Source organism: Aminobacter sp. P4_D5 (genome assembly GCF_056401815.1).
In genome coordinates this window covers 1-49,408 of sequence record NZ_JBFUIP010000020.1, presented here as the reverse complement: position 1 = coordinate 49,408, position 49,408 = coordinate 1, and the positions used below count along the sequence as shown (strand labels likewise).

Sequence of the window (49,408 nt, the reverse complement as noted above, 5' to 3'; positions counted from 1 at the left end):
GGCCTCGATGCCGATCAGGCAGGGTGGCAACTTGGTGAAGAACGGCAAAACCTGCGATCGCCGTAGTGCCTTGCGCACGACAACGTCTCCAGACGCGTCAACGGCATGAACTTGAAAAACACGCTTGGCCAAATCGAGGCCCACGGTGGTAATCTGCATGGCGGATGGCTCCTTTGCTTGGGTTGCCAGACAGCAAACCCATTTTGGCACTCAGATGCCGGGAGCGGGAGCCATCCACCTCATCCGCTTATGACGCGTGGACGGCTCTCCTCCGCCTTGCGGCTATGACCGACCCGCTATTGTCGCCCCAATGCCTTCATGCTCACCGGCTGCCAAGTCGCTGATTGCACGGCGGGAGGCGAGCTTCTGAAACGTCTGCTAGACACCCGCATCCTGCATGCCGATAAGGGTTATGATTGGGATGCGATCCTCCGCCAGGTTGAGTCCGGCGGCACGATGCCAAACGTCCCACCAAAGGCCAACCGGCGCCGGAAAAACGGCTTTTCTCCGGTGCTCTACCGTGACCGAAATGCCATCGAACGCAAGTTCTGCCGCCTCAAGGACTTCCCCAGGGTCGCAACACGATACGACCGCCTTGCCGTCAACCTTTCTCGCGGCAGTCTGCATCGCGGCGACCGTCAGCTATTGGTTACGAGATGCCGAAACGGGGGCCGGCATCGCGCACTGTCCGTTATCGCTTGAGGCCTACGCTAACGGGGTGCCCCACCACAATGCTCGCTCCTGGCCCGATTGTTCTCTCCGCACTCGTTGGCGGTCTTTCCACCGGACGGCCCGACAAGCATTTCGATATGCTGAGCGTAGTTCTGCCTTGTGTTCTGATCGACGATTGCAGCCGGAGCGGAAACAACCAGACCCGCAGCGGTTCCAACCGTTTGCGCGGCTCCCGCGGTCGCTGTCACAATGTGATCGCCAAGTCCCAGGCGACTGTCGGTCAAGGTTTGGCCGCTCGACAGGCGGGTGCCGATCAGTTGGACGATCTCAGGCGACTCGGCAAACTTGGTGTGGTGCAGATTGTCGCCCGCTTTGATCTTGGTGAGATCGATTACCGAGATATCATTCGCTGCCAGTTCCTCCTTGTAGGGAGATTGCTCCGGATCGATAGAGCCCAACCGGGAGACATTGCCCCAGACACGTTGAGAAACTGCGAGGGCGCGATCATCGCGGGAAACAAAGAGTGTAAAGCGCGGGCGTTGCTTGCCCATATCGGCGATCTGCGAGCCGAAAACGTTGACATCGACATCAGGCGCCGCCAGCATTACATTCTTGAACTTGCTCGGAAGTCCATCGTTGCGGATGGCCATCTGTCGCAAGGATTCAAGCGCAAGCCAGTTGCCCATCGAGTGCGCGAGGATCGAGACCTCCTTCACATCCGGATCGCGCGCCAGATACTGGAACAAGTTTTCCACGGCATTGCGCGTATAGTTCGTGCTTTCGCGATCGTAGCMATAGGCCAAAAGGCTGCCGCGGGACGGCCACGTTGCAAGAACCGGCACACTCCGGGTGCCTGAATCGTGAACAATTTGCGCGAAGCGGAAGACTGCGTCCTCAAATTGATTATTGAACCCGTGGATGAAGACAAGGACGCTACCATCCGGGCTCTTACGTACGTTGGTGTTCAACCACTTTTCAGCCGCCGCGCGGTCCATTTCCTCCGCCTTCAGCGTTGCGAACTCCGTCTTGGGGTTGGGCGGGAGCTTGCGTGGCCAGACGACTTCGCCCGCCTTGCGGGCAACGTCAGGCGGGATCGATACTGTAATGTCCGCAAAGGTTGGACTAAGCGCGCGCTCGCCACTAAACATTTCGCCTCGTTTGGTGGCTCGGGCTCGCGTCGTCGCGATCAACATCTCAACCTGGCTCGCCGACGAGAAGGCTTTGACTGGCTCGAGGACGCCCGTCGGCCGGCTTGCACAAGCAGCGAGCAGAGTAACGACTAGGCAAACGGTCAAAGATATGTACGACCTTGCACTCGCGCCATTGTTGGCGTTCAGGGGTGGGTAGCGCGTCAACTATTCACTCCTGTTTCGACAGAACTGAACTTCAGCGAGCCGCTGGAACAGTACCGTTCGGGTCTTTGCTTGCGCAACGCTTATATTTTACTGCACTAATCAGTATTAGGAATTCCAAACCACTCATTTTGCGCCACAACTGCATCATTTCTGGAGCGTCGCATACATGGCTGAGATCCCTGTCATCTCTAACACCATACTGCATGGCATGCCGGCTTTCATACGCCGTGAAATGGGGCAAAAGGCGCTGTTGCAGGCCAATCGCGCCATCGGCTTCGATCTCGAACTGACCGGGGGAGAGAACTGCTTCATCCCGCACGCGGCGGTGATCGGCTTCGTCGAAGCGGCCGCACGTGCCGCCGGCGAGGCCAACTTCGGCATTCTGATCACTCCGATGATGAATGCTGCCAACTACGGCAGCTTCGGACGCTACGTGTTTGGCGCCGACACCTTGGGGCAAGCCATCGAGCGCGCCATCTTTGGTCTTTGTTACCATAGTACGGTTGATAGGATGTCAGTCGCAACCGTCGGCGACGAGGTACGATACAGCTATGTTTTCGCTTTGGCCGGCCGGCCCGGATACGCCAACACCGCTTGCGCGGCGGCGGGCGTTCTGCTTAGCCTCTTCAGGGCCTATTTGCCCCCAAACTGGCGACCGCTGCGCATCGAGCTTGATACCGATAGGCCAAGCCAGACGGGACTCTTCGATGACGTTTTCCAGTGCCCGGTCCTTTTCGACGCACCCGCGGTGACGGTTGTTACGGAACGCCACCATCTGTCCGCTATGCCGAGGCGCGCTTTGTGGCCGATCGTCACCATAGAGGATTTGGCGCGAGACCGACGAGGCGGTGCTCCACGGGATCTGCTAGACGTTATCATGGAGCACGTCCGCGCGCAGGTTCTCACTGGCCGCGTGTCGATCGACAGTGTCGCGCAATCGATCGACACCAGCGTCAGAACCCTCCAACGTGAACTCAATCGGGCGGGCACCGATTTTCGCAACCTGGCGAGCGCGGTAAGGATTCGGCGAGCTACTGAACTCCTCCGGCACACGAATGGCTCGATCACTCGCGTGTCGGCGGAATTAGGATATTCGTCCCCAGCCAATTTTGCCCGAGCTTTCCGAAAGGCAACAGGCAACGGGCCGCGGGAGTTTCGCTCGAATATATAGCGTTGACGGTACGCCCGCCTACCGTTCGGCAAAGCGAACATCAATTAGCAACGAACCGCGAGCACAACGCCAGTAACAGCACCTGTGCAGCCCCGAGATGAGGCGAAAATCTGCGAGCGCCACCGCACCATCAGGGATTGGTTCCCGCCGCCCACGTAATTTACACACTCACGCTCGCGTCAAGCGCGTTCTGAGCTTACCCGGCACGGTGATGGATCTTGAACCTAACCGGAGTAATTCGTGGACAACCCCCAGCGGTCCAACAAGACGAGACGGGGAAATAAGAACAGTCGCCGTTCATGTCCCCGTTTGTCCTTCGTCGGGACACCCTCGCCATAGCAGCTAGTTGGCGAGGCGGCGACCCCATCGTGCTTAGCCTCGCAGGAACCGACACTGCCCTGAAGGCCCTGCGAGCGTGCCAGCAAAAACAGTAGATGCCACGCTTCGCGGTAGCATGACCGAGTATGAGTGCACTTGGTAGCCAAGGAATCACCGTCCGGCTTTGGGCGGGTAATTCTGTAATGACTGGCATCCCGTTACGTAGCGTTGAGCCGTCGAAACTGGCGCCAACATTCACATCAATGACATGCAAAAATCCGGCTTGTCATCCGGTTCAGACGGTTCCCGTGCGGACGTCGGTTTTGAGGCTGGGAGGGGAGTGGGTTCAGCCAAGGGCGAGCGAACCTGCGCTTGGAACCGAAGCGGCATTCTCCCGAGGGTTCCAAACTATCCCGCAATGCGCTCGCAGCGCCGATGGCGCCCCCCCTTCGTAGCCGAGGCAAATTTGACGACGTGGAACGCTCATTCTCCACGTAACGTACTGTAAATTACATCCTCAGACCGCGGCCGGCACAGCAAAGTGTCAATGGTGTTTCTTTGCTGGAGCTCACCCAGGCTTCATTGAGGAGGCGGTCGAACGAGGATGATTATGGAGGCTCGACGCGATCCGCCGGCTGAAACAGACGTTAGTTCGCTTTTTGCAGGCGTCCAGAAGTGTAGCACGACCAGTTCACGAGTTCGCCTGTCGATCACCCTGTGAAGTTTCGCATCAGAAAAGCGGAAAGTGATGCTCAAATTGAAGGAGAGTATACCAGTGGCGTTCAGGTCCATCATGTTAGCTGTGACAGCGGTCGCCGGAATTTCGCTATGTGGTAGCGCGCTCGCGGAGGACGCGATCTCGGCGCCCGCAACGAAATCGATCGGCGCAGCGAAACCCAAGATCGAGCCCGCCCTGATCGTGCTCAACTCCAGGGGTGCGAGTCTTACCGGCGGTAAGCTTGTTCTCTCCGGCGTGTCGCCAAACTCCATCATGTTCGCTGATCGTCCGGTGCGCGCCGCCGGTCATGTGCTCACTTCACACGTGATCGAAGAATGGGCAGAGGGCAGCGACAGCTTTGCAAAGGACCCGCCCAACGCGACGGTTTCGGTTCTTGGAAAGGACGGTAGCTCCGTCCTCGATGCGGTGGTAACTCTGAAAGCTCCAAAGCTGGAAGGCGAAACGCTGACCTTCGACGTCGACATTTTGGAGGGGAGCATCGATGGCGCAGATGGACCTGCGTCGACGTTCATAGACATCATCGGTATGCCCTTCACGCCACTTTCTTTCGCCGGAGCGGCACGAAGGACCGCCTATCGCGGAGCGTGGTATGCCGGAGCAGCTGCGGCGGCAGCACCCTATTACTACCCACATCCTTATGTGCGGCCGGCGTGCGGTTTCTACCCATATCCGCCGTGCTACTGAGAAATTCCGCGGTTTGGGGGGATGGCGTTGTCTCAAAGGGGGCGGAAAAGGGTAGGTCCTTTTGGTGTGGATTTAGTGGTTCGCAATGCTGAATGACCTATTCAATGCTACATCTCCCGATCAGATTTCCCAGGTGATCTCACACTCGATCGCTCCGTCCTTCCTGCTTGGCGTGGTCGCGAGTTTCGTCTCGATGTTGTTTACCCGGTTAACCAACATTCTCGGTAGGATCCGCGATCTCAACGAGCTACCCGCCGAGGCTCATCCGAAGAGCCACCTCAAGGATGACCTACCTCGGCTTCGATGCCGCGCGCGGTTGGTCAACAGGGCGATGCTCTACGTTGTCGCGAGCGGTGTCGTCGCCACGGTTCTAGTGATCTTTTCCTTTGCCAGTGCCTTCTTCGGGCGACAGCACGTTTTCGGGGCGGGCCTGCTGTTCACGATCTCCCTTGTCCTGCTTGGGGTCGCGCTCCTCACACTTGCACGTGAAGTCAGAATTGCCCTCAACGATTATGACCATCATGCTGTCAACGGAGGGTCGGKGATGCAGTGACGACGTTACTGGATCGTATCAGCTGACGGATGAGCCGATTGTGATGTGCTTTTGGCTGTTTCGTGTGCGATCCTCTGCCACACTCGCATTTTTGTATCCAATGTTAGCGCTTTGCATGGAGCAGTCGGGGGCGGCGCGTTCCCAAAATGCGCTGTAGCCGCCCGCAGGCTGAAATCGCTACCGAACTGTGACCGTGGTGACCCATTCCTATTTTACATGGGTGGTGAATCGGCGCGCTATCTGTTTGATTTGCATTCTCTGGTGAATAAAGCGCGAGCTGCCGAAATTGCCTCGGTTTCGCACAGATCGCCATCGTGGGTGATCGTTGAATGCAAAGGGCGTAGCGTGGGAACAACAAAGGCCGATGCTAAGCTGCGTCGGGTCGTAGCCATCGTCGGGCTTCTCAACCTTGGATATTTCGGAGTCGAATTTGGCGTCGCTCTTACTATCGGCTCGGTATCCTTGTTTGCTGACAGCATCGATTTTCTAGAAGATGCCTCGGTCAATTTTCTGATATTCGCCGCTCTTGGCTGGAGCGCAATCGGAAGAGCACGTGTCGGCATGGCGCTTGCAATGATACTGCTCGTTCCGGGTCTCGCCACATTGTGGACTGCATGGGATAAGCTCAACACGCAGATACCCCCCGACCCTGCCTCCCTTACACTTGTGGGCGGTGGCGCGCTTGTCATTAACCTGACCTGCGCTTTCATGTTGGCTCGCTATCGCGGTCATGGCGGTAGCCTGACGCGCGCTGCATTCCTATCGGCACGAAACGATGCGTTCGCCAATGTCGCAATTATTGCGGCGGGGCTAACCACAGCGTTGGTATGGGTGTCCGCCTGGCCAGACCTAATCGTGGGGCTAGGCATTGCCGCGTTGAACGTCGATGCCGCTAGGGAAGTCTGGGAGGCAGCGCGGAACGAACACAAGGTTGCATCAGCATAACAATTGCGACCCGCCAGAAGGCTTAAGAGTGGCGATCCAAGCTGGCGCAACTGAGCGGTACGAAATCACGTTGTTGGGCTACTCAACGCTCACGCCATTCCTTGGAACGTCGCCCCCACCCAACGCTGGCGATTGTTGCCGCTTATGGTGGAATTGATTTGCATCTCGTGCTCTCCGCCCGAGCAACTGTAGCTCGAATGGCAGCTGCCTGTTGGGCACGGCAAGCACCTGATCATTGCTATGCATACCGTTTCACGGCGAAGGATCGCGTCATAGTCGTCGGCGGCGACTGCCGCTACAGCGATAGCCGGTTGAGGCCGTGCAAAGCGCGGACCTGTTCGTCGCCGATGTCGCCTCGAAAGCCAATCTCGTCCATGCCTCCTTGGGCGGCAGCGTGGAGGAGCGCGCCGAGGTCATCTCGCGCCATCACGCGCTGCCACAGGATCTGGTGCGGCTGCAGGAGCGGACGGGCGTCAAGACCATAGTGACTTACCACGAGCAGTCCTTCCTGCGTGGCGAGAGCTATTATCGCGAAGCCTTGCTGGACGAAATCCGGCAAGCCGGGTTGGTCGCCCAATGCCATTCGTCGGTGGACTACGACATCTTCAGACGGCTGCACGCCCCCTGACGAGACCACCTCCTAGTTTACGCAATTATGCCCTTGAACCCACGGTCCAACTACCGCCGGGTGCAGCAACTGTCGCTCATCGCAAATTCGTCTCGAAAACAGACCTTCCTTTTACGGCCCCAAATGAGCTGCGGAAAATCATTTCCCGCGTTGGAAGCAGAGGTGCCAAGGTCTACAGCGTCAATGGGTGGGAACCTGTCCGTCCGCTTTCCGCGGACGAGTGGTAAAAACTGACGTCAGGTCAGCCGAAGCAACCGACAGCTTTGCGCTCCACTAAGATGCCGGTCCCGGAAAAGCAATCCTGACAGCGGCCGTTCGGGTCGACGGCTCAAGCGAAAATGAAGGCCTCCAGACGGTGTCTTCCGCCGGTTCCAACCCGATTCCTTTGACTTTGACGGCCTGCCGGCACTGTGAGACCGTCGCCGGAATGGACCGGCGTCGGCGCGTAAATCTTCGTCGAAAGCTTCGAGTCTTTTTGGACCGTGAAGAGATATCCTCATGCGGATCGCCATCTTCGTGCCTGCAGACGTACATTCTCTGGAACTTGCCGGGCTAATGGACGTGTTCGCCGAAGCGAACGCCCGTGCAGGCAAGAACTTCTATGATGTTGCCGTCGTCGCGGAAGATGATCGCACGATCCGCTGTGCGTCAGGCCTGAGAGTGTTGTCCGACTGCGCCTTCGACACGTACCCGAGTGCCCCCGACACCTTGCTCGTGGCCGGGAGCGTCGGAGTTCCTCACGGCCCGGGCAGGCACGTTATTGACTGGTTGACGAGTATGGCCCCCCAGACGCGGCGCTACGGCTCCGTATGCACAGGGGCATTCGTACTTGGCGAAGCTGGCCTACTCAAAGGCAGGCATGTTACCACGCACTGGCAGTTTGCTTCTTTGCTTGCCGAGCGCTTCCCCGAGGCGCGGGTGGAAGGCGACCGGGTTTTTGTCCGTGATGGCGCGATGATAACGTCGGCTGGGTCCAGCGCGGCGATCGATCTCGGCCTTTCCCTCGTCGAGGAGGACCTCGGCCGAGAAGTGGCGCTCTTCGTGGCCCGCCGGCTGGTCGTGTTCCTGAAGCGACCAGGTGATCAGTCACAATTCAGCGTGCATCTGGCGGCACAGGCGATTGACCGCAGCCGGCTCTATAATGTCCAGCAGTATGTCCTGAACCATCCTGCCGAGAACCTCTCGGTCACCACCTTGGCAAGGATCGCCGCGATGAGCGCGCGCAACTTCACGCGCGTTTTTTCGCAGGAGGTCGGTTTATCGCCATCTCTCTATGTCGAGCTGACCCGCCTAGACGTTGCACGCTTCCTCTTGGAAGGGAGCCGGCTGTCGATCGCATCGATCGCAGAGAGAAGTGGTTTTGGATCGGCGCGAGCCATGCGCCGTGCGTTCCTTGCGCATGTCGGCGTGACGCCGTCCGACTACCGCGATCGCTTCCGGACGTCCGGGAATGGAGCAAGGGCCAGTTTGTCCGATAACGGCTGACGGTTGTCCTGAAACCGCCTCAGCCGTGGGTTGCCTCCCATCAGGTCGCCGTCCATGGCTCGTGTCATGGAAGACTTCAGCAAACTCATGCCGTCGGACTTTACGAAGCGCGGGTCGAGCACCTCCGACGATGGGCTCAGGTCCAACGCGGTCAGGGCAATCCTTCCGACGTTGGTCGAGGAACTGACCGACGGGATCGCTATCGCTCAGCGTTTGGGCGCCAATGCGCCTTTGCTCTACGTAAACAAGTCCTTCGAGTGCCTGACGGGATACGCTCGGAATGAGGTCATCGGAAAAGACTGCCGCTACCTGCAGGGCAATGAACGCGACCAACCGGAGATCGCCCGCATTCGCGCAGCGATCCAGGCGGGGGAGCCTGTGGACGCGACGCTGCGCAACTATCGAAAGGACGGGTCGGCGTTCTGGAACAGTCTCAGTCTCAGACCCGCCTGGGTCGGCGAGGAACTGCTCTACCTCGGCATCCTGCGCGACGTATCGGCGATACGGCAGGCGCATCACGCCCTTGATCGCGTCGCAAACCTGGACGGCACAACGGGTTGTCTGAACCGTCAATCCTTCATCCTGGCTGCCGAAGTACGCTTCGCAAAGCACGCCACGGCGACGCTTCTGATTGTGAAGCTCGATGTGATCGGTTTTCATGACCTCAACACCGGATACGGTTTCGAGATCGGCGATGCCCTCCTTTCTGAAACCGGGCGACGGCTGCGGGAGGTTGGCGCTGCGCTGGTGGCGCGGATGGGTGCGAATGAGTTCGCCCTGGCTTTCGAGCTCCCGGACGAAGCGGGTGCCGGGTCGATCGTGACACTGGTGTCCGCTGCACTTGCCACAGATTTCGTGGTAGCAGGGGCCAATGTCTCACTGCGTTTCGCCATCGGATATGCGATTGGCCAGGCTGGGGGCAGCGCCATTTCCGTGATCCGCAATGCCGGGACCGCCCTGTGGGCGGCCAAGTCTGACCCGCTGGGTGGTCCGCGCCGGTTTCGGAACGCGGACTACGAGGAAGCCCGCCGTCGTGTGCGAATGACACGCGAGTTGAAGGTCGCGGTCGCGAACGACGAGTTCGTGTATCACTTCCAACCCCAGGTCGACCTGCTCACCGGTGAGTGGCTAGGCGCGGAAGCGCTGATCCGCTGGAACCATCCCCTGTTCGGCAGCCAGCTTCCCGGCAGTTTTATCGAGACCGCGGAGCGATCAGGACTGCTGCTTGATCTCACCGAACGAAGCCTGACTACCGTCGCGACGTTCGCCCGGTGCGTCAACGCACACCGCGACAAGGCACTTCGCTTTTCGGTCAACGTGTCCGCGGCGGAATTCCTGCAGCGCGACATGGCCGAAATGCTCGACCGTGTCCTGCAACGGACCGGCGCCGAGCCTGCCTGGCTTACCTTGGAGATCACGGAGAGCATGTTCCTCAATGACACTCCCGGCGTGATGGACGCATTCGAGCGGCTGCGGCAGATCGGCGTCGGACTCTCGGTAGACGATTTCGGCACGGGCTATTCGAACCTGCGCTCGCTCGAAACGTTTCCGGTCACCGAGATCAAGATAGATCGCACCTTTGTCAATGAACTCGCGACGAGCCCCTCCAAGATGGTAATTGTCCGGGCTATCATCGACCTGGGACGCGCCTTTGGCCTGACGGTGGTCGCGGAGGGCGTGGAGACCGACGTCCAGCGAGCAATGCTTTGCGAACTGGGATGTCCCGTTGGCCAAGGCTATCTATTCGGAATCCCAACCGATGCTGAAGGCTTCGCCGCCAGCTTGGAACGGATGGGGAGCGGAGGAACGGACGTCGCCTAACGGCAGTTGAAGTTGATCCTTAGTTGAAGTGGACCGATGGCTTCCATCCCGGGTCCGGGCACAGTTTGCCTAGCCGATTTGGGGGCACGAACCGTTGTTGAACTCCCGCCGTTCAACGGCAGCTAACTGAACGTTGCCGCCCGAAAGCCGACGGTCTCTGCAAGCGCCCACTCACGCCGATATTCGATCGCTGCACCTATGGCAGGTTATGGACCGACGTTCGAGCCTTGCTCTGACGTCCTCACGGGATCGGTGGTCTGAGAAAGCTGCCTTGGGGCGGCTACGGCAAGGGCTTTTCGGGTGCCGGCTGTTCCGGGTCTGGCTCGGCCAGGTCGAGAATATCAGGCGTGTTGTTCCTTGGGCTGCCGACCTTGCGGCCGATCGGCCACATCTTCATCAGTTCAGAGGGAAACGGCTTCATCAGGTCGCGCGGGTCCGGATCGTCGAGGTCGAGCCAGCGCATGTAATCCCCGGGTGCCAGCACGACCGGCATGCGGTCGTGGATGGTCGCCATCATCTCGTTGGGCTCGCAGGTGACGACGGCGAAGGTGCAGAAATCCTCGCCATTGGCGTTGCGCCAGCTCTCCCAGATCGCCGCAAGCGCAAAGGGCGCGTCGTTCGCCATGGCGATGGCGTAGGGCTGCTTGTTCTTGCCGGTACCAAAAATGTCCTTCCACTCGAAATAGCCATCGACCGGCATCAGGGCGCGGCGCTGCTGGTAGGCGAATTTGAACAGGCCGTTGGTGGCGATCGTCTCCGACCGCGCGTTGATCGGCGGCCGCTGGCCGGTGGAGCTTGGCCCGCGCCTGCCGATAAAGCCCCAGATGGCCCGCACGAAAGCCGGGCCTTTCAGGTCACGGTCCATGACGATGATCGGATAGTCGAGGCTGGGCGCGCCATTCCAGCGCGGGAACGTGTTGCCAAGCTGCTCGGCCTCGCCCTTCTGGGCGAAGGCGAAGCTGCGCACGATGCCGTCGATTGAGGTCTTTACGAACACTCTTCCGCACATGGCGGACAAGATAGCGATGCGAGGGTGCGGAATCTAGCTTTCCGAGAACTCAGGGCCGAAACGGAATATGCGACTGGATTATCTTGGTGTCGCTGTATCCAGTGGAGGCGAGGAACGCACCAAGTGAACGTGAATTTCGGTCGAAGGGCACCCCTGGCCCTACGACTACTTGCCTCAACGGCAGCCTAAAGTCCGGATCAATCCGATCTTGAAATTCAAGTGCAACATCCAGGTACGGAAGCATGTCCGGCCCCCTCGAACGGTATGAAATCGGCGCTTCGTACGGCCTCGCAAATTTCTCACGTTCCCCAACCTGACCTCGCTCCACTCTACGATGTCCTCTGCACGGCGGCTTATCCGCGACTGGCAAAGAAACTCGCCATGGCGATCGGCGGACGTTCGATTCCAGACACGATACAGCTGAAGCAGTGGCTCGCGCTCGTCCCGGACACGCGCGGCGCGCAGCGCCTTTTGGTCAAGGACATGACCGAACTGGCAGGGCGCATTGGGGGGCAGGCCGACAAGCTACTGGCGGAATTCGAGGAGGCGGGCATTACACATGAAATCCTGAAAGTCATCCGCGGGGTCATAGAGACGCGCGCRGCGCATTTGTTGCGGATTTCGGAAAAGGCTTGAAGTTCTGCCGGGGCCACATGGCCGTTGTTAATACCGGCCCGGCGGCCGGACAGAATTCCGCTATGTATGCAGCGCCCGGCGCATTCTCCTCATTCCGATTACCCGCGCGCGGAGTGTGCAGGTTTTCGGTTCGCTGGATGCCTTCTTTGAGAATCCAGGGCACTCACCATTCCAACTGGAAGTGGATGCGCGTAGCCGACGYTGGCTTCGCAGTTTCGCTTGCCGCGCTATTGATGTCTTCATCAGTTCGAAGGAGGGGCTCGACCGGATTGTCGGCGATTGCATAAACATGGCCGATCTGCGCGCCAAGGCCGAAGCTGAGCTCGACGCCCGACAAGCACTCTTCGAGGTGGCCGCCAGTGAGATCGGGTACCCCTCAAGGCTGAGCAGGAGGCATTCGCCCAAGTTTGTAATTTGCTTGCGGCGCTATCGACTACGCAGGGGCCTCACTCGCGGGCGTGGCCGGAAAGCTCAATGCTGTCACGTGCGAGGCCGAACCCGGAATGAATTCCATGGCGCTAAATTCGCGTAGCGCATGGATCGGCCGCGAGATGCCACTTAATCAGGGGGCAGAAGTTCGATCTCGGTCGCGCAAACCACTAACGCACGGAAATCATTCTTTTTTCCGCTGATTGGCCAACGTGTCGCGTTGCCAACGGTTCCCAATCTTGACGTTTGGTTTCCAATTCGCGTTCTGTTCTTGTTCCAGCGCAGGCTGACGAACCTCGCTCCAGCGTGACTCCAAATGCTTCATTCCATCGCGCGCCAGAACCCTTGTGCGGACCTCTCGACCGTAGTGCCGGACCATCTCTTCGCTCATGTTGCAGATGGCACCGACCTGCGTTTCGGTGTCACCTCAGTCATACACACGATCGTTGGAGAGCAATTAGCTGCCACGGGCGCGTGTAGTTCAGCAAGGATAGTAGCCCGTTTTCGATTGGTCCCAACGGACTTATATGTTAGGAAAAACTAATTCCTCGTAGGGGTGGCTTTCGGCAGCAGCATCATAAGTTGCGCCGGCCATGGCTGGAAACCGGCCGACGAGGGGCATGGAAGGCGGAGGATAAGATGTTCGCATGTCATCTTGCCACAGGCGGCGGTTGAGCATGGGCTCGACGGGCGAGCCATGGCGCGTCGGCGTCCTCTTCTCGCAATCCGGTGACACCGGGGCGATCGAGGAGACGCAGCTCAAGGGCACCATGCTGGGCATCGCCGAAATCAACGCGGCGGGTGGCATCAATGGCCGCGAGATCGTGCCGATCATCTATGATCCGACATCCAGCACCGAACTCTATTCCCACTACGCGCGGAAGCTTTTGATCGAGGATCGCGTCACCACGATCTTCGGCTGCTACACCTCGACAAGCCGCAAGGCCGTGCTGCCACTGGTGGAACGCGTCAACGCACTGCTCTGGTATCCGACGCGCTATGAGGGCTTCGAATTCTCGCCCAACATCATCTACACCGGGTCGTCGCCCAACCAGAACACCATCGAGCTTATCAACTATCTGCTCGCTACCCATGGCAACCGGTTCTACCTGCTGGGCACCGACTATTGTTACCCCCGCCGAACCAACCGGATCGTGCGCGATCTGGTCCGTGGCCAGGGCGGCACAATTGTCGGTGAGGAGTATTTGAGTTTCGGGGCAAGTCYGAACGATTTCCGTCCGATCATCCGCGAACTTCGCGACAACAAGCCGGATGTCATCTTTTCGACCATCGTTGGCCAAGCGATCTCCCACTTTTACCGGGCCTATGCCGACGCAGGATTTAGCCCGGACAACATGCCCATCGGCAGCTTGAACACCTGCGAGGCGGAACTGCGCCTCATGGGACGAGACGTCGGTGCCGGGCACATCACCGCTGCGACCTATTTCGAGAGCGTGGAGAATGAGGAGAACGACCGCTTCGTTCGCCTCTTCAAGCAGCGTTTTGGCCAAGATGAGTCGACCAACATGTGTGCTGAGGCTGCATATTTTCAGGTTCACCTCTTTGCCCAGGCCGTCGCCGAGACGAACAGCATGGATACCGATACCTTGCGTCCGGCGGTGCTCGGCCGCGAGATGGCAGCCCCTCAGGGGCGGATAGGCATCGACTACAAGAATAGTCATGCCGAGCTTTGGACGCGGATCGGTAAGGCTGACGACCACGGCCGGTTCGACATACTGCGTGAATCGATGGTCGCTCTTAGGCCAGACCCATTTCTCGTGACCTGAGGGTGAGCAATTTGCCGGAGAACTGCGCCAACGAGGATCGGTCATGAGCGGCCCGAACGTTTCAAATGGTTCCCATGGTTCGGCCGCCGATGGCTCGCAGCGTGCCAGCGGTGCCCAGCCGAGGGCGACTCGCGGATCGGGAGGCGTGCAGGCCGAATTGCGCCAGTCGACAGTGCTTCTTGTCCATCCCCGTGACGGTGGAGGCGAGGGTGTCCTGCGCGAGGTCAGGCGGGTTGGTTGCCGTGTGGAGATGGCCTGGCCCGCGCCAGCGCTGCCGCCGATCGGGTTCGACTTCGCGCTCGTGGCAATCGACGCCGAAGTGCTAGCAGCTGCGCCGTGGCTTTCCGGGGCGCCACCGGTGCCCGTCGTGGCGGTCGTGGACGGCGACAGGGGTGTGCCAGTCGACGTGCTCAGGCTTTCCAACGCCCAGGCGGTGCTGGTCAAACCGTGCCAGCCGGCGGCGATACTGTCCAACCTTGCTCTGGCGCGCAACATATTTAGCTACGAGCGGCGGCTGCTCAACAAGGTGGCGAAGCTGGAGGAGACTCTGCACGCCTCACGCCAGATCGAGCAGGCCAAGCTCATCTTGATGACGCAGCGCAAGCTGCGCGCCAACGAGGCGTACGACTATCTGCGACGGCAAGCCATGACCAAGCAGATGTCGGTTGCGGCAATTTCCGCGGCCCTGGTTGACGCCTACGGATTGATGGAATAACGTCTAAGTGTTCGAGAGGCCTTTGGGTCTCCGATGGCTCCAAGCGGGCCGGCTTTCGCAGCAAAAGCGCTGCGCTCCATAGAGGATCAAGATTGACCTCGCGCAAACTCAGGTTTCTGAGTGCGCGGGGTTTTTGCGTTTTTCTACCAACTGCGGATCGCACTGGGGAAAACACGCCAAGAGTTCTGAGGTAGACAGAAACTGACCCTGATGGGTCGGGACGAATATTTATTGCCTGAGCAGAACTATCACCACGGCCAGCCTGAGAAGGGCGGCCGAACCCTGGACTATTGCCAAATGCAGGAGGTAGCTATGGCGCAGTGGAAGCTAGACAAGGAAGTTGACTATGAAGTCTTCGAGCTTGGAGACCTTAAACTCCAGAAAGGGATGACCCTTCCTGACGCCAAGCTGGCATACAAGACGTTTGGCAGGCTGAACGCCGACAAGAGCAATGTCATCGTCCTGCTGACCTACATGGCCTCCACTCACTACGACAACCAGTGGGTCATCCGGGAAGGCGGCGCGCTCGACCCGAGCAAGTATTTCATCGTCATTCCCAACGTCTTCGGCAACGGTCTGTCGTCCTCGCCGAGCAACACGCCGGCGCCCTACAACAAGGCGCGCTTCCCGCATGTCACCTACTACGACAACATCAAGGCGCAGCATCGCCTGCTGACCGAGAAGTTCGGCATTACCAAGATCAAGATGGTCACGGGCTGGTCGATGGCGGCTGCGCAGACGTTCCATTGGGCGGCGCTCTATCCTGACATGGTCGAGGCGATCTGCCCGACTGCCGGCTCGGCGAAGACGGCAAAGCATAACCACGTCATGCTTGAGGGTGTGAAAGCCGCACTGACGGCCGACGACGCGTTCAAGGACGGCTGGTATGACGATCAGCCCTTCAAGGGCCTGCGCGCCATGGGGCGGGTCTATGCGGGCTGGGGCTTCTCGCAGGAATTCTTCCGCAAGGAGGAGTATCTTGAGCTCGGCTACGCTTCCGTCGAGGACTTCATCGTAGGCTATTGGGAACAGTGGTTTAACCTGCGCGACGCCAACAACATGGTCGCGATGATCCGCACCTGGCAGTCCGGCGATATCAGCGACAACGAGCTCTACAACGGCGACTTCCGCAAGGCGCTCGCTGCGATCAAGGCCAAGGCGATCGTCATGCCGGGCGACTGCGACCTCTACTTTCCGCCGGAAGACAGCGCGTTTGAGGTCGAACACATGCCGAATGCCGAGCTTCGCCCATTCCGCTCGAGCCACGGACACTTCGCCGGCGGATCCGGCCTCAGGCAGGCGGATGTGAAGTTCCTTGACGAAGCCTGGCGGGAGTTGCTGGCGAGCTAAGCCGCAACGCCTTTCTTTTCCGAACATGAACTTGGACCGGGCCTATCCGCACGGATAGGCCTCAAGGCAAAGGGGAACGCAAATGATAATAAATTCAAGCGTCAATCGCCGGTCATTCCTGAAGACGACAGCAAATGCTGCTGCAAGCTTGGGCCTGATCGGCGCTGGTGGCCGGGCTTTCGCGCAAGAGGACACGATCAAGATCGCAAGCCTGCTCGATCTTTCAGGCGGTCTCGACGCGGCCGGAAAGCCGATGCAGGACGCTATCACCTTCGCCGTCGAAGAGATCAACCAGGCAGGCGGGCTCTTGGGCAAGCAGATCAGCCTGATCACCTACGACACCCAGACCGACATGCGGCTCTATCCGCAGTATTCCCAACAGGCCGCTTTGAAGGACAAGGTGTCTGCCGTGTTTGGAGGTATCACGTCCGCCTCCCGCGAGGTGATGCGGCCGGTACTTCGGCGGCTCAACACGCTTTACTTCTACAACACCCAATACGAAGGCGGCGTCTGCGACCGCAACATCTTCTGCACGGGCATCACGCCGGCCCAGAAGCAGTCAAAGCATGTGCCCTTTGTGATGAACAAATGGGGCAAGAAGATCTACACGCTGGCTGCAGACTACAATTACGGCCAGATCACCGCCGCATGGACGCGCAAATACTGTACTGAAAACGGTGGTCAGATTGTTGGTGAGGATTTCTTCCCACTCGACGTGACCAACTTCGGATCGACGATCCAGAAGATCCAGGAAGCCAAGCCGGACTTCCTCTACCTCGTCCTTGTCGGCGGCGCCCATCAGTCGTTCTACCGCCAGTGGGCAGCCGCCGGCATGAACAAGCAGATCCCGATGGCGTCGACGACCATGACCATCGGCGGCGAGCAGATGGTGCTCTCGCCAGAGGAAACAAACGGCATCCTGCTGTGCTTCAATTATTTCGAGGCGCTCGACACGCCCGCCAACAAGGCCTTCCTCGATCGCTTCCATAAGCGCTTCGGTGCTGAATATCCCTATGTGACCGAACTGGCGATGGCCACCTACCAATCCGTCTATCTGTGGGCGGAAGGGGTCAAGCGGGCGGGCACCGCCGAACGGATGCCGGTGATCGAAGCGCTTGAGTCCGGCATCAGCCTCGACCTGCCCAGCGGCAAGTTCTCGATCGATCCGCAGACGCATCATTGCGTCATGGACATCAATATCGGCCAGATCCAGGACCGCAAGATCAACATCCTGGAGAGCTTTTCGCAGCAGCAGCCGCTCGACACGTCGGGTGTCTGCGACCTCAAGAAGAACCCCGATGACAACTCGATGTACGTCATCAAGGTTTGAATGACTCAAAAGGTTGCGGGTCGTTCGATCGCGGCAATGCGCGAACGACCTCGCAGCAATCCAAGAGGCTGTGCGGTTATGGACCTGCTCGTTGTACTTTCATTTGAGGCTCTCAAAGCCGTTGCAAGCCTGGCGCTGATCAGCGTCGGACTTGCGATCATCTTCGGCATGATGCGGGTGATTAACCTTGCTCACGGCGAATTCATCATGCTCGGCGGCTATGCGGCGATTGTCGCGACCAAGGCCGGGATTAACATCTGGATCGCCACGCTGTTGGTCAGTCCCCTCGTGGTGGGGGCGATCGGTGTGGTCATCGAACGGACGATCATCCGCTTTCTCTATGGTCGGCCGCGCGACACCATGCTCGCGACCTGGGGGCTGAGTCTGCTCTTGGTCGGCCTGGCTACCACCGTTTTCGGCAACACCACCGAGGGCATATCGGCCCCGGCCGGCTCGCTGCAGATCGGTGATTACCGCATCGCCGCCTATTCGCTGATCATCATCGTCATCGCAATTGTTGTGTTCGCCGCGATCTGGGCTGTCTTCCGCTTTACGCGCTACGGGCTGATCGCACGCAGCACGATGCAGAATGCCGACATGGCCGCCGCACTGGGCGTCAATCCATCGCGCGTCTATGCCGTCACATTCGGCGTTGGCGCCGGGCTTGCCGGTCTGGCCGGCGGCGTCATGGCGCCAATCACCGGCATCGTGCCGACGATTGGTGCTGCCTATGTCGCCAAGGCGTTCATCACCGTCATCGGAGGGGGCCCGGCAATCCTTGCGGGCACGGTGTCGGCCTCGGTGCTGTTCGGGGCGATCGACCAGATCATCACATATCTCACTACCCCGGTTATCGGCGAGGTGGCCCTTTTGGCTGCTGCCGTCGTGATGCTGCGGTTCATGCCGCAAGGCATCACCGGGCGTTTCTTCAGGAGGGCGGCATGACCGCGATTTTGCAAGGAAACGGCGGACTGGTTGCCGCCACAGTGTTGGGGCTGGTATTGCTGGTGGCACTGCCACAGCTCGTCGACCCCATCATGATGATCGAGCTGACGTCCTATGTGATCATGGCGATCCTGGCGCTCAGCCTCGGGCTGATCTGGGGCTATGGCGGTATCCTGTGCTTTGGCCAGTCGGCGTTCTTTGGCATCGGCGCCTATGCCTATGCCATCGCCGTTATCAATTTCGGCGACAGCACCATCCCGCTGCTGCTCTCGATCGTCGTTCCCGGGCTGTTTGCGGCATTGCTCGGCTACTTCCTGTTCTACGCGCGCATCACCGACGTCTATTTCGGCGTCATCACGCTGACGGTGACATTGATCCTCTACAAGGTCATGGGCGCGACTTCAGGTTCCCAATATGTCATCGGTGCGGCCCCCTTGGGTGGCTACAATGGCATTCCGGCGGTTCCACCTTTGAATTTTCCAGGTCGGCCCGAACTGGCACTATCCTTTGACGGCCTGTTCTATTTGTCCGGTTTCACCTTGCTGGCGGTGTATGTCGGCCTTCGGCTGATGCTAAAGAGCCGCTTCGGCCAGGTCGTCGTTGCCATCCGCGAAAACGAACGTCGCGCCGAACTGCTCGGTTACGACGCACGTTTCTACAAGCTGGCGACCTTCGCCATCGGCGGCGCGATCGCTGGCCTGGCAGGTTGCCTGTTCGCCAATTGGGGCATGTTCATCAGTCCCGACGTCTTCGGACTGGCCCAGTCGGCGCAGGTCATCATCTGGGTGATTGTCGGTGGCACCGGTACGCTGCTCGGCCCCATCGTCGGCTGCTTCGCCATCCAGTGGATCGCCACGAAACTTGGCGCCCAGCAGCTTCTCAACGCCAACCTGGTGCTCGGCACGATCCTGATCGGCTTTGTCCTGCTGGTCCCGAAGGGTGTGGTGCCGACAATCAGTGACGCTGTTCGGCGGCTGAAATTCCGTCCCTACGTCGCTCCGCTCGTCGAGCAAAAGAGGGTGCCATGACTTCGCTCGATTGTATCCTTGAGACCCGAGGCCTCGAAAAACGCTTTGGCGGTGTCGTTGCCATCGCAAGCGTCGACTTCAGACTCAAGCAGCGCGAACTGCGCTGCCTGATTGGCCCCAACGGCGCTGGCAAGAGCACCTTCTTCAAGATGCTGACGGCACAGCTCAAGCCGACGACCGGCCAGATATTGTTTGATGGCGTCGACATCACCCGAGCCCAGCCGCATCAGGTCAGCCGGTTGGGCATCGGCATCAAAAACCAGGTGCCCGATGTCTTCAACAACCTGACGGTTGCCGAAAACATCTCCGTTGCGGCCCGTTCGCGCCATGGCAAGGCGCGCGCAGCGGCAAAAGGCAAGGACGTCATGGAGCGGCTGGGCCTGACCGCCCTGACAGGGAGGCTGGTCGGCGAACTGGCCCACGGCCAGCGCCAATGGGTCGAGCTTGCCATGGTGGTGGCGCTTGAGCCCAAGCTCATCTTGCTCGACGAGCCGGCGGCCGGAATGACGGCGGATGAGACCAACAAGACAGCTGAACTCATCCGCGAGGTCAACAAGTCGGCGGCAATCGTCGTGGTCGAGCACGACATGCAGTTCATCAAGCAGATCGCCCAAACCGTGACCGTCTTTCACCAGGGGCGCGTGCTGATCGAAGACACGATGGAAAAGGTTCAGGGTAACGAGCTGGTTCGCGAAGTCTATCTGGGGAAGTCAGAAGATGATTGAGGTCAAGAATCTGCACTCCGGCTACGGCCGGATCCCGATCCTGCACGGCATCAACTTCACGATGAAGCCGGGGGAGGTCGTCGGCATCCTCGGCCACAACGGCATGGGCAAGACCACCCTGTTGCGCACGCTTGTCGGCCAGATCAAGACGACGCAAGGGTGCGTCGAGTTCGATGGCCGCGACATCACCTTTGCCAGCTCGTCCGAGCGCGCCCGTGCCGGTATCGGCTACGTGCCGCAGGGGCGTGACATCTTCCCTCTGCTTTCCGTCATGGAAAACCTGAAGATGGGGGAGATCATGCGTGATGGTGAAAGCGCCATACCTGAGATGCTCGGCCATTTCCCCGTGTTGAAGGATTTGCTCGAGCGGCCAGGCCGAGGGCTGTCAGGCGGACAGCAGCAGATCCTGGCATTGGCTCGCTGCCTCGCCGGGCGACCGAAGCTGGTGCTGCTTGACGAGCCGACGGAAGGCATCCAGCCCTCGATCGTCGATCTTATCGCCGAAAAGCTGGGCGAACTGAAGGTCAGTCTGGGCCTGGGCATCATCCTCGTCGAGCAAGACATCCGCTTCATCCGCCAGTTGGCCGACCGCGTGCTGATCATCCAGAAAGGCGCGTTCGTTGCCGAGATTTCGCCGGATCAGCTCTACGACCGGGAAATCGTCGACGCGCATCTGGGGATCTGACTAGGGCCGCGCGCTGTTCCACGAGATCCAGAAGTTGCCGCCAAATGCTCCAGGGGACTTTGAATGTTGAAGTTGAATTCCATTGTCGGATTGGCGGCTGACCAGCAGTTGAGCGCCCAGCTCCATTTGCTGGATCACGAAGGCCGTGTCGAGTTCATCTTGCTAGACACCGCCGAAATCGCCCGCCGGCGGCTGTCGGCGAGAACCGACCGCGGCACGCTCTGCGCGATCTCCCTGCCGCGCACGCAGCGGCTCGTCGATGGCGCGGTGCTGTTGCTTGAAGACAAGCGCGCCATCGTTGTCCGTGCGGAGCCGGAACGATGGTTGGTCTTCAAGGCCGCCGATGCCGCGGCCGGGATCGAACTCGGATACTGCGCCGGCAATATGCACTGGCCCGTGCGTTTCGAAGGCGATCATCTCTACGTCGTTGGCGAACTTGGATCGGGCCACGTTCTCGACCGGCTCCACCATGTGCTCGACCGGGGCGCCGTGACTTTTCTCGGCGAAGACAAATGACTGCCCCGTCCTGTGAGGAATGCAGGAAGGCAAAGGGAGGTAAAGATGCTGCGAGTTGAAGGCGTAGTGGGCAGCCGGAGCGATCCGGCTTTGCACGAGGCGATCCACCATCTCGAACATCGCCATGCGGTCGAGTTTGTCACCGTTGCGGTTGGCGATCTCGATCGTCGGCGGCTGATGGCGCGGACCGACAAGGGCGAGGAGGTGGCGATCACCTTGCCGCGCGAGCAGAAACTGCACGACGGTGCCGTGCTTGTTCTCGACGATCATCGCGCGGTGATTGTGCGCGCCGGCGAGCAGCGCTGGCTTAGGTTTTCGCCGCGTTCGGCCAGCGATGCGCTGGAACTCGGCTACCACGCGGGCAACCTTCACTGGCGGGTCCGCTTCGCTGGCGACGACCTTCTCGTCGCCCAGGATGGACCTGCTTCGGTTTATGCCGCGCGCATCGCGCCTCTGCTGTCGGGTGGACGGGTCGAGATGACCGAGGAGGCCGAATGACCCTGTCGGCGACAAATCTGCTCGTTGCCTTGCAGCATGCCGATGGCCAGTTTCCGTCGGGCGGCTTTGCCTTTTCGCAAGGGCTCGAGGCGTCGTCGTCGCTCGCTGAGCGGCTGGGTGCGTTCGACTTCGCGGGTTTTGTCGATACCCAGATCCGCCATCGCTGGGCAAGTGCTGACCGTGTCGCGCTGGTGCGGGCACACAGGCTTGCCGGCGATCTCGACGCGCTTGCCGATCTGGACCGTGAGGTCGAGGCCTCCACCTTCGTGGAAGGGCTGCGGTCTGGCTCGCGGCGCAATGGTGCAGCACTTCTGACCACGCATGGGCGCTTGGGAACCAAGGGGGCGACGGCCTATCGCTCAATGGTCCGCAATAGCAGCGCCTGCGGCCATCTCGCCGTCGTGCAGGGCCTTTTATGGCAGGCGCTTGGCCTCGACGAGGTAACGGCTGTTGCGATCGGCGGCTACCAGATGGTCGCGTCCCTGGCGACCGCTGCGGTGCGGCTTGGCGTGATCGGCGCCATCGACGCCCAGGCGGTGATCGCCCAGGCCCTGCTTGGGGTCAAAACCGCCGCGCTCAGGCCGGTCATCGACGATGAGCCACTGTGTTCCTTCACGCCGCTTTGCGAGATCGCGGTCGCCCTGCATGGCGCTTCCGGCCAGCGCCTGTTTTCCAATTGATGAGGAGCGAACGCCATGTTGCTGACCCCGACCGAACTTGAACGTCTGACGATCTATACGGCGGCAGAACTTGCGCGCAAACGACGGGCCAAGGGCTTGTTGCTCAACTATCCTGAAGCGGTTGCGATCATCTCCGACGAGATCCTCGAAGGCGCCAGGGAAGGGCGCTCGGTCGCCGAGATGATGTCGTTCGGCTCGGCCATCCTGACCCAGGCCGACGTCATGTCGGGTGTGGCGGCGATGCTGCCGATGCTGCAGATCGAGGCGACATTCCGCGACGGCACCAAGCTGGTGACCGTACATGAGCCGCTGCGGCCGGCCGCAGGTGCCGTTGCCGACGATCTCGAACCCGGAGCGGTCATCACTGAAGAGGGCGAGATCGAGCTCAACGCGGGCCGCCGCAAGCTGACGCTCAAGGTGGTCAACACTGGCGACCGTCCGGTGCAGATCGGCAGCCACTATCATTTCTTCGAGGTCAACAAGGCACTCGACTTTGACCGCGCGGCGGCCTTCGGCATGCGCCTCGACATCGCCGCGGGCACGGCGGTGCGTTTCGAGCCGGGGCAGGAGAAAGACGTTCCGCTCACCACCTTCGGCGGCCAGCAGCATCTTTCCGGCCTCAATGGGCTGTCGAACGGCTCGGCCAAAGATGCGGCGGTGAAGGCCGCTGCCCTTGATAATGCCCGCGCCCGCGGCTTCCGCGGCGCCTGAGGGGAGGAACGATCATGGCAACACTGTCACGCCGCGACTATGCGGCAATGTATGGCCCGACCACTGGGGACGGCTTCCGTCTCGGCGACACCTCGCTCGTCGCCGTCGTCGAGAAGGATTTTGCCGTTTATGGCGACGAGTGCCTGCATGGCGGCGGCAAGACCTTGCGCGACGGAGCCGGGCTTGCCGCGGGCGTCACCAGTGCCGAAGGCGCGCTCGACTTCCTGTTGTGCAACGTCACTGTGATCGATGCGGTCGTTGGCATCATCAAGGGCGATCTCGGCATCAGGGACGGCAAGATCGTAGGCATCGGCAAGGCCGGCAATCCAGCCATCATGGACGGCGTCGATCCGCGCCTGATCGTGTCGGCGGCAACCACCGTGCGCGACTGCGAGGGCCTGATCGCCACCGCCGGCGCGCTCGACGTGCATGTGCATTTCGACAGCGCGCAATTGTGCGATCATGCCATTGCCTCGGGCATCACCACAATGCTCGGCGGCTCGCTTGGGCCGATCACCGTCGGCATCGACTGCGGCGGGCCGTTCAATGTCGGCAAGATGCTGCAGGCGGCGGAAGAGTGGCCCATCAATTTCGGCTTTCTCGGTCGCGGTAATTCGCACAAGCCGGCCTCGCTGGTCGAGCAGATCGAGACCGGTTGTCTTGGCCTCAAGCTGCACGAGGACTGGGGCACCATGCCGGCTTCGATCGACACCTGCCTGACGGTGGCCGACCAGCTCGATTTCCCGGTCCAGATCCATACCGACACGCTGAACGAGTCGGGTTTCCTCGAAGATACGCTTGCCGCCATCAACGGCCGCACCATCCACATGTATCACACCGAAGGTGCCGGCGGCGGCCATGCCCCCGACATCATTAGCGTCGCCGGCGTGCCATGGTGCCTGCCGTCTTCCACCAACCCGACCAATCCCTACACGATCAACACCTTCGACGAACACCTCGACATGACGATGGTGTGCCACCACCTCAACCCGGCCATCCCCGAGGATGTCGCCTTTGCCGAAAGCCGCATCCGCGCCCAGACGATCGCCGCCGAGGACATCCTGCACGACATCGGTGCGATCTCGATGCTCGGCTCCGACAGCCAGGGCATGGGGCGCATCAACGAGGTGATCTGCCGCACCTGGCAGCTGGCTGACAAGATGAAGAAGCAGCGTGGCCGCCTGCCCGAAGAGGCGACACGCTTTGGCGACAACGAACGCATCAAGCGCTATGTCGCCAAATACACCATCAACGCCGCGCGCACCTTCGGCATCGCCGAACATGTCGGCTCGCTCGAGGACGGCAAGATGGCGGACATTGTCATCTGGCGCCCTGCCTTCTTCGGCATCAAGCCGGAATTGGTGATCAAGGGCGGCTTCATCGCCTGGGGCGCGATGGGCGATAGTGCCGCCTCATTGATGACCTGCGAGCCGCTGTTGCTGCGCCCGCAATGGGGTGCGTTCGGGCGTGCCAAACAGGCGCTTTCGGCCTGCTTCGTCAATCCGCTTGCCATCGATCGTGGCCTAGCCGCGACGCTCGACCTGAAGAAGGCGCTGCTGCCCTCCCGCGGCAATCGTGGGCTCACAAAGAAGGATATGCTGCGCAACGATGCCTGTCCCAACATCCGTGTCGATCCGCAGACCTTCGACGTCTTTGTCGACGGCGAACTGGCCACCTGCGAGCCGGCGCACGAACTGCCGCTGACCCAACGCTATATGCTGAGGTGATATCATGGACGTTAGGACTTCTTCCTTTGCGCCGTCGGCCTCGCGTGTGGGCGCTGCCCGCATCGGCATCGGGGGCCCGGTCGGTTCCGGTAAGACGGCACTGATCGAGCGGCTGATCCCGGCCTTTGCCGAGCGCGGCGTGTCGCTGGCGATCGTCACCAACGATCTGGTGACCGCCGAGGATGCCGAGCGCATCCGCCGCTCCGGGTTGATCGACCCGGCCCGYGTCGCAGCGGTCGAGGCCGGCGCCTGTCCGCACACTGTGATCCGCGAGGATCCGACGCTCAACATTGCTGCCGCCGACGATCTGGAAGCGCTGTTTCCCAACGTCGAGCTGATCCTGATCGAAAGTGGCGGCGACAACCTCGCCTCGACCTTCTCGCTCGATCTCGTCGATTGGTGGATGTTCGKCATCGACGTCGCCGGCGGCGACGACATTCCGCGTAAGAAGGGCCCCGGTGTCCTCAAATGTGACCTGCTGGTGGTCAACAAGATGGACCTGGCGCCGTATGTCGGCGTCAATCTGGAGCAGATGACCGCCGAGGCGACCGGCGTGCGCGCGGGCAAGCCGATGGCCGTCACCAACTGCCGCACCGGCGAGGGCGTCGCTGCGATTGCCGATCGCATTCTTGCCGACGTGCTGTTCAGATGACCTCACACTGGCCCCAGCCACGCCACCACGAGGTCCTGGCGCAACCGCGCCAGCCTGATGCGCGATGCGGCCGCTTCGAGCTTGCCTTCTCCCGTCACGGCGCGCGCACCCATTTGGGCCGCCAGTTCGTTTCTTACCCGTTTCACATGACGCGGCCGTTCATGCTCGACGCGGCCATACCGTCGCTACTGACGGTCTACCAGCAGTCCTCCTCGGGCGGCCTTTATCGTGCCGAGCAACTATCCAGCCGCTACGAACTGGGTCCGGCCGCGGCAGCCCATGTCACCACCCAGGCGGCGACCGTCGTGCATGATTGCCACGGCCAGCCGGCGCACCAAGCAACCGAGATTGACCTCGAAGAGGGCGCGTTCCTGGCCTTGACGCCTGATCCGCTGGTGCTGTTTCCCGGGGCATCTTGTTCGATCACCACCCAGGCAAGGTTGGCGCCCGGCGCTGTGTTGTTTTTGTCGGACGCCTTTGCTTGTCATGACCCGGAAGGGCGCTTCCGCCTCTTCGACCGGCTGGGCGCGGACGTTGTTATTCGCGACGCCGCAGGCCGGCTGCTTGTGCGTGATAATCTAGAAGTCACAGGCGCGCAGCTCGTAGGCCGAGCCTCGCCCATCGGCGCCTGGCGGGTCGTTTCCAACTTCATGCTTCTCGGCGACCCCACCCGGCTTCCGACAGCGGAAGTGCTTGTCGCGCTGAACAACACGGCGTCTGCAGTCCTCGGCGTAACGGCGCTGGCCAACGGCGCGGGCTGGGGCATCCGTTGCCTTGCCGCCGATGCGGTGACCGCGCGCGGCATATTCGAAAGCCTGTTTGGGCTTGCCGTCGAGGCGGCTTTTGGCAAACCGCCCGTGCCACGGCGCAAGTGACAACCGCATTCGCATCACAAACATTGAAAGGAAGCAGGCAATGAACAGCAAATCGATCGTTAGGTCCGCGGCATTGGCCGCCTTCGCATTGGCGCCAGGTCTCGCCAACGCACATACCGGCCTTGGCCATGTGGACGGTTTTGCCCATGGCTTCGCCCATCCGCTTGGCGGGCTCGACCATGTCCTCGCCATGGTCATGGTCGGTCTGTTTGCGTCCCAGCTGGGTGGCCGCGCCAGATGGCTCGTGCCGGCAAGCTTCGTTTCGGTGATGGTGCTCGGCGGGGCCCTTGGTCTTGCCGGCATCGCCGTGCCCTTCGTCGAGCTTGGCATTGGCCTCTCGATCGTCGTTCTTGGCGGCGTTGTCGCCTTCAACCTGCATGCGAGCGTGGCTGTCGCCATGGCACTGGTCGGGTTCTTTGCTGTTTTTCATGGTTACGCCCACGGTGCCGAGATGCCGGAGAGCGCCAGCGGCCTGGCATACGGTGCTGGTTTTGTGCTGGCGACCGCGACACTGCATGCCTTGGGCCTCGGCTTCGGCTTGCTTCTCGACAGCAAGGGCGGGGCGAGGGGTTCGTTCCTTATCCGCTTACTCGGCGGGCTTGCCGCGATGGCGGGCGTTGGCGTGGTGAGCGGTTTCGTTTGAGTTTCGGCTAAGCCGTCTGAAGCCTGCGCCAGGCGCAGTTATTTACGCCTAGCGAATGTGGGAGGTGCCCAAATGACAGCAGCAGTTTCCCTACCTAGGCTTGAGCCCGCAAGGCCAGGCCCGAGGGCCCGGATGGCTTCGGCTCCGGCCGCGGTCGCACTGCCGCTGTGCCAGGATCCGCACGCGATCCGCGTGCCTGAGGAAAATGAGCTTCAGGCGTCCATCGGTCGCGAGGTGCGGGCCTGCCGCAAACGCCATGGCATGACTGCGAAGGAGCTTGCGGGTGCAGCCGGTATTTCGGTTGGCATGATGTCGAAAATCGAAAACGGGATGATATCGGCATCGCTGACCACATTGCAGGCGCTGTCGCAGGCGCTCGGGGTTCCGCTCACTGGGCTGCTGCGACGCTTCGAGGAAGAGCGCAGCGCGGTGTTCGTCAAGTGCGGGGCAGGGGTCGCAGTAAAACGGCGCAGCACGCGTGCCAGCCACCACTACAACCTCCTCGGCTATATCGGATCCAGTTCCGGCGCGCTCTCGGTCGAGCCCTATCTCATCACCCTGACCAGCCACGCCGACACCTTCCCGCTTTTCCAGCACCTGGGAATGGAGTTCCTCTATCTGCTCGAAGGTGAGATCACCTACCGGCACGGTACGAAGCTCTATCGCATGGCCCCCGGCGACAGCTTGTTCTTCGACGCCGACACACCACATGGCCCCGATCAATTGACCAGGCTTCCGATCCGCTTCTTGTCCATCATCTCGTACCCGAAGGGCGGCGATGACTGATATCGCGGTGGGGGGTAGCCGGCTATTTTAGGATCTGACGCGGGTCTGGCACTAGCAGGCTGTTGAAAAAGGGCTTGCGACAGTTCTGGGTTCGCGATTCACTCTGGCCACGAGGTGGCGGGAGTGAATTGTGCCGGGCGAGGACGAACGGACGGGCGAACTGTTCAGCTATGTTGATCTTGAGGGGCGGGTTCGGCGGGATCATCCGCTGCGCCGCATCCGGGCGATCGTGAACGAGGCGCTGTCGGCGCTTGAGTGGGATTTCGCGGCGCTGTATTCGCCGATCGGGCGGCCGTCAATCCCGCCCGAGAAGTTGCTCCGGGCGATGCTATGCCAAGCGTTCTACTCGATCCGCTCGGAACGGCTTCTGATGGAGCGGCTGGAATACGACCTGCTGTTCCGCGCATAGGAACCTGTACCCACCGGCGGGAGGCTTCTATCCGAATGGCGGCGTGCTCAACCAGATCACTGACAAGCTCACCTACCAGACCCCCGAAACGCTCGAGATCTAACCGTGGATCGCTGAATCCTGGACGGTCAACGACACGGCCACCGAGTAGACGCGGCAAACCAGATTGCCGCGTCTTGAGTTCTGTACGAGCTGAAGGTCAAACCGGCTTGGCAGCTTCGATGTACGGGGTCAGCAGGTCGAGATCGATGGGGCCGAGGCGGTCTTTGACGCTGAGGGCCTGATGCCAATAGGGGTAGGGGAGCACTGGAAGGCTGACGCCGTCGAGTCTGGATCGTTCTTCTGCGGAGAGCTTCAAATTGGCCGCCGCTAGGTTGTCGCTGAACTGGGCTTCGCTGCGGCCGCCGATGACAATGGAAGTCACGCCCGGGCGTTCAAGCAACCAGGCCAGAACCACCTGTGCGCCCGATACACCGCGCGCCTCGGCAATCGCGACCACGACCTCGACGATGTCGTAAAGTTTTTCCCAGTCGTTTACGACCGGTTCGCGGAAGCCGCCGACATGGCGGCCTGCATCGGGGCCGCCGGAGCGCCGGTACTTGCCGGACAGGAGGCCACCCGCCAACGGCGACCAGATCAAGATGCCTAGACCCTGATCCTGGCTGATTGGCACCAACTCGCATTCGGCTTCGCGCGCGTTGAGGGTGTAGTGGATCTGCTGGGAGACGAAGCGCTGCTGATGGCGGCTATCGGCTGCCACCAGCGCTTTGGAGATATGCCAGCCCGAATAGTTCGAGCAGCCGATGTAACGCACCTTGCCGGTCTTGATCAGGGTGTCGAGCGCTTCCATCGTTTCTTCGATGGGGGTMATGCCGTCCCATTCGTGCACCTGGTACAGATCGATGACATYGGTCTTGAGGCGCTTGAGGCTGGCTTCGGCCTGCGCAACGATATGGTGACGCGACAGACCCTGCTCGTTGGGGCCGCTGCCGACCTTGAACCGCACCTTGGTGCCGAGCAGCGCCCGTTGCCTGCGTCCGTTCTCCGCAAGGGCCACGCCGATCATCTCCTCGGAGACACCGTCATTATAGATATTGGCGGTATCGAGCAGGTTGATGCCGTGATCGAGGCAGAGGTCGATCTGCCGGGTGGCGTCGGCCTGTTCGGTATGGCCGACTTTGACTGGGCCACCAAAGGTCATGGTCCCCATCGTCAGGGTTGAAACCTTAAGGCCGGAGCGGCCGAGAGTGCGGTATTCCATGATTTTCTCCTGGCGGTGAGGGCGTTAGCTGCGCGTAAAAAGCAATTCAGATGGGGACGGACCCGATGCTGGCGCCGCCGCAGACAAAGAGCGTCTGACCGGTGACGAACCCGGCCCGGGCATCGGCAAAGTACATGAAGGCGTGGGCCACATCCTCGGATGTTCCGAGGTGCCCGACGGGAATGCGCTTGGCCACACCCTCTTCGTGTTCGCTGCCCTTGGGGACGATGCCCCAGAAATTGTCGGTCTGAATGGGGCCGGGAGCGACCACATTGACGGTGATACCATGCGGGGCGAGTTCGAGCGCCCAGGTTCGCGCCATGCCGATCATGCCAGCCTTGGAGGCGCTATAGGCAGTGCGGGTGGGGCTGCCCAGAGCGGCGCGCGACGAATTGAACAGCACCCGGCCAAACCGGCGCGCCTTCATGGCGGGCAAGAAGGCCTGCAACAGCAACAGCGGCGCGCCCAGATGCAACTGGCCCAGCCCGGCGATATCTTCGGGCGTCGCATTCTCGAGCAGGTTGGGCCAGATCATGCCGGCATTGTTGACAAGGTGGGTGACCTGGTGCTGCGCCGCGATATCGGCCGCCGCCAGGCGTACCGCCGCGGGGTCCAGCAGGTCAGCCTGCACACTTTCGAGATTGGCGTGGCTGAAATCGGGGTCGTGGCGCGATATGGAAATCACCCGATAGCCCTTGTCCAGCATGCGCTGTGCCACGCAGGCGCCGATGCCCTTGCTCCCGCCGGTAATGACGGCTGTGTAGTCTGTCATGGTTTGGGACATCCTTTCCGGGACTTAGCGGGGAACCAGGGCAAGCACGCGCAGCGGGCTGCCAGTGCCGTTCTTGATCTTGAGGGGAGCCGCGAGAAGAAACGCGCCGGTTGGGGGTAGCTGGTCGAGGTTCGTCAGGCATTGCAGGCCGTACTTCCCGGCGCCATGCAGGTAGAAATGGGCGGGGTAGGGCGGCGTGTAGTGCGCGCCCTGACCGGCGTCGGTTCCCACGGTCTCGGTCCCGAAGCCGCGAATGGAGCGGCGCTCCACCAGAAAGCGCATGGCGTCGGGATTGGGTCCGGGTGAATGGGCGCCGTCCTCGCGCAGGTTCAGGTAGTCCGCGGCGCTTTTCTTGGACCAGTCGGTGCGCATCAGCACCCAGCTATCGGGTGGGATTTCGCCGTGTTCGGCCTCCCAGGCGGCAATGATTGCGGGCGTCAGCTCGAAATCCGCATTGCGGGCGGCCCCTTTGGAGCAATCTATCACCACCACCGGTCCGACGAAATTGCCGGCCGGAATGGCGTCGACGCTGTTGTTGGGGAGATGGCGCCCCGATATCCAGTGCGCGGGCGCGTCGAAATGAGTTCCGGTATGCTCGGAACAGGTAAAATTATGCCATTTCCAGGCCGGGCCGCGATGGTCGAAGGCCGAAACTTCTTCCATTCGGAACGGAGCGCATTGGCCGAACTCGGGTGGCAGAACCATGACCGGGAAGTCCGGGTCCAGCGTGTGGGTCAGATCGACGGTTTCGATGCGGCCCGTGGCCATGGCCAGCGCCAGCTCGGCGAGTAGGGTCGCTCCGCCCGGTGGTGGATTGGTCATGCCCCGCCTCCGGCAGTCATTTCAAGCTCGAGCACTTTGGGGTCTGCGCGCCAGCGCTCATAAAGGTCCTGGGCAATTTCGCCGACAAAGACATCCTCTAGGCCGTCCTTTAGCGCTGCCACGATAGCGCGTGCCAAGGCGCTTGCGGTGACTTTGGGTGCGGGCAGGGGCTGGTGCCAGTCRTCATCGGTCGGGCCGGTAAAGGCGTTCATCACCCGTATGCCGCCCGCCAGCACTTCGGCGCGCAGGCATTGGGTCAGCGACAGGGCTGCGGCGTTCGAGGCGGCAAAGCAGCCGAAATCGGGTTGGTTGGCATAGGCGTAGACCGACAGGATGTTGACCCAGGCAATGGCATTATTCTGCCCGTCCGTGCCGCGCGCCCGCATAGCCGGGCCGAACGATTGCGCCAAACGCATCAGGCCGAGATAGTTCACCTCGAGCTCTTGCTGGGCGAACACTGTGTCGCCGCGCGCGATAACGCCGCCGGGGCGCACGAAACGGGCATTGTTGATGAGGATATCGACCTTGCCGCCGATCTGCGCGGCAAGCGCCGTCACCGACGCGGTGTTGGTCACATCAAGCGGCACCAATTGCACTTGCGGAAGGGCGAGAAGCTGCGCGCGAACCGGGTTATCGCGCCAGGCTTCCGCCTCGCCGACGAACACAGTCTCGGCCCCGGCCTTGGCAAGGGCGCGGGCCAGGGCAAGCGCCGTGTCGCTGCGCCCATCAGTGATCAGCACGCGCCGGAATTTGGGATCGCAGGTCAGCTCGCGCATCTGAGGATCGTCCTCCATGTTGGGGGTGGCAGTGAGCGGAAGCGCCATCAGCACGCCCTGTCCGCCGCGATCGAGCCGGTTGATTAGACGAACCAGCTCGCCCTTTATGCAATCGCCGTGCACATGACAGATGATCGAGGGGCCGGCATCCAGCTTCACCGTTCCCGTGCGCCACGGGGTGCTGTCGCGGAAGTAGGCGTTGGGGCTTACCCGCACGATGGTATCGGCAATCAACTGACCAAGGGGTGACACGGGCGACCACTGTAGGGCGGTCGACAGGCATTGCGCACACGCGTCGCGCGGTGGGTATTGGATAGCAGCGCACTCTTGACAAACTTGGAGCTTAAATTGCCCCTGCGCTGCGGCGGCGCTCAATCCCAAAGCCGCCCGGCTGCGCGCTTGCGGCGGGCTGGCGGGGACGGGCGTGCGTTTTTGTGGGTTCTTTTTGGATGGTGGGGAGATCGGGGCGGTCATGCGTCCGCCCCCGAAATAATCACTGCACCCGAGCAAACACCGCGATCGTAGTTGATCATGCCGAAGCCGGAGACCATCGCAGTGCGAGCACTCGCTACCTGGGTCGGGCCGGCTGTGCCGGTGACCTGGCGAATGGCTTCGACAAGCCCCAAAAAGCCGCCCGCTGCCCCGGCCTGCCCGGCCGACAATTGCCCGCCGGAGGTATTGTGCGGAAAGTCACCGCCAATGGTCAGATCGTGCTGGCGCACGAAACCCGGGCCTTCGCCCTTGCGGCAAAAGCCGAGGTCCTCGAACTGCATCATGGAGATCACCGGGTAGTCGTCATAGGTCTGCAAGAGGTCGATCTCGTCGGGTGTGGCCTTGGCCATCTCGTAAAGCTCATCGGCATCCATGGCCCAACCGCCCCGCATCTGAATTGGGTCTTCGGGATAGGCGTTGTGGCGCTCGATGGTTGAACGGATGCGGGCGAAGGGCAGGTTCCGGCGCAAAGCTTCATCTTCGCGCATCACCAGAAAGGCTTCGGCCCCGGCGACCGGCATAACGCAATCGAACAAGGCAAGCGGATCGGCAATCGGGCGCGCTTCCAGATACTGCTGCAGCGTCAGCGGGCTTTTCATGATCGCGTGCGAGTTCTTCAGGGCGTTGTCGCGCTGGGCCACGGCGATCTTGCCGAAGTCGGCACGTTCGGCCCCATATTCGCGCATGTAATAGTCGGTCAGCAAGGCAAAGCAGGCATTGGGGCCGCCTGCGCCATAGGGGTAGGACGCATCCTGAGCGAAGCGGCTGAAATTGGGCAGCATGCGCCGAAAACTGTCGATCTGGTTAGTGTCGCCTGATACGCACGCCACGATGTGGGCGTCGCCCGCCTGCACGGCGCGGGCGGCCTTGCGCAGCGCCACGACGCCGCTCGCCCCACCCATAGGAATGTGGTCGAGCCAGCGCGGGATCAGACCCAAATGTTGGGTCAGCCCCACCGCTGTATCGGGGGCCAGCGAAAAACTCGATACGGAAAAACCATCAATATCGCGCGGGCGCAGGCCAGCGGCGGTGAGCGAGGCCCGCAATGCGCGGGCGATCCACCAATGCGCCGTCTCTCTGGAGTACCGCACATAGGGCACCGTCGCAGGAGCGACGAGAACGACGCCATCATAGAGCGCACGGCGGGCTTTCAAGATGTTGCCCTGCGCTTCATATCGCAGGTGTTGACCGTGTGCGGCTGGGCCAAAAGCGCTGCTGCCATGGTCTTGAGCTCGCCGCGTTGAATCTTCTGCGTCGGCGTCAAAGGCAGGGTTTCGACAAAGGCGATGTAGCCGGGGGCCTTATAATAGGCGAGCTGTTCCAAGCACCATGTCACAATCTCACGGGCCAGCTCCGGCGTGCCGGGCGTGGCGGGCACGACGCATGCGAACACCTCATCGCCGCGCATACTATCGGGCACCGCGGCAATGCCGACATTGGCGACAGCGGGGTGGCGCATCAGTACCGATTCAACCTCGACGGCGGCGATGTTTTCACCGCTGCGGCGGATAACGTTCTTCTTGCGATCCACAAAGAACAGATCGCCGTCTGCGTCGCGGCACGCGATATCGCCGGTATGAAACCATCCCCCGGCCCACGCCTCGGCAGTGGCTTCCTCGTTCTTGTAATAGTTTGAAAAAAACCCGTAGCGCGGATTGGCCCCGGCCCGGCGCACCACCAGCTCGCCATGCGCGCCGGTTTCGACCTCGTTGCCGGCGTCGTCTAGAAGGCGAATTTCCATGGTGGGATCGGGGCGCCCGATGCATCGCTGCCCCAGCTTGCGCGGCTCGGTTTTGACCACGGTAACGGTGCCCGCGCCCGTTTCGGTCATCGCCCAGCTTTCGACCAGCGGAAACCCAAAACGTTCCTCAAACGGGCCGTGCAGTTTGGGATCGACGCCTGCACCGAATCCGAAGCGCACCGCGTGCGTCCGGTCACTGTCGCTTTCGGCGGCACCCATCAGCATGGCCGGCATCACGCCCAGATAGTGTAGACACGTGGCCTGGCTCTCGCGCACGCTGGACCACCAGCTGCGTGGGTGGAAACGGTCCAGCACGGTGAGGCACCCACCGACCGTCACCATCGCCATCAGCGAATAGGCCATGGCGTTCATATGAAAGACCGGCAGCGGAGTAATCATCCGTTCGCCCGCGTCGGTCAGCATGCAGAGGCCTCCGGCGGACGCATACCATTGCCCGGCGAGCAGGAAATAGGTGTTGGACAGAACACAGCCCTTGGGCTGTCCCGTTGTGCCCGAGGTATAGAGCAGGGCGGCTTCGCGTTCGTAGCCGGGCAGGGTGGCGTCGAATACCGGTTGTGTATCTGGTGCTGGGGGTGGAGCGTCGCCGATGGCGATGACCTGCATTGCGTGGCCGGCGGCCCGCGCTGCGGCGGCAAGATCGGCAACTCGGGAGGCGAGGGCGACGGCCAGCACCGGTTCGGAATGGCCGATCAGGTATTCCAGTTCAGCGGCACGCAGGTCTGGATTGACCGGTACAACGGAAATCTGCAGTCCGTTGAGCGCTAGCCAGTGCAGAAAAAACGACGGCCGGTTTTCGAGCAGCAGCACGACGCGGGATCCGGCCTGGTATCCGGCGGCGGAATAGGCCTGACGCAGACGGGTGACTTCAGCTTCCGCTACTCCATAGGTCAGCTCACCCGCCTGAATTTGATAGCGGGCAGCCGTCTCGGGCAGGACGTTGAGAAACGGCCGCTCGGGCCAGGTGCTAACGGCGTGGGCGAAAGCGGCAGCAACGTCGTCGACATCCGGCAGGGGCGAGGTGTTGATCATCGGGGACTGACTCACGGTAGAAGCTGAATACTGCGGAAGGCTGCATCGCTGTTCAGCAGCACGACCTTCTTGCGCTTGATGCGGATGGCGCCATCGCGCAGGACCAGTTCGTGCTGGGCGTTGATCGCAAGCAGCACCTGCTCGTCGAGGCGCGTTTCGACATAGTGCATCGCCGTATGCGTGACGAAATGGCCGTTCTCTGGCTCGAACACATCGACATAGGGGCGCTGGATGACGTGGTGGCTGCGGCTTTTGGGCTTCTGGCTGAAGGTGCGTTCGTTGTTCAGGCGCTCGACGCGCAGACGAAGCATGAACTGATCTTCATAGAGCAGCGAGGTCACGAGCTTGGTGTCCTGCTGATTGTACTCGAGCGGCATCCAATAGATGCCATCGGGCTCCCACAGAGTCAGCCAATCGGAAAAGCGGGCATCGTCCAGCATGCGCACTTCATCATAGATGAAGTCGATCAGGTCGTTCTTGGCGGGATAAGTCATCACGCCTCCTCCATCGTCGCGGTCATGAATTTGACCCAGGCGTGCATCTGGTTGCGCATCTGCCGCTCGGTGGTGCCGTTCTCGACCGCTGCCTCCTCGAAGTTCTCTTCGCCCGGATAGAGGCGCTGGATATTGACCCAGTCGAGACCTTGGGAGTGCAGACCCTCCTGGGCCCGTTCGTACATTTCGAGGTCGTCATGGCCGACCATCGAGGTCGGCGCGTTGATCAGCCGGTTATAGGTGGCTGTGCGTTCCAGCAGCATGTCGGGCGCATCCACCAGCCGGAATATCCAGCTTTCGACCATGGTCTTATTAGCCCCCATGGGAATGAAGTTGCGCAATTGCTGGACCGGCCCCTTGATCATGATGTTGGGGAAATAGACCGTGTTGTGCCGGTTCTCGTCCAGGATCGCCCGGGCGCGTTCGTCGCCATAGGCTGCGGCCATCTGCTCGAAGTAACCGGGAATTGCCGAGTAATCGGAATGGATGGAGTGGTGCACGCCGGTATGGCCATGCCCGTTCGCCCAGGTGCGAATGCCCATGGATTCGAAGAACTCGTAGGGCGACATGAACGGGGCGATGACTTCCATCGCCATGGGCCGGGGCGTGCCGTCGGGCTTGTCCATCTCTTCCCAAAGCCGCACGGCGGTTCCGGCCGAGCTTTCATGGGCGACCATCGGGTGGCAGGTGTCGGTCTGGTTTTCGACCAGCATCTTCCAGTTGCAATGGTGCAGGTAGCGCAGCGGTGGCCCTGCCACTTCCAGCCGCCCGACCGGGGAGCGGTCGACCATATTGTCGAGCGAGGAAAGGCTGCCGCCGAAATAATCATCGAAGCCGATGCCCTCCGGGTTGAGCCGCACGAAGACGAAGCCGCGATAGTTTCTGACCGCCCCGACCGGGGTGAGGCCCTTGACCGAGGTGTTTTCGGCAAAGCCGGTGTTCTCGTAGCCCTTCTTCAAGGGGATGGCCAAAAGGCATCCGTCGGTCTTGAACGACCAGGCATGGTAGGGGCAGCGAAAGAACTTTCCGGTATTGCCGGAGCGATCCATGGCGATCTTGGTGCCCTTATGCGGGCAGCGATTGTAGTTCACATAGATCTCGCCATCGATGTGGCGCGACATGATCATCGGCTGCACGCCCACTTCGGTGGTGAAATAGTCGCCCTTATTGGCGACCTGGCTTTCGTGGCCGACATAGACCCAGGTATTCGCGAAAAGGTGCTCGGTCTCGAGCCGGAAAACCTCGTCGCTGATATAGACATCCTTGTGGATTTCCACCGGGCGCACCAAGGCGCGAATATCACTGGCAGTGGTGTATTTACCCATGAGGTTCTCCTGGGGCTCAGATGTCCAGAACAAGCCGGTCCGACTTGGCGCGGCTGACGCAGATCTGCATGACGGAATTGGTGGCGCGTTCCGCGTCGGTCAGGATGACGTCGCGATGATCGGGGACGCCGCTCAGCACGGTGGTCTGGCAGATGCCGCAGTCGCCGCGCTTGCAGTCGTAAGTCAGGTCCACGCCCGCTGCCTCAAGCACCTCGACGATCGAGCGATCCGCAGGCACAGCGAAAACTTGGCCGGTCGAGCGCAGCTCCACTTCGAAGGTGCCATTGCCGTCAGCGCTCACTTTCGGCGCGAACAACTCGAAATGGACCTGGCTTTTGGCGAAGCCACGCGCTGCTGCCGTTTCGCGCACCGCCTCGATCAGGCCCGCCGGGCCGCAGACGTAAATCTGGCTCGTGCTATCCAACCCGGCGATGAGCGCCTTCAGGTCAAGGGCGCTGTCGTCGGTGTCGTAATGTTCGGTGAGCGCAGGGCCGTGCATGTCCTTGAGGGCGGCCAAGAAAGCCAGTAACCCCTGCGAACGGCCGCAATAGTGCAGCTGGTAGGGGACGCCGAGGTGTTTCAAGCTGGTGGCCATGCTGGTGAGAGGAGTGATGCCAATGCCGCCGGCGATCAGCACTACCGGCGCGGCGGACTTGATCAGGGTGAAATCGTTCTTCGGTGCGGTGGTGACCAGCGTGTCGCCGACCTCCAGCCCGTGCATGTAGCGAGACCCGCCCGCTCCGGTCTCTTCCAACCGCACGCCCAGCCGATAGGAAATTGGCCTGGCCAAAGCGGCGGCATCGCCTACCGCGATCAACGAGTAGGGGCGATCATCCCCGCCGGGCAGCGACACGCGGATGTGGGCGCCAGCGGTGAAGGGCGGCAGGGGGGTGCCATCGGCGGCGGCAAGCTGGAATGATTTAACCAGCTCCGTCTCTTGGGTGACTTCAATGATCGTAAGGTTCAGCTGATTCATAAGAGCCTCCCGCTCCTGTGCCTCATGTCTACTAAATATGAAATTTCATGTTAATTCTTGTCAACCCCCCAAATTTAAGATGCGCGGCCAGGACGTGCTTTGAGGCTGGTGCCAAGCGGCGCGGGATCCAGCAAATTCTTGTATTGATGGGCTGGCATAGCCACTATGGGGCGGACAGAAAAAGGTCGTTTGGTCATGAGTGCTCAAAAGAGGCAGCTAGAAATCGACGCGGCGCATCTCCCCGCTCCTGGCAGTTTCATTCCGAATTATCTGCTCTATCTGCTGGCGGCGACCAGCGATGCCGCCAGTTCTGAGTTTCATGGTTTTGTGCGCCGGAATGGCCTGAAAGGCCCGGAGTGGCGCGTGCTCGCCTGCCTCTATGACGAGGACGGTTTGATGGTCACACGCCTGGCGGAGCTTGCTTTGATGGAGCAATCGCGACTGACGAAGCTGATCGACCAGATGGACAACCGCGACCTGGTGCGGCGTGGATCCGATGAAATAGATCGGCGGCGCGTGCGGGTGTATCTGACCGCGCAGGGACGTGAGCTAGCGACTTACCTGGTCGGCGCGGCCCGCCAGCATGAGGTCAAGGTGATGGAAAATCTGCTACCGGGCGAGGCCGAGCTGCTCAAGACATTGCTGCGCCGTCTTTACGGCAGTTTGAGTGCTCCCACGCAGTCGGAGGGATGACTTTTGGATATCCAGGCTCTCGCCTAGGTGCCGGTGACGGCGCGGTGACGCGTTGTTTTCAGATTTGGACGCTTTCCAATTGCATGAAAAAGACTATAAATTTGAAAGGGCTTCTCATGACGCCTAATGATGAACCTAGTAGAATTGCCTAGCGGCCGATCCCGTCAACTCGGAGCGGAGGTCTCTGGCGACGAGGAAAGAAAGGTCTAAAGGTGCAGCAAACTTGGCGCTGGTTTGGAGCCAGTGACCCGATCTCGCTTGCGGAAGTCCGGCAGGCGGGAGCAACGGGAATCGTTTCCGCGCTTCACAGCATTCCGGTGGGAGAGCCCTGGAGTTCGGAGGCCGTCCGGGCGCATCGCGACGTCATCGCCACCGCTGGCCTGACCTGGTCGGTGGTGGAGAGCATCCCGGTCCACGAGGATATCAAGCGCGGTGCGCCCGGCGCTGATCGCTATGTCGAGGCTTTCGTTCAGTCCATGCGGGCCGTCGCCGGTAACGGCATCGGCACGATCTGCTACAATTTCATGCCGGTGGTCGACTGGACGCGGACCAATTTGCTGTACCCGACCACCAAAGGAGCGACGGCGCTGCGCTTTGACATGGCGGAGTTCGCGGCCTTCGACATCTTTATCCTGAAACGGCCCTGGGCCGCAGGCTCCTATTCCGCGGACGTGCAGGAGCGGGCGGCGGTGATGATGGCCGGGCTATCGGCCGACGACGCGACGCGGATCGAAAAGACTGTTATTGCCGGGCTGCCTGGCACTAATTTGCATCATGATCTGAAGTCCTTCAAGGCACTGCTCGATGCCTATGGCAGCGTGAGTGCGGACGATATGCGGCAAAACCTACGCAAGTTCTTGCAGGTCGTTGCGCCGGTTGCTCATGAGCTCGGCGTGCGGATCTGCATTCATCCCGATGATCCGCCGTTTCCACTGTTTGGTTTGCCGCGCGTGGTGTCGAACAGCGACGATCTGGGCTGGGTGCTGGACTCCAGCGATCATGTGGAAAACGGCATCACCTTTTGCGCTGGGTCATTGGGTTCATCGCGCGACAACGACATTCTGGCGCTGTTCAAGCAGGTGGCGGAGCGCGTGCATTTTCTGCATCTGCGCAATGTCAGCGTTGATGCGGACGGTTCGTTCGAGGAGGCCGAGCATCTGGACGGCAGGGCCAGCATGCCGGAGCTGATCCGGCTCATCCGCATTGAAGAAAACCGCCGCCAGGCCGTGGGGCGGAGCGATTGCACGATTCCGATGCGCCCGGACCACGGGCACCTGCTGACTGCGGACCGCTCCAAGGCGTCAAATCCTGGATATTCCTATATCGGGCGCCTCAAGGGGCTGGCCGAGTTGCGCGGTGTCGAGCGCGCCTGCGATGCCTACTTTTCAGCGCAGTAGCGCTGGCCGGCGTTAGGCTGAACGCCGATTCCTGAACTCTCGAGTAAGTGACCGCCGCGCCAGAAATGGAGTGGCGGTCATTTTGTTTCTGCTCGGTGAGATCCTGTGGGCGCATTTCGTCTAAATTGGTATTACCAGTTCTGCCAAATTGGTGGATTGGTTTACGTTCTCTGGCCTCTCTTTCGGTCGGGAGAGGGGAGCTAGTTCCTACATCGCAGATGCCAGATCGCAGATTATCTCATTGACATTATTGCGCATTTACAACGGACGCGCATTGCGCGCGCCTGCGATGGGTGGGCGGCGTTCGCCTGGTCAGGCGACCCGTCAAGCGACGTCGCGTGAAATTGCAATTGTTGGCTTGACCAAAATAACAAAGGTGTTAGTTTGGACAAACCAAAAAAGAGAGGTAGCGCTGGTGAGTGCTGAAGACTTTGATGTTGTGATCGCTGGTGGAGGGCATAACAGCCTGGCATGCGCCGCTTTGCTGGCAAAGAACGGGCTGAAGGTTTGCGTCGTGGAGCGTAATTCCTGGATCGGTGGCGGCTGCGTCACGCGGGAAGTCACCCAGCCCGGTTTCAAGCACGACCTGTTCGGCTCGTCCCACGTCTGGATTCACGCCAACCCGGACTTTCAGGAGCTGATGCCCGAGCTGAAGGAGCATGGCCTGGAGTATATCTGGGAGCAGAACCACATTACCGGCCATCCCGACACCAACGGCCCTGGCATCGTGGTCTACAAGGATATTGAAAAGACCTGCCAGAGCATCGCGCAGCATTCGGTCAAGGATGCACAGCGCTACCGCGAAATTTTCGACCAGTGGCATGGCATCAAGGATGGCTTCATCAAGGGCATGTTCTCGCCCCCAGGCAAGCCGGCCACAATGACAGCGGCCATGCAGAACAGCTATCAAGGTCTGCTTAAGCTCAAGGAATTCAACCTGTCGTCGCGTCAGTTCGTGATGCAGAATTTCGAGAACGACACGGTCCGCGCATTCATTCTGGGCTGGGCGCTGGCTCCGCAGATTTTCCCGGATACCGAAGCCACCGGGCAGTCGTTCTATATCCTGATCCCCGGCATCCACACCTATGGCGCGGCGATCCCGAAGGGTGGCTCGATGATGCTGCCGACAGCGCTGGCCAACTACGTCAAGGCCCATGGCGGTTCGGTGCTGACCGACGCGCCGATCGACAAGTTCGTGCTCAATGCCGAGGGGGCCTGTGTCGGCGTGCGGCTCGAAAGCGGCGAGCAGATTACCGCCAAGAAGGCGGTTGTGACGGGGCTCGGGCTGAAAGTGTCGTTCATCGACTGCATGGAAGAGGGGGCTTTGGCGCCTGAGTTCGTGCAGGCGTGCCGCAATTTCTCGTACGGCACGGTGTCGATCGCCCGCGTGCATTTGGCGCTTAATGAGCTACCGAACTACAAGAACGGCGCCGACATGAATGCCTGTGCATTCCACCGCATATTCGGCACGCTGCACGATATCGACGTGCAGTACGCCGAGATCATGATGGGCAAGGCGCCAACCAATCCATTCCTGTGGTCGGCTGGCTGGACCAAGCTCGATCCCTCGCGCGCCCCGGATGGCAAGCACACCCTGATCCTCGACACCTTTGTTCCCAGCCGGCTTTCCAATGGCGTGAACTGGAACGACTACATCGAGGAATATGTCGAAGAGGTCATGATGAAGGTCATGCGCCGCTACACGACGAACATGACCAAGGACAATATCCTCGGCGCTTATTACGAAACCGGCGTGAGCCTCGAAGAGGCCAATCCGGCCTTCGTGAGCGGCAACACCACCGGCGGTGAGCGGCTGCTGTCGCAGATGGGCTACTTCCGTCCGCTGCCCGGCTACTCGCAGTACAAATCCCCCGTCCCTAAGCTCTACATGACCGGTCCAAGTTGCCATCCAGGCGGCGGGATCACGGCCATGGGTACAATTACGGCGAACGTCATGCTGCGCGATTTCGGCATGCCCCATCGTCCTCTGAACTAAGCAGGAGAGTTTCCGAATGCGTAAGCGGATTGAAAAATACACGGCGCTTGTCGTTCAGCCCCATGTCGAAGTGGCGGTTGACCGGGCGGGCATCAAGCGGAACCTGCAGCGCGCCCTTGATCTGATCGATTTTGGTGTCGGCTATCATTGGGAAGTGCCCGTTCGCCTGGCGGTTTTCCCCGAATACTTCCTGCAAGGCGTCACGACACCGGGCAAGGGTGAGCACGGTCTGCAGGATTTCATGAAGAAGGCCATCACCTTCGAAGATGAAGAGATCCAGATCCTGATCGAAAAGTGCCGTGAATACGACATGTATATCGCTGGCGGCGGCTTGATCGAAAAGGTCCCCGAGTTCCCCGATCGCTGGTTCAACACAGCTTTCATCCTTGGCCCGAATGGGGTCGAGCTGAAGTATCGTAAGTATCACATCCCGGCCTCGATCGGCCTGGGCACCTCGCCCCATGATATGTGGGACGAATATACCGCCGTCTTTGGCGACAGGATCGAAGACCTGTTCCCGGTGCTGGATTCTCCCATCGGCAAGCTGGGCTGCATGACCTGTCATGACGGCTGCACGCCCGAAGCGTCCCGCGCCCTCGGCTATAACGGCGTGGAGGTGATTTGCCATCCGGTGGCACTGCAGGAGATGGAAGGCGTCTCGGAGCCTTGGGATTTCTGGATGTTCACCCGCCGCACCCGGGCCCACGATAACATGGCCTATCTGCTTGGGTCGAACTGGGGCACGGTCGACTACAAGTACTATCCCAAGGCCTTCTGCGCCGGAAACTCGTTCGGTATCGACTATACCGGCATGGTCATGAGGCACGCGCCTTACCCTGAAGAGCAGGTCCTATCGGTCACCATCGACATCGAAGCGCTGCGTGAGCACCGCACCCAGATCAATCACAACACATGGGTTGATTTGCGCACCGAAGCCTTCGGCAAGATTTACGAAAAGCCGATCTATCCACCCAACCTGTTCCCTTCGGGCAACCCGCCGCGCAACCTCGCGCACAAAATGCAGGGCGCCTACACCTCGATGGATCAGATGTACGAGCGTGGCCAGTTCGTCATGCCGTTCGACAAACAGGGCATGAAGCATTCCGATTTGCTGAAATCCCGTATTTCCGGCGCGCAAGCGCGCGGAACCCTTCGGAAAGACTGAACCCATGCGTGTGGTCACACCCATCGCAGACATGGATATCACCATCGACACCTTGCGGGTCGAGGGTGGTGCGCTGGTCATGGAAAACKCGGCGAAAGATGCCGTGCGTACCCGCGCCGTCCTGGCTCCAAGGGACGTCAGGGTCCTGTTCGGGGCCATCCTGCGCCCGAGTGTCATCTGGTTCGCAATCACCTGTTTGTTTCGCTCCGATGAAGCGGTGTCGGTGAAGGCCGATACCGATTTCGAAGATCATCCAACTTCCAATCCCTGGTAAGGCAACGCCTATGAATCAATCCCTGAATACGGCCGACACTAAGGTCCAGACGGGTGCTGATATTCTCGTTTCGGCACTCAAGGCCAATGGCGTCGGCACCATGTTCGGCTTGCCGGGTGGACAGCTGGATAATTTCTTTGACGCGATCCAGCGCACCAATGGTGGCATGAACATCATTCGCAGCCGTCACGAGCAGGGCGCCGCCTATATGGCGTTCGGCGCGGCCCGTTCGACGGRCAAGCCAGCAGTGTTTTCGGTGGTTCCCGGTCCCGGTATCATGAATGCCATGGGCGCTTTGTCCACGGCTTGGGCCGCCAACGCGCCCGTCCTGAGCCTGTGCGGTCAGATTCCGAGCGATGCGATCGGGTCGGGGCGCGGCTATCTGCACGAGATTCCCGATCAGCTGGCCACGATGCGGTCCATGCTGAAGTATGGCGAGCGGATCAACACCCCGCACGCGGCCCCGCTCTTTATCAACGACGCCTTTGTGGCGATGCAGACGGGCCGTCCCGGTCCGGTGCATCTGGAGATGGCTCCGGATGTGATGGCTAAGAACGCGCGCACCGTGTCGTGCCACGCCGCTGTCTTGCCTGAGACACCAAGCGCCAACGGCAACGATATTGCCGAGGCCATCGCGCTGCTCAAGAGCGCCAAGCGCCCGCTGATCTATGTCGGCGGCGGTGCGGTTAACGCGGCCAAGGAAGTCAACGCACTGGCGCAGATGATCGAAGCGCCGGTCACATGCTTCCGTTCGGGTCGCGGCATTGTCGATGATCGTGACTATCATGCCCAGGTCTTCCCGGCTGGTCGCCGGCTTTGGGCCGATGCTGATGTGGTGTTCGCCATCGGCACGCGCCTGAAATACCCACAGATGTATTGGGGCCTGGACGAAAGCATCAAAATCATCCGGCTCGATATCGATGCGCATGAATTCGACCGCTACGCCCAGCCAGCCATCGCGCTACATGGCGATGCCGGGGCGACCCTGCGGGCCATGCTGCCCGAACTCGATAAGGCACTGACAACACGGCCTGCCTCGCGTGAAGAAGAACTGCGCGCCCTCAAGGAGAGCCTGCATACCAAGATGGCTGCAAATGTTGCTCCACAGATGGCCTACCTCAAGGCTATCCGTGACGTACTGCCAGAGGATGGGATTTTCTGCGACGAGATCACCCAGGTTGGCTACACCTCGTGGTTCGGCCTGCCGATCTACAATTTGCGCGGGCATGTCAGCTGCGGTTTCCAGGGCACGCTTGGCTATGGCTATGCGACCGCGCTCGGCGTCAAGGCGGCTAACCCGGACAAGACGGTTATCAGCATTTCGGGCGATGGCGGGTTCCTCTTCACTGCTACCGAACTGGCGACTGCTGTTGAGTATGGCATCAAGCTGATCACCGTCGTGTTCAACGACAACCGCTACGCCAACGTCTACCGCCAGCAAAAGGAATGGTATGACGGGCGCTTCATCGCGGCCGATCTGCACAATCCAGACTTCGTCAAGTTTGCCGAAAGTTTCGGAGCCAACGCTATGCGCGTCGGCAATCCCGATGAGCTGCGCAAGGCCTTGGAAACAGCGCTTACGCTCGACGGTCCCACGATCATCGAAGCCCATCAGGAGCGCAATCTCCCCGCGCCTTGGCAATACATTCTTGAAGCGCCAGTCCGCGGCCCAAAAGCCCAAGAGCGAGCCTAAGGTCATGGCCATTCACCAGATATCAAAGCGCACTCTGGATCGACTGGAACGACCGGTTCCGTTTTGGGTGAATGGCCGGCCAATCGCTGCCGAGCAGGTGAGCAGTTTGGTCAATCCTGCGACCGGGGAGATCTTCGCCAAGGTCTGCGCCGGGTCGGCGCAAGACGTCGACAATGCTGTGGGTGCCGCTCGCGCGGCGCTCAACCACCCGGAATGGTCGGGGATGAACGCAGCGGTCCGCGCCCGCATCCTATGGCGGCTTGCTGAGTTGATCGAGGCGAATGCCGATGAACTCGGCGAGTTGGAAACCCTGAGCATGGGCAAGCCAATCGTCGCGTCGGCGCACATGGAAGTGCCGTTCTTTGCGGAAACCTTCCGGTATTTTGCCGGCTGGTGCACCAAGATTGCCGGAACGTCTGGCGCGCTCTCGTTCCCGGCCGGTGATTTGCATGGGCTGACGCTGCAGGAGCCCATCGGCGTCGTCGGCATGATCCTGCCCTGGAACGGTCCGCTGGTCATTGCCGGGTGGAAAATCGCGCCAGCTTTAGCGACGGGTTGCACCTGTGTCATCAAACCAGCCGATGCCACGCCTCTGAGCCTTCTTCGCTTTGCCGAATTGGCCAAGGAGGCGGGCGTGCCCGATGGGGTGATCAACATTGTAGCGGGCTCCGGTTCCGTTGTTGGCGCTGCCATTGCTGCCCACAATGATATCGACAAACTCGCTTTCACCGGCTCCACCGGCACCGGTCGGCGTCTCGTGCACGCCTCGGCCGATAGCAATCTCAAAAAGCTGACCCTGGAGCTTGGCGGCAAGTCTGCGGTTCTGGTGTTTCCTGATGYTGATCTGGATGCTGCGGTCGATGGCGCGGTCGATGCAATCTTTGGCAATTCGGGTCAGGTCTGCGTAGCGGGTTCCCGCCTTTATTTGCACAAATCTATCCGCGATGAGTTCGTCCGGCGTCTGCTGGCCAAAAGCCAAGCCCTGCTGGTGGGCGATCCGCTTGACCCGGCCAACCAACTCGGCCCGATCGCGTCACAGGCGCATCTGGAGACTATCCACGCCTATGTCGAGCAGGGTCTTGCATCCGGCGCAAAACTGCTTTGTGGCGGAAGGCAATTGCCTCGCGCCGGAAGTTTTTACGAGCCAACGATCCTTGCTGTCGAAAACCAAGGCAATGTTCTGGTTCAGGATGAAGTCTTCGGCCCGGTGCTTTGCGTGGCTTCATTCGAGACAGAGGAAGAGGCGATCGAGCTGGCGAACGGCACTCGCTACGGGTTGGCTGGCAGCGTCTGGTCCACCGACATCAACCGGGCAATCCGGGTGTCGCGAGCGCTCCATTGCGGCATCGTTTGGGTAAACACGCACAATATTCCCGATCTTGGTACGCCAATCGGGGGCTATGGCCAGTCTGGTTGGGGCCGTGAACTCGGCCAGCTCGGGCTGAGCGAATATCTGCAATCCAAGTCGGTGATGATCAAGGTGTCACCTAGCGGAATAGGAAGTAAGTAATGTCTGTTCAGGCGAAATCGACACTGTCGGAAATCAAGCCGTACGCCCAAGGCAAGAGCGCTATCGATGGGTTTGCCGAGCCAATCAAGCTGTCGTCGAACGAGTTGCCGTATCCACCGAGCCCCCATGCCGTGGCTGCCTTCCACAACACTGAAGTCAAGCTCGGTCGTTACCCCGATGGCTCGCAGACGGCGCTGCGCCGTGCGATTGCCGAAGTCTATGGGCTGGACGAGAAGAACATTTTCGCGGGGAATGGTTCCGAGGAAGCAATCGGGTTGGTCATTCGAACGATCCTTTCGGCCGGCGAAAAAATGGTCATCAGTGAAAACAGCTTCATGATGGCAGAAATCTACGCCCGATCCTGCGGGGCCGAAATTCACAAAGCCGCCGAGAAGGATCATTGCGTCGATGTCGATGCCATGATCGCGGCGGTCGATAGCAAAACCCGCATCGTCTATATCTGCTCGCCCAATAATCCGACCGGCACATTTACGCCGGCAACCGAACTTGCGCGCCTCGAAACAGCGCTGCCCGCCGGTGTGCTCCTCATCATCGATTCCGCCTATGCGGAGTTTGTCACCGACCCGGCCTATGATTGCGGGATCAAGACCCTGTTTAAGGCGGACGGTCGTGTCGTTGTGACCCACACCTTTTCAAAAGCTTATGGTCTGGCGGCCCAGCGGATCGGGTGGGCGGCCGCTCCTGATAGCGTGATCGACGCGGTTTCGCGCCTCAGAACACCATTCAACACCAACATGGCGGCGCTAAATGCGGCTGAAGCCGCGATGCGCGATCAGTCTTATCTGGCCGAGGTCACCTCCAGGATCAATGCAACGCGGGGCTGGTTCACCGAAACACTGCGGGCGCTTGGCCTGACTGTCGTGCCAAGCCATACAAACTTTGTGCTTATCGCTTTTCCACATGGTGGTACCGAGGCCCAAGAACTCGATGCGGTTCTGCAAAAGGCTGGCATCTTGGGGCGGCCAGTGTCCGGGAAAGCTAATGAATTCCGCATTTCCATCGGCACAGACGAGGAGATGCGGGCGACGTTGGGCGTTGTCGGGAGATGGATCGGCCGAGAGCCCACGACTATCTAGGCTCGCGTCAAAAAGGCGGTCCATGCCACAGCCGGACAGGCAGTGCCGCTCTAACATTTGGCCGGCATTAAGGGAGAGAAGATGAAAAACCAACTTTGTGCGTTGCTTGCATGCACGGCGCTTCTGAGCATCCCAACCACTGGCGTACTCGCCGATGGGGACATCTCACACAATTGGAATTCGGAAAGTGAGGTCGCAGCCATGCGCGTTTTCCGTGAAAAGTTCGAAGCGTTGGGTGGAACCTGGAAGGAAACGTCCTTCCCAGACACCGAGCAGAGTATTGCCTCGACCAAGACGCGCATCATTGGCGGCCAGCCCCCGATGGTGCTTCAGAGTTCCATGGGGGGGACTTTGAAGAGCTTTGCCGAAGGCGGCTTGCTACAAAACATGGACAGCGTGGCTACAGCCGAGGACTGGGATGCGCGTTTGCCGGAAGGCATAGCAGCAGGTGTCAAATATGAGGGGCACTATGTTGCTGCGCCGGTCTTTGTTGACATCATCAACTGGTTGTACACCAACAATGACGTGCTGGCTGCTTCGGGAGTGACTGCCCCAAACACCTGGGCCGAGTTCACAGATTCTCTGCCCAAGATCAAGGCTGCCGGCTTCATTCCATTGGCCTCTGGTGGCGAGTCCTGGCAGGAAGGCATCCTGTTCGACCATGTGCTCCTCGCTGAAGGCGATGCTGCTTTCTACAACCGCGTGATGAGCGGCGACAGCGAAGCTCTCAACAGCGACCAGATGCTCAAGGCATTCGAAGCGCTGGGTGCTCTGCGCGAATTTACCGATGATGGTAAGCCAGGCCGAAGCTGGAACGACACCAATAATTTGATCGTATCAGGCAAGGCTGCCTATTTCTTCATGGGGCCTTGGGCGTCCAGCGGATACTCGGATATGGGTCCTGAAGGCGAAAAGTGGTCCTGCCGAATAACACCGTGGTCCACGGCCCTCGCTGTGGTCGCTGATGGCTTCGAGTTCATCAAGGTGACCAAACCTGAAGATATCGCAGCGCAGGCGTTGTTTGCCAGTGCTGTAATGGACCCAGCAACTCAGATCGCGGCTGCCCATGCCAAGGGCACATTGCCTGCGGCTAAGGGTGCCGACCCGAGCCAGTTCAGAGGCTGCGCGGCCAAGGCAGTTAGCGCCATGCAGACTGGCGACACAGTCGACCACTGGAATGGTCGCACCAGCCTGGTTGCCAATGCTGTGAAGGACACTGTGACTGCGTTCTGGAATAGCGAAATGTCGGCCGAAGATGCGCGCAAGGCAATTGTCATCGCGATGCAGTAACTCTCCGATTGTCGCACTGCGTGCGGCAGATCAACTCCTACAGCGACTCGGCGGACCACAAGATGCGAAGTACTTAC

General features: G+C 60.6%; 47 protein-coding genes and 3 pseudogenes. 36 read left to right on the top strand and 14 right to left on the bottom strand.

The annotated features are described in order from the left end of the window. Nucleotides 1–159: pseudogene (locus AC1DWF_RS07190) on the bottom strand (IS110 family transposase); the annotation flags it as partial. 135 nt (nucleotides 160–294) lie between these two features. On the opposite strand from AC1DWF_RS07190, the pseudogene AC1DWF_RS07185 reads away from it, so the two are divergent. Further along, a pseudogene (locus AC1DWF_RS07185) lies at nucleotides 295–652 on the top strand (transposase); the annotation flags it as partial. A 58-nt stretch (nucleotides 653–710) separates the two neighbouring features. Here AC1DWF_RS07185 and AC1DWF_RS07180 read toward each other — a convergent pair. Then, the gene (locus AC1DWF_RS07180; protein WP_476841553.1) at nucleotides 711–1,973 is read right to left on the bottom strand and encodes an alpha/beta hydrolase; all 1,263 of its coding nucleotides are present in this window, start codon (nucleotides 1,971–1,973) and stop codon (nucleotides 711–713) included. Nucleotides 1,974–2,193: 220 nt separating this feature from the next. Here AC1DWF_RS07180 and AC1DWF_RS07175 point away from each other — a divergent pair, with 220 nt between their 5' ends. From AC1DWF_RS07175 to AC1DWF_RS07145, 7 genes are all read left to right on the top strand, one after another. Then, nucleotides 2,194–3,198, top strand: a complete 1,005-nt coding sequence (locus tag AC1DWF_RS07175; RefSeq protein ID WP_476786812.1) for a helix-turn-helix domain-containing protein — start codon at nucleotides 2,194–2,196, stop codon at nucleotides 3,196–3,198. 1,111 nt (nucleotides 3,199–4,309) lie between these two features. Continuing rightward, complete coding sequence (locus AC1DWF_RS07170; RefSeq protein ID WP_476783782.1) at nucleotides 4,310–4,939, top strand: hypothetical protein; 630 nt, start codon at nucleotides 4,310–4,312, stop codon at nucleotides 4,937–4,939. 85 nt (nucleotides 4,940–5,024) lie between these two features. After that, nucleotides 5,025–5,492, top strand: coding sequence for a DUF2721 domain-containing protein (locus AC1DWF_RS07165; protein ID WP_476841552.1), 468 nt, complete (start codon nucleotides 5,025–5,027; stop codon nucleotides 5,490–5,492). A gap of 216 nt (nucleotides 5,493–5,708) precedes the next feature. Further along, the gene (locus tag AC1DWF_RS07160; RefSeq protein WP_476789475.1) at nucleotides 5,709–6,437 is read left to right on the top strand and encodes a cation efflux transmembrane domain-containing protein; all 729 of its coding nucleotides are present in this window, start codon (nucleotides 5,709–5,711) and stop codon (nucleotides 6,435–6,437) included. A 319-nt stretch (nucleotides 6,438–6,756) separates the two neighbouring features. Then, nucleotides 6,757–7,065, top strand: a complete 309-nt coding sequence (locus AC1DWF_RS07155) for a hypothetical protein (protein ID WP_476783778.1) — start codon at nucleotides 6,757–6,759, stop codon at nucleotides 7,063–7,065. 498 nt (nucleotides 7,066–7,563) lie between these two features. Beyond that, complete coding sequence (locus tag AC1DWF_RS07150) at nucleotides 7,564–8,550, top strand: GlxA family transcriptional regulator (RefSeq protein ID WP_476789476.1); 987 nt, start codon at nucleotides 7,564–7,566, stop codon at nucleotides 8,548–8,550. A gap of 66 nt (nucleotides 8,551–8,616) precedes the next feature. Next, nucleotides 8,617–10,371: a putative bifunctional diguanylate cyclase/phosphodiesterase gene (locus tag AC1DWF_RS07145; protein WP_476804526.1), complete on the top strand. Its 1,755-nt coding sequence runs from the start codon at nucleotides 8,617–8,619 to the stop codon at nucleotides 10,369–10,371. 280 nt (nucleotides 10,372–10,651) lie between these two features. Here AC1DWF_RS07145 and AC1DWF_RS07140 read toward each other — a convergent pair whose 3' ends face one another. Continuing rightward, a complete protein-coding gene (locus tag AC1DWF_RS07140; protein ID WP_476783781.1) occupies nucleotides 10,652–11,380 on the bottom strand; it encodes an SOS response-associated peptidase in 729 nt (242 codons plus the stop codon). 381 nt (nucleotides 11,381–11,761) lie between these two features. On the opposite strand from AC1DWF_RS07140, the gene AC1DWF_RS07135 reads away from it, so the two are divergent. After that, complete coding sequence (locus tag AC1DWF_RS07135) at nucleotides 11,762–12,016, top strand: hypothetical protein (protein WP_476783775.1); 255 nt, start codon at nucleotides 11,762–11,764, stop codon at nucleotides 12,014–12,016. 163 nt (nucleotides 12,017–12,179) lie between these two features. Here AC1DWF_RS07135 and AC1DWF_RS07130 read toward each other — a convergent pair whose 3' ends face one another. Both AC1DWF_RS07130 and AC1DWF_RS07125 read right to left on the bottom strand, forming a co-directional pair. Next, entirely contained in the window at nucleotides 12,180–12,353 is a 174-nt protein-coding gene (locus AC1DWF_RS07130) for a hypothetical protein (RefSeq protein WP_476841551.1), read from the bottom strand. Between the two features lie 276 nt (nucleotides 12,354–12,629). Next, nucleotides 12,630–12,836: a hypothetical protein gene (locus AC1DWF_RS07125; RefSeq protein WP_476786462.1), complete on the bottom strand. Its 207-nt coding sequence runs from the start codon at nucleotides 12,834–12,836 to the stop codon at nucleotides 12,630–12,632. A 286-nt stretch (nucleotides 12,837–13,122) separates the two neighbouring features. Between AC1DWF_RS07125 and AC1DWF_RS07120 the strand changes: the two genes are divergently transcribed. The 18 genes and pseudogenes from AC1DWF_RS07120 to AC1DWF_RS07035 form a co-directional block, all read left to right on the top strand. After that, complete coding sequence (locus tag AC1DWF_RS07120; protein ID WP_476841550.1) at nucleotides 13,123–14,232, top strand: transporter substrate-binding domain-containing protein; 1,110 nt, start codon at nucleotides 13,123–13,125, stop codon at nucleotides 14,230–14,232. 43 nt (nucleotides 14,233–14,275) lie between these two features. Beyond that, nucleotides 14,276–14,947 carry an ANTAR domain-containing response regulator gene (locus AC1DWF_RS07115; RefSeq protein ID WP_476786464.1) on the top strand — a complete coding sequence of 224 codons (672 nt, stop codon included), beginning with the start codon at nucleotides 14,276–14,278 and terminating at the stop codon, nucleotides 14,945–14,947. Nucleotides 14,948–15,259: 312 nt separating this feature from the next. Further along, nucleotides 15,260–16,297, top strand: coding sequence for an alpha/beta fold hydrolase (locus tag AC1DWF_RS07110; protein ID WP_476785244.1), 1,038 nt, complete (start codon nucleotides 15,260–15,262; stop codon nucleotides 16,295–16,297). An 82-nt stretch (nucleotides 16,298–16,379) separates the two neighbouring features. Beyond that, on the top strand, nucleotides 16,380–17,627 hold the full coding sequence (locus AC1DWF_RS07105) for an urea ABC transporter substrate-binding protein (protein ID WP_476789043.1): 1,248 nt from the start codon (nucleotides 16,380–16,382) through the stop codon (nucleotides 17,625–17,627). Nucleotides 17,628–17,705: 78 nt separating this feature from the next. After that, the gene (locus AC1DWF_RS07100; RefSeq protein ID WP_476785242.1) at nucleotides 17,706–18,572 is read left to right on the top strand and encodes a branched-chain amino acid ABC transporter permease; all 867 of its coding nucleotides are present in this window, start codon (nucleotides 17,706–17,708) and stop codon (nucleotides 18,570–18,572) included. Beyond that, on the top strand, nucleotides 18,569–19,600 hold the full coding sequence (locus AC1DWF_RS07095) for a branched-chain amino acid ABC transporter permease (protein ID WP_476785241.1): 1,032 nt from the start codon (nucleotides 18,569–18,571) through the stop codon (nucleotides 19,598–19,600). Before AC1DWF_RS07100 ends, AC1DWF_RS07095 begins: the two co-directional genes overlap by 4 nt. Beyond that, nucleotides 19,597–20,325 (top strand): ATP-binding cassette domain-containing protein, encoded by a 729-nt coding sequence (locus AC1DWF_RS07090; protein WP_476785240.1) that lies wholly within the window; start codon nucleotides 19,597–19,599, stop codon nucleotides 20,323–20,325. Before AC1DWF_RS07095 ends, AC1DWF_RS07090 begins: the two co-directional genes overlap by 4 nt. Further along, nucleotides 20,318–21,010 carry an ABC transporter ATP-binding protein gene (locus AC1DWF_RS07085; RefSeq protein ID WP_476785239.1) on the top strand — a complete coding sequence of 231 codons (693 nt, stop codon included), beginning with the start codon at nucleotides 20,318–20,320 and terminating at the stop codon, nucleotides 21,008–21,010. Before AC1DWF_RS07090 ends, AC1DWF_RS07085 begins: the two co-directional genes overlap by 8 nt. A 63-nt stretch (nucleotides 21,011–21,073) precedes the next feature. Further along, the gene (locus AC1DWF_RS07080) at nucleotides 21,074–21,526 is read left to right on the top strand and encodes an urease accessory protein UreE (protein WP_476789044.1); all 453 of its coding nucleotides are present in this window, start codon (nucleotides 21,074–21,076) and stop codon (nucleotides 21,524–21,526) included. Between the two features lie 45 nt (nucleotides 21,527–21,571). Continuing rightward, nucleotides 21,572–22,024: an urease accessory protein UreE gene (gene ureE / locus AC1DWF_RS07075; protein ID WP_476781846.1), complete on the top strand. Its 453-nt coding sequence runs from the start codon at nucleotides 21,572–21,574 to the stop codon at nucleotides 22,022–22,024. Beyond that, nucleotides 22,021–22,704, top strand: coding sequence for an urease accessory protein UreF (locus AC1DWF_RS07070; RefSeq protein WP_476781847.1), 684 nt, complete (start codon nucleotides 22,021–22,023; stop codon nucleotides 22,702–22,704). Before ureE ends, AC1DWF_RS07070 begins: the two co-directional genes overlap by 4 nt. Before the next feature lie 15 nt (nucleotides 22,705–22,719). Further along, nucleotides 22,720–23,415 (top strand): urease subunit beta, encoded by a 696-nt coding sequence (locus AC1DWF_RS07065; protein ID WP_476781848.1) that lies wholly within the window; start codon nucleotides 22,720–22,722, stop codon nucleotides 23,413–23,415. Nucleotides 23,416–23,429: 14 nt separating this feature from the next. Then, complete coding sequence (ureC, locus tag AC1DWF_RS07060) at nucleotides 23,430–25,142, top strand: urease subunit alpha (protein WP_476781849.1); 1,713 nt, start codon at nucleotides 23,430–23,432, stop codon at nucleotides 25,140–25,142. Between the two features lie 4 nt (nucleotides 25,143–25,146). Next, the gene (gene ureG / locus AC1DWF_RS07055) at nucleotides 25,147–25,794 is read left to right on the top strand and encodes an urease accessory protein UreG (protein ID WP_476841549.1); all 648 of its coding nucleotides are present in this window, start codon (nucleotides 25,147–25,149) and stop codon (nucleotides 25,792–25,794) included. Beyond that, a complete protein-coding gene (locus AC1DWF_RS07050) occupies nucleotides 25,791–26,669 on the top strand; it encodes an urease accessory protein UreD (protein WP_476781851.1) in 879 nt (292 codons plus the stop codon). Before ureG ends, AC1DWF_RS07050 begins: the two co-directional genes overlap by 4 nt. Nucleotides 26,670–26,709: 40 nt before the next feature. Further along, entirely contained in the window at nucleotides 26,710–27,312 is a 603-nt protein-coding gene (locus AC1DWF_RS07045) for a HupE/UreJ family protein (RefSeq protein ID WP_476781852.1), read from the top strand. A gap of 132 nt (nucleotides 27,313–27,444) precedes the next feature. After that, on the top strand, nucleotides 27,445–28,098 hold the full coding sequence (locus AC1DWF_RS07040) for a helix-turn-helix domain-containing protein (RefSeq protein ID WP_476781853.1): 654 nt from the start codon (nucleotides 27,445–27,447) through the stop codon (nucleotides 28,096–28,098). Between the two features lie 130 nt (nucleotides 28,099–28,228). Next, nucleotides 28,229–28,501: pseudogene (locus tag AC1DWF_RS07035) on the top strand (transposase); the annotation flags it as partial. A 205-nt stretch (nucleotides 28,502–28,706) separates the two neighbouring features. Here AC1DWF_RS07035 and AC1DWF_RS07030 read toward each other — a convergent pair. From AC1DWF_RS07030 to AC1DWF_RS06990, 9 genes are read right to left on the bottom strand one after another with little or no spacing between them, the layout of a single operon-like run. Continuing rightward, complete coding sequence (locus tag AC1DWF_RS07030; RefSeq protein WP_476841548.1) at nucleotides 28,707–29,768, bottom strand: aldo/keto reductase; 1,062 nt, start codon at nucleotides 29,766–29,768, stop codon at nucleotides 28,707–28,709. A gap of 46 nt (nucleotides 29,769–29,814) precedes the next feature. Continuing rightward, nucleotides 29,815–30,540 carry an SDR family oxidoreductase gene (locus tag AC1DWF_RS07025; protein WP_476781855.1) on the bottom strand — a complete coding sequence of 242 codons (726 nt, stop codon included), beginning with the start codon at nucleotides 30,538–30,540 and terminating at the stop codon, nucleotides 29,815–29,817. Between the two features lie 24 nt (nucleotides 30,541–30,564). Next, the gene (locus tag AC1DWF_RS07020) at nucleotides 30,565–31,362 is read right to left on the bottom strand and encodes a cyclase family protein (protein WP_476781856.1); all 798 of its coding nucleotides are present in this window, start codon (nucleotides 31,360–31,362) and stop codon (nucleotides 30,565–30,567) included. Further along, complete coding sequence (locus AC1DWF_RS07015; RefSeq protein WP_476789047.1) at nucleotides 31,359–32,612, bottom strand: SDR family NAD(P)-dependent oxidoreductase; 1,254 nt, start codon at nucleotides 32,610–32,612, stop codon at nucleotides 31,359–31,361. The genes AC1DWF_RS07020 and AC1DWF_RS07015 overlap by 4 nt, the downstream gene beginning before the upstream one ends. Continuing rightward, entirely contained in the window at nucleotides 32,609–33,784 is a 1,176-nt protein-coding gene (locus tag AC1DWF_RS07010; protein WP_476781858.1) for a thiolase family protein, read from the bottom strand. The genes AC1DWF_RS07015 and AC1DWF_RS07010 overlap by 4 nt, the downstream gene beginning before the upstream one ends. After that, on the bottom strand, nucleotides 33,781–35,421 hold the full coding sequence (locus tag AC1DWF_RS07005) for an AMP-binding protein (RefSeq protein ID WP_476789048.1): 1,641 nt from the start codon (nucleotides 35,419–35,421) through the stop codon (nucleotides 33,781–33,783). The genes AC1DWF_RS07010 and AC1DWF_RS07005 overlap by 4 nt, the downstream gene beginning before the upstream one ends. An 11-nt stretch (nucleotides 35,422–35,432) precedes the next feature. After that, nucleotides 35,433–35,915 carry an aromatic-ring-hydroxylating dioxygenase subunit beta gene (locus tag AC1DWF_RS07000; RefSeq protein ID WP_476781860.1) on the bottom strand — a complete coding sequence of 161 codons (483 nt, stop codon included), beginning with the start codon at nucleotides 35,913–35,915 and terminating at the stop codon, nucleotides 35,433–35,435. After that, nucleotides 35,915–37,240, bottom strand: a complete 1,326-nt coding sequence (locus AC1DWF_RS06995; RefSeq protein WP_476781861.1) for an aromatic ring-hydroxylating dioxygenase subunit alpha — start codon at nucleotides 37,238–37,240, stop codon at nucleotides 35,915–35,917. Before AC1DWF_RS06995 ends, AC1DWF_RS07000 begins: the two co-directional genes overlap by 1 nt. A 16-nt stretch (nucleotides 37,241–37,256) precedes the next feature. Continuing rightward, a complete protein-coding gene (locus tag AC1DWF_RS06990; RefSeq protein ID WP_476781862.1) occupies nucleotides 37,257–38,216 on the bottom strand; it encodes a PDR/VanB family oxidoreductase in 960 nt (319 codons plus the stop codon). Between the two features lie 195 nt (nucleotides 38,217–38,411). Between AC1DWF_RS06990 and AC1DWF_RS06985 the strand changes: the two genes are divergently transcribed. The 9 genes from AC1DWF_RS06985 to AC1DWF_RS06945 all read left to right on the top strand — a co-directional run bounded on the left by AC1DWF_RS06985 (nucleotide 38,412) and on the right by AC1DWF_RS06945 (nucleotide 49,331). Then, nucleotides 38,412–38,909 (top strand): MarR family winged helix-turn-helix transcriptional regulator, encoded by a 498-nt coding sequence (locus AC1DWF_RS06985; protein ID WP_476781863.1) that lies wholly within the window; start codon nucleotides 38,412–38,414, stop codon nucleotides 38,907–38,909. Nucleotides 38,910–39,121: 212 nt separating this feature from the next. Then, complete coding sequence (gene uxuA / locus AC1DWF_RS06980) at nucleotides 39,122–40,306, top strand: mannonate dehydratase (RefSeq protein WP_476781864.1); 1,185 nt, start codon at nucleotides 39,122–39,124, stop codon at nucleotides 40,304–40,306. 151 nt (nucleotides 40,307–40,457) lie between these two features. Next, complete coding sequence (locus tag AC1DWF_RS06975; RefSeq protein WP_476781865.1) at nucleotides 40,458–42,302, top strand: phytoene desaturase family protein; 1,845 nt, start codon at nucleotides 40,458–40,460, stop codon at nucleotides 42,300–42,302. A 16-nt stretch (nucleotides 42,303–42,318) separates the two neighbouring features. Then, a complete protein-coding gene (locus AC1DWF_RS06970; RefSeq protein WP_476781866.1) occupies nucleotides 42,319–43,467 on the top strand; it encodes a nitrilase-related carbon-nitrogen hydrolase in 1,149 nt (382 codons plus the stop codon). Between the two features lie 4 nt (nucleotides 43,468–43,471). After that, nucleotides 43,472–43,741 (top strand): hypothetical protein, encoded by a 270-nt coding sequence (locus AC1DWF_RS06965; RefSeq protein ID WP_476841547.1) that lies wholly within the window; start codon nucleotides 43,472–43,474, stop codon nucleotides 43,739–43,741. 10 nt (nucleotides 43,742–43,751) lie between these two features. Then, nucleotides 43,752–45,434: a thiamine pyrophosphate-dependent enzyme gene (locus tag AC1DWF_RS06960; RefSeq protein ID WP_476841546.1), complete on the top strand. Its 1,683-nt coding sequence runs from the start codon at nucleotides 43,752–43,754 to the stop codon at nucleotides 45,432–45,434. Nucleotides 45,435–45,438: 4 nt separating this feature from the next. Beyond that, on the top strand, nucleotides 45,439–46,944 hold the full coding sequence (locus tag AC1DWF_RS06955) for an aldehyde dehydrogenase family protein (RefSeq protein WP_476841545.1): 1,506 nt from the start codon (nucleotides 45,439–45,441) through the stop codon (nucleotides 46,942–46,944). After that, nucleotides 46,944–48,041, top strand: a complete 1,098-nt coding sequence (hisC, locus tag AC1DWF_RS06950; protein ID WP_476781870.1) for a histidinol-phosphate transaminase — start codon at nucleotides 46,944–46,946, stop codon at nucleotides 48,039–48,041. Before AC1DWF_RS06955 ends, hisC begins: the two co-directional genes overlap by 1 nt. Before the next feature lie 81 nt (nucleotides 48,042–48,122). After that, entirely contained in the window at nucleotides 48,123–49,331 is a 1,209-nt protein-coding gene (locus AC1DWF_RS06945) for an ABC transporter substrate-binding protein (protein ID WP_476781871.1), read from the top strand. Nucleotides 49,332–49,408 lie beyond the last annotated feature (77 nt).

Coding starts and splice junctions, on each gene's coding strand:
- AC1DWF_RS07175 (WP_476786812.1), top strand. CDS start 2,194: ATGGCTGAGATCCCTGTCATCTCTAACACCATACTGCATGGCATGCCG.
- AC1DWF_RS07170 (WP_476783782.1), top strand. CDS start 4,310: ATGTTAGCTGTGACAGCGGTCGCCGGAATTTCGCTATGTGGTAGCGCG.
- AC1DWF_RS07160 (WP_476789475.1), top strand. CDS start 5,709: ATGGGTGGTGAATCGGCGCGCTATCTGTTTGATTTGCATTCTCTGGTG.
- AC1DWF_RS07150 (WP_476789476.1), top strand. CDS start 7,564: ATGCGGATCGCCATCTTCGTGCCTGCAGACGTACATTCTCTGGAACTT.
- AC1DWF_RS07145 (WP_476804526.1), top strand. CDS start 8,617: ATGGAAGACTTCAGCAAACTCATGCCGTCGGACTTTACGAAGCGCGGG.
- AC1DWF_RS07140 (WP_476783781.1), bottom strand. CDS start 11,380: ATGTGCGGAAGAGTGTTCGTAAAGACCTCAATCGACGGCATCGTGCGC.
- AC1DWF_RS07125 (WP_476786462.1), bottom strand. CDS start 12,836: ATGAGCGAAGAGATGGTCCGGCACTACGGTCGAGAGGTCCGCACAAGG.
- AC1DWF_RS07115 (WP_476786464.1), top strand. CDS start 14,276: ATGAGCGGCCCGAACGTTTCAAATGGTTCCCATGGTTCGGCCGCCGAT.
- AC1DWF_RS07110 (WP_476785244.1), top strand. CDS start 15,260: ATGGCGCAGTGGAAGCTAGACAAGGAAGTTGACTATGAAGTCTTCGAG.
- AC1DWF_RS07105 (WP_476789043.1), top strand. CDS start 16,380: ATGATAATAAATTCAAGCGTCAATCGCCGGTCATTCCTGAAGACGACA.
- AC1DWF_RS07100 (WP_476785242.1), top strand. CDS start 17,706: ATGGACCTGCTCGTTGTACTTTCATTTGAGGCTCTCAAAGCCGTTGCA.
- AC1DWF_RS07095 (WP_476785241.1), top strand. CDS start 18,569: ATGACCGCGATTTTGCAAGGAAACGGCGGACTGGTTGCCGCCACAGTG.
- AC1DWF_RS07090 (WP_476785240.1), top strand. CDS start 19,597: ATGACTTCGCTCGATTGTATCCTTGAGACCCGAGGCCTCGAAAAACGC.
- AC1DWF_RS07085 (WP_476785239.1), top strand. CDS start 20,318: ATGATTGAGGTCAAGAATCTGCACTCCGGCTACGGCCGGATCCCGATC.
- AC1DWF_RS07080 (WP_476789044.1), top strand. CDS start 21,074: ATGTTGAAGTTGAATTCCATTGTCGGATTGGCGGCTGACCAGCAGTTG.
- ureE (WP_476781846.1), top strand. CDS start 21,572: ATGCTGCGAGTTGAAGGCGTAGTGGGCAGCCGGAGCGATCCGGCTTTG.
- AC1DWF_RS07070 (WP_476781847.1), top strand. CDS start 22,021: ATGACCCTGTCGGCGACAAATCTGCTCGTTGCCTTGCAGCATGCCGAT.
- AC1DWF_RS07065 (WP_476781848.1), top strand. CDS start 22,720: ATGTTGCTGACCCCGACCGAACTTGAACGTCTGACGATCTATACGGCG.
- ureC (WP_476781849.1), top strand. CDS start 23,430: ATGGCAACACTGTCACGCCGCGACTATGCGGCAATGTATGGCCCGACC.
- AC1DWF_RS07050 (WP_476781851.1), top strand. CDS start 25,791: ATGACCTCACACTGGCCCCAGCCACGCCACCACGAGGTCCTGGCGCAA.
- AC1DWF_RS07045 (WP_476781852.1), top strand. CDS start 26,710: ATGAACAGCAAATCGATCGTTAGGTCCGCGGCATTGGCCGCCTTCGCA.
- AC1DWF_RS07040 (WP_476781853.1), top strand. CDS start 27,445: ATGGCTTCGGCTCCGGCCGCGGTCGCACTGCCGCTGTGCCAGGATCCG.
- AC1DWF_RS07025 (WP_476781855.1), bottom strand. CDS start 30,540: ATGACAGACTACACAGCCGTCATTACCGGCGGGAGCAAGGGCATCGGC.
- AC1DWF_RS07020 (WP_476781856.1), bottom strand. CDS start 31,362: ATGACCAATCCACCACCGGGCGGAGCGACCCTACTCGCCGAGCTGGCG.
- AC1DWF_RS07005 (WP_476789048.1), bottom strand. CDS start 35,421: ATGATCAACACCTCGCCCCTGCCGGATGTCGACGACGTTGCTGCCGCT.
- AC1DWF_RS07000 (WP_476781860.1), bottom strand. CDS start 35,915: ATGACTTATCCCGCCAAGAACGACCTGATCGACTTCATCTATGATGAA.
- AC1DWF_RS06995 (WP_476781861.1), bottom strand. CDS start 37,240: ATGGGTAAATACACCACTGCCAGTGATATTCGCGCCTTGGTGCGCCCG.
- AC1DWF_RS06990 (WP_476781862.1), bottom strand. CDS start 38,216: ATGAATCAGCTGAACCTTACGATCATTGAAGTCACCCAAGAGACGGAG.
- AC1DWF_RS06985 (WP_476781863.1), top strand. CDS start 38,412: ATGAGTGCTCAAAAGAGGCAGCTAGAAATCGACGCGGCGCATCTCCCC.
- AC1DWF_RS06970 (WP_476781866.1), top strand. CDS start 42,319: ATGCGTAAGCGGATTGAAAAATACACGGCGCTTGTCGTTCAGCCCCAT.
- hisC (WP_476781870.1), top strand. CDS start 46,944: ATGTCTGTTCAGGCGAAATCGACACTGTCGGAAATCAAGCCGTACGCC.
- AC1DWF_RS06945 (WP_476781871.1), top strand. CDS start 48,123: ATGAAAAACCAACTTTGTGCGTTGCTTGCATGCACGGCGCTTCTGAGC.